48 protein-coding genes (2 of these 48 only partly in view) are annotated in these 57671 nt (G+C 67.7%); 24 read left to right on the forward strand and 24 right to left on the reverse strand.

Features of this window, described 5'->3' with window-relative positions:
• Nucleotides 1-507, forward strand: the 3' end of a protein-coding gene (locus D0Y85_RS20225) for a benzoate/H(+) symporter BenE family transporter (protein WP_117311778.1). Its footprint begins 681 nt before the window's first position; the window shows 507 of its 1188 coding nt (coding positions 682-1188); its start codon lies beyond the left edge, outside the window; its stop codon occupies nt 505-507.
• A gap of 5 nt (nt 508-512) precedes the next feature.
• On the opposite strand, the gene D0Y85_RS20230 is transcribed toward D0Y85_RS20225, so the two are convergent.
• The 4 genes from D0Y85_RS20230 to egtB all read right to left on the reverse strand — a co-directional run bounded on the left by D0Y85_RS20230 (nt 513) and on the right by egtB (nt 5848).
• Complete coding sequence (locus tag D0Y85_RS20230; protein ID WP_117311779.1) at nt 513-1298, reverse strand: DUF2628 domain-containing protein; 786 nt, start codon at nt 1296-1298, stop codon at nt 513-515.
• 31 nt (nt 1299-1329) lie between these two features.
• The gene (locus D0Y85_RS20235; RefSeq protein ID WP_240329394.1) at nt 1330-3465 is read right to left on the reverse strand and encodes a lytic murein transglycosylase; all 2136 of its coding nucleotides are present in this window, start codon (nt 3463-3465) and stop codon (nt 1330-1332) included.
• Between the two features lie 137 nt (nt 3466-3602).
• A complete protein-coding gene (gene egtD, locus D0Y85_RS20240; protein ID WP_117311781.1) occupies nt 3603-4580 on the reverse strand; it encodes an L-histidine N(alpha)-methyltransferase in 978 nt (325 codons plus the stop codon).
• A complete protein-coding gene (egtB, locus tag D0Y85_RS20245) occupies nt 4577-5848 on the reverse strand; it encodes an ergothioneine biosynthesis protein EgtB (RefSeq protein WP_117311782.1) in 1272 nt (423 codons plus the stop codon). The genes egtD and egtB overlap by 4 nt, the downstream gene beginning before the upstream one ends.
• Nucleotides 5849-5994: 146 nt before the next feature.
• On the opposite strand from egtB, the gene D0Y85_RS20250 reads away from it, so the two are divergent.
• Nucleotides 5995-7296, forward strand: a complete 1302-nt coding sequence (locus D0Y85_RS20250) for a GGDEF domain-containing protein (protein WP_117312001.1) — start codon at nt 5995-5997, stop codon at nt 7294-7296.
• On the opposite strand, the gene D0Y85_RS20255 is transcribed toward D0Y85_RS20250, so the two are convergent.
• Nucleotides 7278-7670: a YchJ family metal-binding protein gene (locus D0Y85_RS20255; RefSeq protein ID WP_117311783.1), complete on the reverse strand. Its 393-nt coding sequence runs from the start codon at nt 7668-7670 to the stop codon at nt 7278-7280. The genes D0Y85_RS20250 and D0Y85_RS20255 overlap by 19 nt on opposite strands.
• 72 nt (nt 7671-7742) lie before the next feature.
• Here D0Y85_RS20255 and D0Y85_RS20260 point away from each other — a divergent pair, with 72 nt between their 5' ends.
• Nucleotides 7743-8522 (forward strand): TSUP family transporter, encoded by a 780-nt coding sequence (locus D0Y85_RS20260; RefSeq protein WP_117311784.1) that lies wholly within the window; start codon nt 7743-7745, stop codon nt 8520-8522.
• A gap of 80 nt (nt 8523-8602) precedes the next feature.
• On the opposite strand, the gene D0Y85_RS20265 is transcribed toward D0Y85_RS20260, so the two are convergent.
• From D0Y85_RS20265 to folE, 4 genes are all read right to left on the reverse strand, one after another.
• Entirely contained in the window at nt 8603-11983 is a 3381-nt protein-coding gene (locus D0Y85_RS20265; RefSeq protein WP_117311785.1) for an ATP-binding protein, read from the reverse strand.
• 16 nt (nt 11984-11999) lie between these two features.
• A complete protein-coding gene (locus tag D0Y85_RS20270; RefSeq protein ID WP_117311786.1) occupies nt 12000-12701 on the reverse strand; it encodes a DUF4194 domain-containing protein in 702 nt (233 codons plus the stop codon).
• Nucleotides 12688-14157: a DUF3375 domain-containing protein gene (locus tag D0Y85_RS20275; protein WP_025875659.1), complete on the reverse strand. Its 1470-nt coding sequence runs from the start codon at nt 14155-14157 to the stop codon at nt 12688-12690. The genes D0Y85_RS20270 and D0Y85_RS20275 overlap by 14 nt, the downstream gene beginning before the upstream one ends.
• 109 nt (nt 14158-14266) lie before the next feature.
• Complete coding sequence (gene folE, locus D0Y85_RS20280) at nt 14267-14878, reverse strand: GTP cyclohydrolase I FolE (RefSeq protein ID WP_025875657.1); 612 nt, start codon at nt 14876-14878, stop codon at nt 14267-14269.
• Between the two features lie 598 nt (nt 14879-15476).
• Between folE and D0Y85_RS20285 the strand changes: the two genes are divergently transcribed.
• The 6 genes from D0Y85_RS20285 to D0Y85_RS20310 all read left to right on the forward strand — a co-directional run bounded on the left by D0Y85_RS20285 (nt 15477) and on the right by D0Y85_RS20310 (nt 21150).
• Complete coding sequence (locus D0Y85_RS20285) at nt 15477-15932, forward strand: MarR family transcriptional regulator (RefSeq protein WP_025875653.1); 456 nt, start codon at nt 15477-15479, stop codon at nt 15930-15932.
• Nucleotides 15933-16039: 107 nt separating this feature from the next.
• A complete protein-coding gene (locus D0Y85_RS20290) occupies nt 16040-16249 on the forward strand; it encodes a DUF1656 domain-containing protein (protein WP_025875651.1) in 210 nt (69 codons plus the stop codon).
• On the forward strand, nt 16246-17163 hold the full coding sequence (locus D0Y85_RS20295) for an HlyD family secretion protein (protein WP_025875649.1): 918 nt from the start codon (nt 16246-16248) through the stop codon (nt 17161-17163). Before D0Y85_RS20290 ends, D0Y85_RS20295 begins: the two co-directional genes overlap by 4 nt.
• Nucleotides 17160-18614 (forward strand): efflux transporter outer membrane subunit, encoded by a 1455-nt coding sequence (locus tag D0Y85_RS20300; RefSeq protein WP_117311787.1) that lies wholly within the window; start codon nt 17160-17162, stop codon nt 18612-18614. Before D0Y85_RS20295 ends, D0Y85_RS20300 begins: the two co-directional genes overlap by 4 nt.
• A 3-nt stretch (nt 18615-18617) precedes the next feature.
• Entirely contained in the window at nt 18618-20657 is a 2040-nt protein-coding gene (locus D0Y85_RS20305) for an FUSC family protein (protein ID WP_117311788.1), read from the forward strand.
• A 94-nt stretch (nt 20658-20751) separates the two neighbouring features.
• Complete coding sequence (locus D0Y85_RS20310) at nt 20752-21150, forward strand: hypothetical protein (protein WP_032978532.1); 399 nt, start codon at nt 20752-20754, stop codon at nt 21148-21150.
• Nucleotides 21151-21623: 473 nt separating this feature from the next.
• On the opposite strand, the gene recD is transcribed toward D0Y85_RS20310, so the two are convergent.
• From recD to recC, 3 genes are read right to left on the reverse strand one after another with little or no spacing between them, the layout of a single operon-like run.
• Nucleotides 21624-23507, reverse strand: coding sequence for an exodeoxyribonuclease V subunit alpha (gene recD / locus D0Y85_RS20315; protein ID WP_117311789.1), 1884 nt, complete (start codon nt 23505-23507; stop codon nt 21624-21626).
• On the reverse strand, nt 23504-27178 hold the full coding sequence (recB, locus tag D0Y85_RS20320) for an exodeoxyribonuclease V subunit beta (protein ID WP_117311790.1): 3675 nt from the start codon (nt 27176-27178) through the stop codon (nt 23504-23506). The genes recD and recB overlap by 4 nt, the downstream gene beginning before the upstream one ends.
• Nucleotides 27175-30516: an exodeoxyribonuclease V subunit gamma gene (gene recC / locus D0Y85_RS20325; RefSeq protein ID WP_117311791.1), complete on the reverse strand. Its 3342-nt coding sequence runs from the start codon at nt 30514-30516 to the stop codon at nt 27175-27177. Before recC ends, recB begins: the two co-directional genes overlap by 4 nt.
• A gap of 194 nt (nt 30517-30710) precedes the next feature.
• Between recC and D0Y85_RS20330 the strand changes: the two genes are divergently transcribed.
• From D0Y85_RS20330 to D0Y85_RS20355, 6 genes are read left to right on the forward strand one after another with little or no spacing between them, the layout of a single operon-like run.
• Nucleotides 30711-31499 (forward strand): ATP-binding cassette domain-containing protein, encoded by a 789-nt coding sequence (locus tag D0Y85_RS20330; protein WP_117311792.1) that lies wholly within the window; start codon nt 30711-30713, stop codon nt 31497-31499.
• Nucleotides 31499-32248, forward strand: coding sequence for an MlaE family lipid ABC transporter permease subunit (locus tag D0Y85_RS20335; protein WP_006404088.1), 750 nt, complete (start codon nt 31499-31501; stop codon nt 32246-32248). Before D0Y85_RS20330 ends, D0Y85_RS20335 begins: the two co-directional genes overlap by 1 nt.
• Before the next feature lie 58 nt (nt 32249-32306).
• Entirely contained in the window at nt 32307-32831 is a 525-nt protein-coding gene (mlaD, locus tag D0Y85_RS20340) for an outer membrane lipid asymmetry maintenance protein MlaD (RefSeq protein ID WP_117311793.1), read from the forward strand.
• The gene (locus D0Y85_RS20345) at nt 32828-33490 is read left to right on the forward strand and encodes an ABC transporter substrate-binding protein (protein ID WP_117311794.1); all 663 of its coding nucleotides are present in this window, start codon (nt 32828-32830) and stop codon (nt 33488-33490) included. Before mlaD ends, D0Y85_RS20345 begins: the two co-directional genes overlap by 4 nt.
• On the forward strand, nt 33480-33791 hold the full coding sequence (locus D0Y85_RS20350) for an STAS domain-containing protein (RefSeq protein ID WP_117311795.1): 312 nt from the start codon (nt 33480-33482) through the stop codon (nt 33789-33791). Before D0Y85_RS20345 ends, D0Y85_RS20350 begins: the two co-directional genes overlap by 11 nt.
• 1 nt (nt 33792) lies before the next feature.
• Entirely contained in the window at nt 33793-34797 is a 1005-nt protein-coding gene (locus D0Y85_RS20355) for a VacJ family lipoprotein (protein ID WP_117311796.1), read from the forward strand.
• Between the two features lie 105 nt (nt 34798-34902).
• Here D0Y85_RS20355 and D0Y85_RS20360 read toward each other — a convergent pair whose 3' ends face one another.
• The 3 genes from D0Y85_RS20360 to rmuC all read right to left on the reverse strand — a co-directional run bounded on the left by D0Y85_RS20360 (nt 34903) and on the right by rmuC (nt 37606).
• The gene (locus D0Y85_RS20360; RefSeq protein WP_117311797.1) at nt 34903-35448 is read right to left on the reverse strand and encodes a glutathione peroxidase; all 546 of its coding nucleotides are present in this window, start codon (nt 35446-35448) and stop codon (nt 34903-34905) included.
• A gap of 135 nt (nt 35449-35583) precedes the next feature.
• Nucleotides 35584-35985 carry a hypothetical protein gene (locus D0Y85_RS20365; RefSeq protein ID WP_117311798.1) on the reverse strand — a complete coding sequence of 134 codons (402 nt, stop codon included), beginning with the start codon at nt 35983-35985 and terminating at the stop codon, nt 35584-35586.
• Nucleotides 35986-36055: 70 nt separating this feature from the next.
• Nucleotides 36056-37606, reverse strand: coding sequence for a DNA recombination protein RmuC (gene rmuC / locus D0Y85_RS20370; RefSeq protein WP_117311799.1), 1551 nt, complete (start codon nt 37604-37606; stop codon nt 36056-36058).
• 45 nt (nt 37607-37651) lie between these two features.
• Here rmuC and D0Y85_RS20375 point away from each other — a divergent pair, with 45 nt between their 5' ends.
• Nucleotides 37652-38257 (forward strand): glutathione S-transferase N-terminal domain-containing protein, encoded by a 606-nt coding sequence (locus D0Y85_RS20375; RefSeq protein WP_117311800.1) that lies wholly within the window; start codon nt 37652-37654, stop codon nt 38255-38257.
• Nucleotides 38258-38507: 250 nt separating this feature from the next.
• Here the strand turns inward: D0Y85_RS20375 and D0Y85_RS20385 are convergent, their stop codons facing one another.
• The gene (locus D0Y85_RS20385; RefSeq protein ID WP_117311802.1) at nt 38508-39515 is read right to left on the reverse strand and encodes a zinc-binding alcohol dehydrogenase family protein; all 1008 of its coding nucleotides are present in this window, start codon (nt 39513-39515) and stop codon (nt 38508-38510) included.
• An 89-nt stretch (nt 39516-39604) separates the two neighbouring features.
• Between D0Y85_RS20385 and D0Y85_RS20390 the strand changes: the two genes are divergently transcribed.
• Both D0Y85_RS20390 and leuE read left to right on the forward strand, forming a co-directional pair.
• The gene (locus D0Y85_RS20390) at nt 39605-40579 is read left to right on the forward strand and encodes a LysR family transcriptional regulator (RefSeq protein WP_117311803.1); all 975 of its coding nucleotides are present in this window, start codon (nt 39605-39607) and stop codon (nt 40577-40579) included.
• A gap of 12 nt (nt 40580-40591) precedes the next feature.
• Complete coding sequence (gene leuE, locus D0Y85_RS20395; protein ID WP_049469679.1) at nt 40592-41221, forward strand: leucine efflux protein LeuE; 630 nt, start codon at nt 40592-40594, stop codon at nt 41219-41221.
• Here the strand turns inward: leuE and D0Y85_RS20400 are convergent.
• Nucleotides 41159-42127: a LysR family transcriptional regulator gene (locus tag D0Y85_RS20400; protein ID WP_117311804.1), complete on the reverse strand. Its 969-nt coding sequence runs from the start codon at nt 42125-42127 to the stop codon at nt 41159-41161. The two genes, leuE and D0Y85_RS20400, sit on opposite strands and share 63 nt — an antisense overlap.
• 99 nt (nt 42128-42226) lie before the next feature.
• Between D0Y85_RS20400 and D0Y85_RS20405 the strand changes: the two genes are divergently transcribed.
• The 3 genes from D0Y85_RS20405 to D0Y85_RS20415 all read left to right on the forward strand — a co-directional run bounded on the left by D0Y85_RS20405 (nt 42227) and on the right by D0Y85_RS20415 (nt 45357).
• A complete protein-coding gene (locus D0Y85_RS20405) occupies nt 42227-43315 on the forward strand; it encodes an aldo/keto reductase (RefSeq protein WP_025875610.1) in 1089 nt (362 codons plus the stop codon).
• 46 nt (nt 43316-43361) lie between these two features.
• On the forward strand, nt 43362-43775 hold the full coding sequence (locus D0Y85_RS20410; RefSeq protein ID WP_025875608.1) for a hypothetical protein: 414 nt from the start codon (nt 43362-43364) through the stop codon (nt 43773-43775).
• A gap of 154 nt (nt 43776-43929) precedes the next feature.
• A complete protein-coding gene (locus D0Y85_RS20415; RefSeq protein WP_093820395.1) occupies nt 43930-45357 on the forward strand; it encodes an amino acid permease in 1428 nt (475 codons plus the stop codon).
• A 58-nt stretch (nt 45358-45415) separates the two neighbouring features.
• Here the strand turns inward: D0Y85_RS20415 and D0Y85_RS20420 are convergent, their stop codons facing one another.
• Entirely contained in the window at nt 45416-46654 is a 1239-nt protein-coding gene (locus D0Y85_RS20420; RefSeq protein ID WP_117311805.1) for a dipeptidase, read from the reverse strand.
• Nucleotides 46655-46746: 92 nt separating this feature from the next.
• Nucleotides 46747-47916 carry a class I SAM-dependent rRNA methyltransferase gene (locus D0Y85_RS20425; RefSeq protein ID WP_117311806.1) on the reverse strand — a complete coding sequence of 390 codons (1170 nt, stop codon included), beginning with the start codon at nt 47914-47916 and terminating at the stop codon, nt 46747-46749.
• A 294-nt stretch (nt 47917-48210) separates the two neighbouring features.
• On the opposite strand from D0Y85_RS20425, the gene D0Y85_RS20430 reads away from it, so the two are divergent.
• A complete protein-coding gene (locus D0Y85_RS20430) occupies nt 48211-49167 on the forward strand; it encodes a TerC family protein (RefSeq protein WP_049466516.1) in 957 nt (318 codons plus the stop codon).
• A 106-nt stretch (nt 49168-49273) separates the two neighbouring features.
• Complete coding sequence (locus tag D0Y85_RS20435) at nt 49274-50044, forward strand: rhomboid family intramembrane serine protease (RefSeq protein ID WP_025875594.1); 771 nt, start codon at nt 49274-49276, stop codon at nt 50042-50044.
• A gap of 88 nt (nt 50045-50132) precedes the next feature.
• Here D0Y85_RS20435 and D0Y85_RS20440 read toward each other — a convergent pair whose 3' ends face one another.
• Nucleotides 50133-51248 carry a glycerophosphodiester phosphodiesterase gene (locus D0Y85_RS20440; RefSeq protein WP_117311807.1) on the reverse strand — a complete coding sequence of 372 codons (1116 nt, stop codon included), beginning with the start codon at nt 51246-51248 and terminating at the stop codon, nt 50133-50135.
• Nucleotides 51249-51467: 219 nt separating this feature from the next.
• On the opposite strand from D0Y85_RS20440, the gene D0Y85_RS20445 reads away from it, so the two are divergent.
• Nucleotides 51468-52550: a beta family protein gene (locus D0Y85_RS20445; protein WP_229290473.1), complete on the forward strand. Its 1083-nt coding sequence runs from the start codon at nt 51468-51470 to the stop codon at nt 52548-52550.
• Here the strand turns inward: D0Y85_RS20445 and D0Y85_RS20450 are convergent.
• The 4 genes from D0Y85_RS20450 to yidC form a co-directional block, all read right to left on the reverse strand.
• Nucleotides 52498-53085, reverse strand: a complete 588-nt coding sequence (locus D0Y85_RS20450) for a sce7726 family protein (RefSeq protein ID WP_059065714.1) — start codon at nt 53083-53085, stop codon at nt 52498-52500. The two genes, D0Y85_RS20445 and D0Y85_RS20450, sit on opposite strands and share 53 nt — an antisense overlap.
• A gap of 69 nt (nt 53086-53154) precedes the next feature.
• Nucleotides 53155-54504, reverse strand: coding sequence for a tRNA uridine-5-carboxymethylaminomethyl(34) synthesis GTPase MnmE (mnmE, locus tag D0Y85_RS20455; RefSeq protein WP_117311808.1), 1350 nt, complete (start codon nt 54502-54504; stop codon nt 53155-53157).
• 3 nt (nt 54505-54507) lie between these two features.
• On the reverse strand, nt 54508-57177 hold the full coding sequence (locus tag D0Y85_RS20460) for a polysaccharide deacetylase family protein (RefSeq protein WP_117312003.1): 2670 nt from the start codon (nt 57175-57177) through the stop codon (nt 54508-54510).
• 129 nt (nt 57178-57306) lie between these two features.
• Nucleotides 57307-57671, reverse strand: the end of a protein-coding gene (yidC, locus tag D0Y85_RS20465) for a membrane protein insertase YidC (RefSeq protein ID WP_117311809.1). 1351 nt of this gene lie beyond the right edge of the window; 365 of the gene's 1716 nt are visible here — the last part of the coding sequence; its start codon lies off the right edge, out of view — the gene reads right to left on this strand; its stop codon occupies nt 57307-57309.

The raw sequence follows: 57671 nt of genomic DNA on the forward strand, positions 1-57671 counted from the left end.
GTCACCATGGCGTCGCAGAACATTCCCGGTGTGGCGGTGATGCGCGCCTCCGGCTACGACGCGCCGGTGTCACCGGTGATCGGCTGGATCGGCGTGGTCAACACGCTGCTGGCGCCCTTCGGTGCCTACGCATTGAACCTGGCCGCCATCACTGCGGCGATCTGCATGGGCCGTGATGCCCACGAAGACCCGGCACGGCGCTACACGGCGGCGATGGCGGCTGGCGCCTTCTATATCGTCATCGGCCTGTTCGGGGCCACCGTAGCGGCCCTGTTCGCTGCCTTTCCCAAGGAACTGGTGGCCTGTGTGGCCGGCATCGCCCTGTTCGGCACCATCGGCAACAGCCTGGCCAGCGCATTGGCAGTGGAGCGCGACCGCGAGGCCGCGCTGGTCACTTTCCTGGTGACCGCCTCGGGCATGACGCTGGCCGGTGTCGGTTCTGCGTTCTGGGGCCTGGTCGCCGGAACGCTCTGCCTGTGGGTGCTGCGGCCGCAGCGGGCTGGCTGAAGGGATCAGCCGGTCAACACGGCACCGAGGATACCCAGGCCGACGGAAACGGCAATGGCGATCACCGCGCCGGTCACGCTGGTGTCGCCACGTGCCGCCAGCGTACTGCGCACCGCAGCTTCATCGTCGCGGTTGAGCGCCTCGGCACGCGCGATCTCCCGCTGGCAGTGGTGCAGGTACCAGCTGTTGGCAAGGACACCCACGGCGATGCTGATACCCAGGTCGATCACCAGTGACAGGGCATCAGGCACATCGAGGAACGCCTCGATCACGCTGGAAGCCAGCAGTACGCCAACCCAGATGGCGGCCATGCGATACATCTTCCGGTACATCATCCAGATCACGCCGAACAGGAAGCCCGGCCAGTGCCAGGTGCCTGCCGCGTTCGCGGTGCCCTGATCCAGGCGCCAGCGCTTGCGGTAGATCGGGAAGTTGCCGCCGACAACGGCTGCATACAGCGCCATCCGGCCAGTCAGTCCGGCGCCCAGTGGAACGGCATCGGGCGTGGCGGGCGCAGCCGGTGCGCGGTAGGGATCATCGCTGGCCGCTATGGCAACGGCAGCCTCACCGACAGGCGGCGCTGCCCAGCCATCTGCGATACCGTTGGCGTCCGCCGCTGGCGTTGCCGTCGACTGCAGCGCCTGCAATGGCTGCCAGCCAGCCATGCCCTCGCACCAGAGCAGGGTGTGACCGGCGATGACACCGTCCTGCTGCAGCTTCTGCAGGCCGGCCAGGTCCACTGGACCTTCACTCCTGCCATTTCGAGCGTAATACCACTGTGCTTCCTGCATTGAAGATCGTCCTGTGTCGGCGTTGTGCGGGTTACAGAGATGCGCTGGACAGTGTCTGCACCAGCGTGTGGCGACCGCCAGGGGCCACGGTGACCACATCGGGGCCGGCGTTGGCCGCTTCCAGGCAGACATAGTCGCGCCAGCCATCGCCGACATCGGCCATCTTCGCGGCGGCTTCGGCGCCAGGGTTCCATGCCACCAGCGAGCGGCTGCCTTCGGTGCGGAGGTCGATGCGGCGCTTGAGTACCGGATCGCGCAGCACATAGTGCCCGCCGGCCTGGGTGTAGATGCGGTCGCTGCGGCCCGGGTCGCGCGGGTCGCGCAGCGACCAGGGGCCCTGCTGGCGGCGCGGCTGGGCGTAGTTCTCGAACTTGTCGAGATAGTCCAGGCCGTCGACGCCGTCGACATCGACCTTGCTGGCGTCACCGACACGGAAGTAGTTGTGCAGCGCCTGGGTGATGGTGGCCGGAGCCTTGCCGGTATTCTCGGTGACCAGCTGCTGGCGCAGTTCACGGCCGACACGGACGGTCATGGTCAGGCGCAGGCCGAGGTTGTCCAACGCCGGCGGGGCCAGGGTCAGCTCGATGCTGCCATCGTCGAGCCGCCGCGCCTGCTGCAGTTCCCAGGGCAGGGTGCGCACGAAACCGTGGGCGGGCACGTCGTCGCCCTGCCCCTGGCGGCCGAAGTAGGGCCAGCACACCGGGCTGCCGCCACGGATCGGCGTGGGCAGCGCAGCACGCTTGGGCGAGAGCCACATCACATCGGGCTGGCCCTTGGGCACGAACGAGAGGAGTTGGCCGCCGAACACGCTGATCGCGGCGGTGGCCTGGGGAGTTTCCACCAGCCAGGCGTCGAGTCCCTGGAACTGGCCACTGCTGACACCCTGGATCTGTTGCACGCTGGATCGACTCCGGATGGCCGGCGACTGCACGGCACTGTAGTTGTTGGGAAGGCTGAAGCGGGTCGGCGTGGCTGGCGCCTGTGCCTGTGGTTGTGCCTGCAGCGCGCGCAGGATGCGCTGGCCGGCGCGACCGTCGGCGTCGGCCCACCCGAGCCGACGCTGCTCGACCTGGATGGCACGACGACTGGCGGTACCGATCATGCCATCGGCGGCGCCGATGTCGTGGCCGCGCGCGAGCAGCAGGGTCTGCAGCTGGCGGCGCTCGTCGCGGCCAAGGCCAGGATCATCGGTTGGCCAGGCGGTGACCAGGCCGTTGCTGCCACGCAGGCGGTCGGCCAGGGTGGCGATGGCCAGCGCATAGCTCTCGGCCGCGTTGTAACTGTAGATCGCGTCGTAATTGCGGAAGACCAGCAGCGCCGGGCCTTTTGTCCCGGCCGGCAGCAGCAGCGCGGCGCGGGCATCGGCGGGCAGGCCGGACGGTGCCGGCGCGCTGCCGTCCAGGCCGGTCACGCCCAGTGCGCGCCAGTCGGCCAGTGACCGGCGCTGGGTGCGCCCCGCCTGGCTGGTGTTGAAACCGGCCGGGACACGGACTTCCATGCCCCAGGGTTCGCCGGTTCGCCAGCCGGCGCGCTTCAGATAGTTGGCGGTGGAAGCCAATGCATCGGGAATGCTGCCAACCAGATCGCGGCGACCATCGCCATCACCATCAACGGCAATGCGTGCGTAGGTGCTGGGCATGAACTGGGTGTGGCCGAAGGCACCGGCCCAGGAACCGGTCAGGCCCTGCGCCTGCAGGTCGCCCTGGTCGATGAGCTTGACCAGCGCCAGCAGCTCGCCGCGGAAGAAGGGCTGCCGGCGGCCGGCACAGGAGAGCGTGGACAGCGACTGCAGCAGCGGGCGTTTGCCGAACACGCGGCCGTAGTCGCTCTCCACGCCCCATACGGCGACGATGGTGACTGGATCGACGCCGTACTGCGCCGATACGCGCTGAAGCAGCTCACGGTGCTGCTGCAGCATGGCGCGACCGTCGTCCACGCGCTGGCGATCGACCAGTGCGGCCAGGTAGTCCCATATCGGGGTGGTGAACTCCGGCTGCGCATCGAGCAGCGGCAGCACGGTAGGGTCGGGCTGCAATCCGGCGGTGATCGCAGTGAAGCGGTCAGCGGCAATGCCCTGGCTGGCGGCCGTCGCCTGCAGGCCCGCCATGCAGCGGGCAAACGCGGGATCAGCGGTTGCCATTGCTGCCGGCGGCGCGGCCGCTGGCATGGCAAGCGCGGCGGCCAGGCCGAGCGTGGTCAGAATGGGCATGGCGTCCTCCGTGTTGCCGGTGCTGAAGCCATGGTAACGCGGAGGGAGAGCAAGGTTGGTCCAGATTGCCGGCCAGCAGCCGGTACTACCTGTGCCTAGGGTGCGGGGCGCAGGAGGCGCAGCCCATAGGCGGGATCGTCCGCGTTCCAGGATGCCGCCACCTCCAGCCCTGCCTGCTGCAGCAGGTGGCCGAAGCTGGCGTCGGTGTACTTGTGGCTGTACTCCACCCGGATCGGTTCGCCAGCGCTGAAGTGGAAGGTGCGGCCGTCTAGATGGACGTCCTGCTCGCGCTGGCTGACCAGATCGGTTTCGATGCGCAGGCGCGCGGTGCTGTAACGGGCCTGGTGACGGAAGCCGTCGAGGTCGAAATCGCTGCCGACCTCCCGGTTCAGGCGCGCCAGCAGGTTCAGGGTGAAGGCGGCGGTGATGCCATCGGCGTCGTTGTAGGCGGCTTCGATCAGTACCGGGTCCTTGTGCAGATCGATACCGACCAGGGCCAGGCCGTGCTTACCCATGGTCTGGCGCATTGCGCGCAGCAGCGCGATCGCGTCCTCATCGGCGAAGTTGCCCAGCGTGGAGCCGGGGAAGAACAGCAGCCGGCGCGCGGCGGGCCGCTCCGGCGCAGGGACCTGCACAGGGCGGGTGAAGTCGGCACACACCGGCAGCATTTCCACCTCCGGCAGCGCAGGGGCAAGGTGGTCGATGCTGGACAACAACGCCGCGCGCGAGATCTCGATGGGCGTATAGGCCACCGGATCCTGCAGGGCAGCCAGCAGGCGGGCGGTCTTGCGGCCGCTGCCGCTGCCCAGTTCGACCACATGCACGCGCGGCCCCACCGCCTGCGCGATCGCCGGCAGCACCCGGTCCAGCAGGGCCAGTTCGGTGCGTGTGGGGTAGTACTCCCGCGTGTGGGTGATCTGTTCGAACAGGCGCGAGCCGCGCGCGTCGTAGAAATACTTGGAAGGCAGCTGACGTGAGGCCTGCGACAGCCCCGCTACGACGTCGGCAAGAATCTGCTGGCGGCCGGGGGTAAGGTCGGTCAGCGCCTGCAGCGCATCCTGGACGGTACTCATGAAAGATCCCTTGCCAGGCGCAGGCCTGAGAACTGCCAACGCGCCGGTGGCATGAAGAAGTTGCGGTAGCTGGCCCGTACATGGCCGCGCGGCGTGGCGCAGCTGCCTCCGCGCAGGACCCACTGGCCACACATGAATTTGCCGTTGTATTCGCCGAGGTTGCCGGCGAAGGGACGGAAGCCGGGATAGGCGCCATAGGCGCTGCTGGTCCATTCCCACACGTCGCCGAACAACTGGCGCAGTCCGTCGCCCTGCCCTGCCCTCGGGTGCAGATGGTCGTCGTCGGCGAAGTGGCCTTCGACAGGCTGCGAGGCGGCGGCCGCCTCCCATTCGAATTCGGTGGGCAGGCGGGCGCCGGCCCAGCGTGCGCAGGCATCGGCTTCGTAGTAACTGAGATGACAGACCGGCGCATGCGGATCGAGCTCACGCCAGCCACCGAGGGTGAACTCGCGCAGCAGGTCGTCATCCCAGTACAGCGGATGCTGCCACTGCTCGGCCTCGCGCAGCGCCCAGCCTTCGCTCAGCCACCAGCGCGGATCGCGGTAGCCGCCGGCGTCGATGAAGGCGCGGTACTCGGCGTTGCTGAGCGGACGCTCAGCGATGGCATGCGCGGGAAGCAGCACGCGATGCACGGGCGATTCATTGTCATAGGCGAAGGCTGCGTGCTGCGGCCAGGCGGACGCACCGATGCTGACGATGCGTTCGCCCTGTTCGACCCACCCCTGCGTGCCGAGGGCGCTGACGGCGATGGGCAGGTCTTCGCGGTACGGCGGCTGCAGCGGATTGCACCAGAAGGCGTGCTTGATGTCGGTGAGCAGCAGCTCCTGGTGCTGTTGTTCGTGCTGCAACCCAAGCTGCAGGTGCTGCAGGGCGTCGCTGCCGAGATCGCCGTCGCGCAGTCCTGCCAGCACCTGCTCATCCACATGCTGGCGGTAGGCGTGGACCTGCTGCAGCGAGGGCCGCGACAGCAATCCGCGCTGTGGCCGTGCGTGGGCGGGGCCGAGGCTTTTGTAATAACTGTTGAACAGATAGTCCCAGGCCGGATCCCAGGGTGTGTAGCCGGGCTGGCTGGCCAGCACGAAGCGCTCGAAGAACCAGGTGGTGTGGGCCAGGTGCCACTTGGCCGGGCTGGCGTCGGCCATGCTCTGCAGCAGGGCATCTTCCGGGCTGAGGGGTGCGGCCAGCTGCACGCTGCGGCCCCGCACATGGGTGAAGTGGCGGGCGAGGTCACGCTGCGGGGCAGCGACGGCGGCGGGTACGCTGTCCATGCGACCAGCTTCGACCGCGGGCGGTGAGCGCAATGTCATGGCCCGGTGCCGCGGTGTTCACATCAGGCTGCGCGTATTCAAGAAGGACGCTGCTGCGCCGCTAACGGCAGTGCTGCGGCCGCGTCGTGACCGCGCTGGAATTCCGTGTGTCCCGTCATCCGCTTCGACAGCCTGCGCACTATCTGTTCGTGCTGCCCGCCTTGCTGGTCGCACTGGTGCTGTGGGCAAGCCTGCAAAGCGATGATGTCGGCCGCGCGGGGCAGCGCATCCTGCCGTGGTTGCTGGCCTGCCTGGGTGCAGGGCTGGCGCTGCTGTACAACCAGGTACGCACGCTGTGCCTGTTGCTGCTGGTGGCGCTGGCCTTCGCGGTGCTGCACCAGGACCTTGGGCACTACCTGCGCGAGGGCCGGGTGACGGCGTTGACGCCACTGCGCTTCCACGCGATCTCGACCTGGCTGCCGTTGCTGTTCGCCATCCATGCGTTGTGGCCGGAACGTGGTCGCCGCCGCCAGGACCTGCTGCTGAGGGCCACGACCAGTGGTGTTGCGGTGGCGATCTTCATCCTGCTTGCCGCGCAGCAGCCACAGGGCATGCACGACCTGCTGTCGAACCGGCACTTCCCCTGGATTCCGAGCGACTGGAACGCGCTGGCGCAGCTGCCTGCCGTGCTGTTCCTGCTGGCCACCGCTGCGCTGGGATGGCAGGCGTGGCGCCAGCCGCGGCCGCTGCATACGGCGATGCTGCTGGCCCTGCTGTGCCTGTGGTGGATGCTGCCGCGGATCTTCCTGCAGCCGGTGCTGCTGCCGGCGCTGAGCGTAGCGGCGCTGCTGCTGATGCTGGGCGCGACCCTGCAGGAGTCCTTCCACATGGCCTTCGGCGACGAGCTGACCGGCCTGCCCGGTCGCCGTGCATTCAACGAGACCCTCAAGCGCACCAGCGGCACCTACAGCATCGCGATGATCGATGTGGATCATTTCAAGAAATTCAACGACACCCACGGCCACGACACCGGCGATGACGTGCTGAAACTGGTGGCTTCGCGGTTGTCGCGGGTCGGCGACGGCGGCCGTGCGTTCCGTTATGGCGGCGAGGAATTCGCCGTGGTTTTCCTCGACCGCCCGGCATCGGCCTGCGTGGATGCGGTGGAGGCGCTGCGACAGGGCATCGAGCAGAGCCGCATGCAACTGCGCGACCGCAGCACGCGCACCCGCGACGATACGCTCGGACAGCAGCAGCGCGGGCGCGGCGGTGGCGGTGCGGTGGTGCAGGTAACCGTCAGCATCGGCCTGGCCGACAGCCGGGTCGACCGGCGCCCTGCCGGGGTGATCAAAGCGGCCGACCAGGCGCTGTATGCGGCCAAGGAGGAAGGCCGCAACCGCGTGTGCGCGCATGGCGGCCAGCGCGTGCTGGCCGTGCGCGGCAGCCACGCTCAGACGGCGTCGAGGTAGTACCAGCGGCCCTCGATCCGCAGGAAGCGGCTGTGCTCGGTCATTTTCACCGCGCTGCCGCCGCCGACGCGGTAGCGGGCGGTGAAGCGGACCTCGGCGCTGTCGCTGCCGGTCACCTGGTGGTCCTGCACGGTCAGGCCCAGCCATTGGGTGCGCTGGCCGGGGGCATCATCGAGCGACAGTTCTGCCGGACGGGTGTCCGGGTGCCAGGTGGCACGCAGGTAGTCCGGCAAGTGGCGCACATAGGCGCTGTAACGCGAGCGCATCAGACGCTCGGCATCCGGCGCGGCGTCACCGGCATGGAAGCGCCCGCAGCAGGCGGCGTAGTCGGCGGCCAGGCCACAGGGACAGGGATCGGGGGCGGTTCGGCTCATGCGGGTATTGTCGCGTGGGCGGCGGCAATGTGACAGGCGTATGCTGTCGCGCCCCCACTTCGATCGATCGCCGTGCTGGAACTGATTCCTCCTGAGTTGTGGTGGCTGGTGGTGATCGCCTTCATTGCCGGCCTGGTCGATGCAGCCGTGGGCGGGGGCGGACTGGTGCAGCTGCCCGGCCTGTTCACGGTACTGCCGCAGCAGACCCCGGCGATGCTGTTTGGCACCAACAAGTTCAGCTCGATGTTCGGCACCGGCGCAGCGGCATGGCGCTATGCGCGCAACGTGCGCTTCCCGTGGAAGCCGGTGCTGTTCGCCGCCGGTACGGCCTTCGTGTTCTCCTTCCTTGGCGCTACGGCGGTCAGCCTGTTGCCCAAGGACGCAGTGCGGCCACTGGTGCTGGTGCTGCTGGTGGCGATGCTGGCCTACACGCTGTGGAAGAAGGACTTCGGCGCGCTGCACCGGCCGCAGGAGATTGGCCGCCGCGAGCTGGTGATCGCGCTGGCGATCGGTGCGGCGATCGGCTTCTACGATGGCTTCTTCGGGCCCGGCACCGGCAGCTTCCTGATCTTCCTGTTCGTGCGCTTCTTCGGGCTGGACTTCCTGCGTGCGTCGGCCGCGTCGAAAGTGGTGAACCTGGCGACGAACGTGGCGGCGATCTCGTTCTTCGTACCGACCGGCAACATCCTGTGGCTGTTCGCGCTGCCGATGGCGGCGGCCAACATCATCGGTTCGGTGGTGGGCACGCGGTTGGCGCTGAAGGGCGGCACGCCGTTCATCCGCAAACTGTTCGTGGGCCTGGTGGTGGTGCTGATCGCGCGGATGGCGTGGGATACGTTCCGTAGTCCGTGAATGCGATGGCCGGCCAGCGGCCGGCACTACCACTGACCCGGTAGGTGCCAACCTTGGTTGGCACGGCGTTTCCAGGGAGATCAGGCTTCGGCTTCTTCCGGTTCGTCGGCCTGCTGGCGGCTGCGCTCCGGCAGCTTCAGGCGCTTGCCTTCTTCGTCGTACTCGATGAGCAGCACGCCCGAATCGTGGCGACCACTGATCTCGACGAAGCAGGCGCCACCGATGAACGGTTCCAGCGTCATCACCGATTTCAGCGGGGTGGCCACCACCATCTGGAAACCGAAGTTGTCGAAGATGTTCATCGCCAGCGCGGTGAACTCGTTGTCGGCCTTGTCGAAGGCCTCGTCGAGCACGACTGCGGCGTAGCTGGGCAGCTGGCTGTCGGCGCCGCCAAGCTGGTAGCGCAGTGCCGCGGCCAGGCAGGTGGTGGCCAGCTTCTGCCGCTGGCCGCCGGATTTGCCGGCGCCGCTGCGGTAGATCTCGACCTGCTGGCGCGTTTCCACATCCAGCTCCACGCCGATGAACTCCACGTGCAGGCGCACGTCCAGCACCACTTCGCGCCAGCGCTTGTCTTCGCCTTCCTGCGAGCCGAGGCGGTTGACCAGCTGGCGCAGGACGGTGAACTGGGTTTCAGCCAGGTCGCGCTGCTCGGTCTGCTGCTGCGACAACACTTCGCGCAGCTGCTGGTGGAACTCCTGCACTTCCGGCAGGCGCCGGTCGTTCAGTTCGATGGTCAGCAGGGTGCCACGGTTGAAGGGCACCTGCTCCAGGCTGGCGTTGACTTCGTCCAGGCGCTGGCCGATCGACTTGCGGGCCTCGGCGCTGTGCCGCTGCAGCGCGAGCAGGTTGTTCTTGCTCTGGTTCTGCAGCAGGTCGAAGAAGCGTTCTTCGTGCTGCGGCAGGCCGTCGCGTTCAAGGCGTTCGAGTCGGGCCAGGAAATCCTCGGCCGAGGCCACCGACACGGTGAAGTCGCCCGATTCTTCCGGCCACTGCTGGATGAAGCGACGGAAGCAGCCCAGCAGCAGGTTCTCGACACGGTTGACCTCCTGCTGCGATGACGACAGCTGTTCGTTCAGCGCGTTGCTGACCTGGCGCATGTGCGCTTCCAGCGTTTCCAGGCTGAGCGGGCCCTGCTCCTGCAGGCGCTCGGCCAAGCCGGCTTCCTGGTCTTCGGCCAGCGCTGGCAGCACCAGTGCCCGGCTCTGCTGGCGGGCACGGTCCAGGCGGTCGCGTTCGCGCACCAGCTGGCCGCGCTCGACGCGGGTGTCTTCGTAAGTGCGGCGGGCCTGCTCGATATCGGCGCGGGTGGCGTCGATCTGCTGGGCGATCCTGGCCAGGTCGGCATTGCCTTCGCGCAGGGCGTGCAGGCTGGCCTCGATGTCGGCCAGGCGCTGCTGCGGCGCGGCGACATCGATTTCGTTCCAGCTGATGCCGACCAGCTGATGGCATGCCAGGCGACGTTCGTTGTCGCGGTCACGCTGGCTGCGCAGGCGCGCGATGTCGGTATCGCAGCTGGCGATACGGGCGGCCAGCTCCTGGGCTTCCTTCTCGAAAACGGCGAGCTTGTCGCGGTTGCTGAAGCCCAGCAGCCAGCGGCGGCGATCATTGACCGCACTGCGGTCGTCCTTCTCGAAGCGATCGCCCGGATGCTTGACCTGGCCTTCGCGGGTGATGCCGCGGTCGACGTTGCGCAGCTGCTTGGCGTCCACGCATTCGTAGTCGAAGCGCTTGCCCAGCTCGCGGCGCAGCCAGCTTTCGAACACGTGATCGCGCAGTTCCAGCTTGTGCAGCAGCGACTTGGCGGACGGTTCGCGGGCGAACGCATCATCATTGCGACGCACGCGGTAGTAGGTGAAGCGCATCCCCAGGTGGGTGCGGTTCACCCATTCGGCGACGTCGTTGTAGTGCTTGTCATCGACCAGCAGCGATTGCGCGAAACCACCGAGCACGCGCTCGATCGCGCCCTGCCAGCTCTGCTCTTCCGAGCGGACCTGGATCAGTTCGCCGACGAACGGCAGTGCCGCTTCGGAGATGCCGGTTTCTTCGGCCAGGCGTGCGCGCAGCTTCTGCATCGGCGCAGGAATGCTGGAGGGCGTGCGCTGCATCGCCTCCAGTTCGCCACGCACTTCGGAGAAGCGCCGCTCGTCGTCGCGCTTGCCGCCCAACCGTTCGCTGATGGCGTCGTCCAGGGCGCTCGACGCACGCTGACGGTCTTCCAGTTCGGACTGCGCCTGCTCGACCAGCTCGGCGAAGCCATGTGCATCCTCGGGCAGCGCGGCCTGCAGCTTCTGTGCGGCCTCACGCGCCTGCGCCTGCTTGGCCAGGCGGCGATCACGTTCGGCTTCGGCGCGGCCCTGCTCGCGTTCCAGTTCCTCGATGCGCTCACCACCCTGCTGGCGGCGCTGCAGTTCCAGCTCGGCCAGGCGCTCGGTGTGGTTGTCCAGCGCCGCACGACGCTGCGCTTCTTCGCCCAGCAGGCCACGGTCGCGCGTATCCATCTCGCGCAGGCGCGCTTCGATCAGCAACTGACGGCGGCTCTCGCGGAAGCTGTCGATGCCGAGCTTGAGCGCTTCGTCGTCGCCGCGACGGCGGCTCATCGCCTGCAGGTCACGGTAGTGGTCGCGCGCCGGCTGCAGGGTTTCGACCTGGCGCCGCGCAGTGACCACGGCCTGGTGCGCGCCATCGAGTTCGGCGAAATCGCTGACCAGTCGTTCGGCGGCGTCGAAGGTCTTCGGCGTGTCGAGCATGAAGTCGCGCAGGAAGACGTTCAGGTCACCCAGGTTCTTCGCCGACTGCGTCTTGTGCAGCAGGCGCAGCGCCATCTCATTGTCGATGCCGAGCAGGTGGCGGAAGCGTTCGGCATAGCCGGAGAACGTGTCGAAGTGATGGACGTCGGCCAGCTTCTGCTTGAGCTTGCGCAGGTCCAGATCGAAGCCGCCCAGATCCTTGGCGATGTCGAACGGGCGCTCGGCGATCATGTAGTGCTTGCGCACGTCACCGGCGGAGGTGCTGCTGCCGGCGATCCAGAGCAGGCGCACCAGGCTGACCACGCGGCCGTCGCCGGCGCGGTACTCCAGCACCAGCGCGGTCCAGGTCGCGCCCTTGCGCAGGTACTGGGTGGCGATTTCACCGGTGCCACTGTCCTGCTGGTCGGCCCACGCGCCGCGCACGTAGGACACCAGGTTGCGGTCGCGGCCGCTGCGTTCGGCTTCACGCGCTGCGGCGTTGAAGTCGACGATGGCCGGTGGCGTCAGCAGTGCGGACATGGCATCGAGCAGGGTCGACTTGCCCGAACCGGAGCGGCCGACGAACAGGAAGCCGCGCTCGGCGATCGGCACTTCGGTCAGGCCGTTGAAGGTGCCCCAGTTGTGCACCTGCAGGCGGCGCATGCGGAACTGCTGCAGGCGCGGGTCCGGCAGGCCTTCGTTGAACAGGGCGGGAGTGTGCTTGGAAATGGCCATGCGGTGCTCGGGTCTCTCAGGCTTCAGCGGCCGGGGTTTCGCGCAACTGGCGGTAAACCGCCGACAGCTGGGATACGTCTTCGGCGGAGAACAGCAGCTTCAACGCCGGCGAGACTTCGTGGCGGTCTTCCTGGCCGCCGAGGCGGGTCAGGATGTGGTTGTCCTTCATCTTCTGCACCGCCGAAGCGACGCGGCGGTTGAAGCCGGCGCGGTCGGTGGACAGGTTCTTCTCGTAGATGGCCAGCGCTTCGGCCATTTCAGCATCGGCGACCACGGCGCGGTTGCCACGTGCATCGGCTTCGCCCAGCTGCTGGCGCAGGTACAGCAGCAGCACCGAATCGATGAAGGTCAATGGCGAGGTGCGCAACAGTACCGGGGCATCGACGTCTTCGGTGTCGGCCTGGCGGGTGAACGCCACGCCACTGTCACGGTCGAGCACCAGTTCCAGGAACAGGTCCGACAGCGCCGAACGGATACCGGCTTCGCTGCGGATCAGTGCCGGCCACAGCTTGGCGTGACGCAGCTGGTCGATGCTGGGGCCGATCAGCAGCTGGCACAGCGCGCGGCGCGCATCCAGCGGCAGGCGGCCGGTATCGCCCATGTAGTAGACGTCGTTGCCGCGCCGGGGCTGGGCCACGGTCGCCACCGGTTCGGCCGGGTAAGCGTCTTCGGCCAGGTCGGCATGCGGTGCGTCGATGGGGTCTTCATGCCAGCTCATGGCGTCTCTCCTGGGTAAACCAAACCAGCGGGATGCGGGCACGACGGATCTGCCCGTCGCCACCTCGCCATTCGGCAAGCTCCTGTTCGCCGGCGATCACGCTGCCAAAGCGCGTGCCCAGCGAGAGGTAACCGATGACACTGCCCAGCCCCTGCGGCGCTTCGCGCTGCGACAGGGCCTGGGCAATGCTGAGTTTCGGCTGCCTGTCGAGCAGGTCGTGCAGGTCGCGGCGCAGGGTGCGGAAATCGATTTCCGACGACGCCACCAGATCGCCCACGCTTTCCAGGCTGATGCTGGCCGCATCGTTGTATTCGACGTTGCCATCGACCTGCGCGCTGCGCGGGTCGTGCAGCTTCCACTGCGACCACGAGCGCAGGCGGCTGGTGGTCAGCTGCAGGTCGCGGCCAATGGCGCGCTGCGCCGGGAAGTCATCGCGCAGTGCCAGAGCTTCGGACTGCGCCTGCTTCAACAGCTGGTTGAGGCGGCGCTGTTCCAGGTAGCCACGGCTCTGCACGAAACCACGCAGGCTGCGCGCGAAGTTCTGCAGCACGTCATGCACCTGGCCACCACGCTCGAGCATGGTGCTGGTGAAGCCGCGCAGGAAGTTGCGCTCGTTGCGATCCAGCCGCCGGGCGAAGCCACGGGCCAGCAGGGTCTCCAGCGCGGCATCGAGCTGGGCGCTCTGTTCGGCGTCGTTGAGCAGGCGCCAGAACGCCTGGAAACTACGGCCCGCGTCGCTCTCGCCGATCACGTCCACGCCTTCAAACAGCTTGGACAGCACGTCGCCGCGCTCGCCTTCGTCATCGATGATGCGTTCGCGGAAATCACGGTTGAGCTGCTCGAAGTCGTCGCGCACGCGGCGGAAATCTTCGGTCAGCTCGTCGGCCAGGCCAATGATCTGGCGCGTGCGTTCCAGCGCGCGCTTGCCGTCCAGGGCCGTCACACGGCCAGCGCTGACACGGGCGATCTCGGCATCGATGCGGTCGCGCTCGTCGCGCAAGGCGGACAGGCGCGCGTCCGGGTCGGCCTCGGTCTGCGCGGCCAGCTGCGACAGCTGTTCGATCACCAGTGCCAGACGGCTCTCGGTGGCGGCCACGCGGGCCTGCTCCATGCTGTCGGCGAAGCGGATCGCCTGCAGCGCCTGGGTCGAGAGCTCGTACTGCTCCTGATCGGCGCCTTCAGGCAGCCGGCGTTCCAGCCAGCCCTGCGCGAGCCAATGGGCGACGTAGGCCTGCGCGGTCCGCGGCAGCTCGCGCGACAACTCGTCGCCGTTGAGCTGGTCCAGCGCACGCTGCAGGCGCTCGTTGAGGACCGATGCCGGCAACGTGCGATCGCCGTCCATCAGCAGGCCCTGCAGCAGGCCGATGATTTCCGGTGCGTGGTCGGCGGCGAGCAGCTTCCATTGCGGCTGTTCGCGCAGGTGGCGATAACGGGTGATGCGTTCGCGGTGCTTCATGCAGCGAGATCGGTCGGAAGGGCGCGGCGGCCGGCGCGCGCGCGAAGGCGCGGCGCTGGCACTGCGAAAGCGGCGGCCGCGGGCGGCCGCCACCGGGAGGCGACGGCGCTCAGCGCTTGCCGCCCACTTCGATGAAGCGCAGGAACTCGGCGCGGGTGCGGGCATCCTCGCGGAAGCTGCCCAGCATCTTCGAGGTGACCATGCTGACGCCGCGCTTGTGGATGCCGCGGGTGGTCATGCACTCATGGGCGCCTTCGACAACGACGCCGACACCGACCGGCTGCAGCACGTCCTGGATGCACTGGGCGATCTGCGCGGTCATCTTTTCCTGCACCTGGAAGCGGCGGGCGTAGGCTTCGACCACGCGTGCCAGCTTGCTGATGCCCACCACCTTGCCGGCCGGCAGGTAGCCGACGTGCACGCGGCCGATGATCGGCGCCATGTGGTGCTCGCAGTGGCTTTCGTATTCGATGTCGCGCAGGACGATCAGTTCGTCGTAGCCGGCCACTTCCTCGAAGGTGCGTTCCATGTAGGCGCGCGGGTCGTCGCGGTAGCCGCTGAACCAGTCGCCATAGGCTTCGGCCACGCGGCGCGGGGTATCCAGCAGGCCTTCGCGGGTCGGGTCCTCACCGGCCCAACGCAGCAGGGTGCGCACAGCATCCTCGGCCTGGACCTGGGTCACTTCGCCCTGCGGGGCGGCCTTTTCGTTGTTCTTGCTCATTGCATACAGCGCCCGAACGGGGGCGAGCATCGTACCCGACCGGGGGTGGGTCGTCCTCTGGGGACGGTTCATCGGGGGCCGCCCGGCGCCGGATTGCTATCGATCTGGAGCGGGAAGGGCGGCAGGGCAGGACACGCCGTAAACCCATCCATGGGGGCTCGGTCGGCGCATCCATGCGCCTCACGGTCCTGCCCTGCCGCCCTTCCCGCTCCCTGACGGTTTCCTGCGGGCGCGGCCGGTCCGCCCGAAAGCGGGGTCAAAAGCTGGGGTTCATGGCTTCGGAGGGTGTCCTGGCTGCTGCTGTGGTGGGTGCGGACCGTTGGTCCGCACTGCTTCTGCCCTTGCCTTTGAAAGAGCCAACCCACCGCGCCCGCGGGATGTGGGGTAGGTGGCGGAGGGCCGGGCGGGGGTAGGACCGTGAGGCGCATGGATGCGCCGATCGAGCTTACAGGGACGTACTTGCAGCGTGTCCTACCCCGCCCGGCCCTCCGCCACCCCAACCGATAGCCAGCAGGCGCAACGCTTTCCTCAATACAACCCACCCATTCAGCAAAACCTATTGATAGGAATGAAATTAGTAGTATCCTATCTATTACTTATGGACCGACCCCTCGACGAGCGCACCGTGCTGCAGATGCAGCTCAGCTCCGGCCTGCTGTACGCAGGGCGGCAGTGGCAGCGCCTGGCCGACAGCCGGTTGGGCAGCTACGGCATCTCCACCGCCTGCACCATGCCCCTGCTGATGATCGGCCGCTCCGGCGGTGGCATCCGCCAGGTCGCGCTGGCGCAGCAGCTGGGCATGGAAGGCCCTTCCCTGGTGCGCCTGCTGGACAAGCTCTGCGCCAGTGGGCTGGTCCGCCGCGAATGTGATGCCAGCGACCGCCGCGCCAACCTGTTGTGGCTGACCGAGGAAGGCCAGGCGTTGGTGCGCGAACTGGAAGACCAGTTGATCGGCCTGCGCCAGGACGTGTTCGGCGAGCTTTCCATGGATGAACTGCATGCCGTGCTGAAGGCATGGCGCCTGCTGGCCGAGGCTGCCGACCGCATCACGTAAATCCGTTGTCGGTGAATACCGCCGCTGCCGTGCACGCGCCAGCGGCTTTTGCCCGTTGCCGTTGTCCTGTTCCACCTCCCCTTCCCCTACCGTCCCCGCCCCTACCGATGCCCGGTGAATTCAGTCTCCACGGAGTGTTCGTCCCGACCCTGCTCGGGTTGATGGTGTTGGCCTACCTGGTCAACAGCGGCCTGCACGCGCTGCTGCAGCGTGCCGGTGCCTATCGCCACGTATGGCACCCGGCGCTGTTCAACCTGGCCTTGTACGGGATCGTGCTGGGCCTGCTGTTCCACCTCCTGCGTTGGATGCAATCGTGAACAAGATCGTGAAGAAGACCCTGCCGGTGCTGCTTACCTGCGCAGCCGTGATCGTCGCCCTGCTGGTGCTGCGCCAGTTGTGGGTCTACTACATGGATGAGCCGTGGACCCGCGACGCCCACGTCGGCGCCGACGTGGTGCAGGTCGCGCCGGATGTGTCCGGCCTGGTCGAGACGGTGCAGGTAGCCGACAACCAGGCAGTGAAAAAGGGCGACCTGCTGTTCGTGATCGATCGCGCGCGCTACCGCATCGCGCTGGAGCAGAGCCGCGCCAGCCTGGCCGAACGCCAGGCATCGGTCGCGCAGCTGCGCCGTGAGATCGGACGCGACCGCAGCCTGCAGGATCTGGTCGCCGCCGAGGACGCCGAAGTGCGCCGGGCCAAGCTGCAGGCCGCACAGGCCGCATTGGCCACCGCACAGGCCGCGGTCGACCTGGCCGAACTCAACCTGGCCCGCACCGAAGTACGTGCACCGGCCAATGGCCGGGTCAACGACCGCACCATGCGCGTGGGCGACTACGTGGTGGCCGGCAAGCCGGTACTTGCGCTGCTGGATACCGGTTCGTTCCGCATCGATGGCTACTTCGAGGAAACCCGCCTGCGCGGCGTGGCTCCGGGGCAGCGCGTGGACATCCGCCTGATGGGCGAGGACACCCCTCTGCACGGCCATGTCGAGAGCATCGCCGCCGGCATCGAGGATCGCTACCGCAGCAATGGCAGCACCCTGCTGCCGAACGTGACCCCGGCCTTCGACTGGGTGCGGCTGGCGCAGCGCATCCCGGTGCGCATCGCCATCGACGAGGTGCCTGCCGGCGTGGAGCTGATCGCCGGGCGCACCGCCACGGTGACCGTGGATACCGGCCGCCACGTGCAGAACAAGAAGGCCGGCGCTGCGCCGACACAGGCGGGCCTGTGAACGCCGCCCTGCCCCGCCTTGGCCTGATCGTCGCGCTGGCCAGCCTGGCTGCGTGCAGAACCGTCGGCCCGGATTACGCGCTGCCCGAAGGCTCGGCGTTCAAGCGGCCGCAAGCGAATGCCGCGTTCATCGATACCCACAACCCCGAAGTGGCTGCCAACCAGGCACTGCCGGCACGCTGGTGGTCGCTGTACAACGACCCGGTGCTGGACGGGCTGATCACCCAGGCGCTGCGCGACAACGTCGAACTGAAGGCCGCCGACGCGCACCTGCGCCGCGCTGCTGCGGTGTACGAGCAGGCGATGGACGCCGGTGGCTTCGAGTACGAGGCCGAAGCCGGCGTCAGCCGCGCACAGTTGTCGGCCGAGTCGTTCCTGCAGGAGCACGAGCTGCCGGTGATCAACCTGGCCGACGGCAAGTTCGCGGTGAGCTACCAGTTCGACCTGTTCGGCAAGCTCAAGCGCGGTGCCGAAGCAGCCCGCGCCGACGAACAATCGGTGGCCGCTGCACGTGACCTGGCCCAGGTGAGCGTGGTGGCCGAGGTGGCCGACAGCTACCTGGAGATCTGCCATGCCAACCATGAGCTGCATGTCGCCGAGCATTCCCTGCAGCTGCAGCAGCGCAGCCGTTCGGTCACCCAGCGGTTGATCAGCGCAGGCCGCGGCACGCCGCCGGAACTGGCGCGCGCCAATGCCCAGGTCGCGCTGCTGGAAGCCGCCTTGCCCCCGCTGCAGGCGCAGCGTTCGGCCGCCGCCTATTCGCTGGCGGCACTACTTGGGCAGACCCCGGGCCAGCTGCCGGCCGGAGTGATCGACTGCGCGCACGCACCCACCCTCGCCCAGCCGCTGCCGGTCGGTGATGGCCGCGCGCTGCTGCGGCGCCGTCCCGACATCCGCCAGGCCGAACGCAAGCTGGCCTCGGCCACCGCGCGGATTGGTGTCGCCACTGCCGAGCTGTACCCGGACATCCGCCTGGGCGCCTCGGTCGGCGCCGCCGGCCTGCTGGAAGACTTCGGCCAGCCGATGACCCAGCAGTGGTCGTTCGGCCCGCTGATCTCGTGGACGCTGCCGTCCTCGGGCACGCATGCACGCATCCATGCCGCCGAGGCTGGCGCCGATGCCGCGCTGGCCGAGTTCGACCATGCCGTGTTGCAGGCACTGCGCGAAACACAGACCGCACTGGACCGCTATGCGCAGGATCTGCGCCGCCTGCAGTCGTTGCGCGTGGCGCAGGAGCAGGCTGCGATGGCCGCAGAGCAGAACCGCCGGCTGTACCAGGGCGGCCGCACGCCGTACCTGTCCAGCCTGGATGCCGACCGCAGCCTGGCCAGCAGCGATGCCACCCTGGCCGCGGCCGAAGCCCAGGTCTCGCGCGACCAGATCCACCTGTTCCTGGTACTGGGCGGTGGCTGGCAGGACAGTGCTGCGTCTGCGCCGACGGCGGCGAGGTAAGCGATGAACGGGCTGACCGACCGCCAGGCCTGGCTGTTCTCGATCAAGACCTACCTGGCAGCGATCGTCGCGCTGTACATCGCCATGGCCGGCAACCTGTCGCGCCCGTACTGGGCGATGGGCACGGTGTACATCGTCAGCCAGCCGCTGCTGGGCCCGACCCGGGCCAAGGGCGTGTACCGCATCCTCGGCACCCTGGCCGCCGGCCTGGCCACCCTGCTGATGTTGCCCGCCCTGGTGGAAACGCCGCTGGTGCTGAGCGCAGCGATGTCGATCTGGCTGGCCGGCTGCCTGTTCCTGGCCCTGCTCAACCGTGGCCCGCGTGGTTACGCGTTCCTGCTGGCCGGCTACACCACTGCATTCATCGGTTTCCCGGCGGTGACCTCGCCGGAGACCATCTTCGACACCGTGGTGGCGCGCAGCGAGGAGATCATCCTCGGTACGGTGGTAGCGGTGCTGTTCGCCTCGCTGCTGTTCCCGGCCTCGGTGCGGCCGATGCTCGGCGCACGCATCGGCAACTGGATGGAGGACGCAGCGCAGTGGTGTCGGCAGATCCTCGAGCGCGGCCGCGCGCATGCCCCGCGCAACCGGTTGGCCGCCGACCTGGTGCAGTTCGAGGCACTGATCGAGTTCCTGCGCCGCGATGACCCACGCCATGCCGGCGCGGCCGTCTCGATGGAGCGCCTGCGCGAACGCATGCTGTTGCTGCTGCCGGTGCTGTCATCGATCGCCGACCGCCTGAGTGCGCTGCGCAGCGATGGACAGACCCTGCCCGAGGGCTTGCCGACGCTGGTCGATGACATCCACGACTGGATCGACACGCCGTCCAGTGCCAGCGACTACGCGCGCCTGCGCGCACGCATCAGTGCGCTGAAGCCACAGGTGGACCGCGATCTGCAGCACCTGCAGCTGGCCAGCCTGCTGCTGCGCCTGGAGGAGCTGGTGGACCTGTGGCAGGACTGCCGCACCCTGCAGCACGCGATCGACCAGGGCACCGCGCCGCTGGACCGTGCGCACTACCGCATCCGCACCGAACGCGCCGCCACCGACAAGCACGTCGACTACGGCATGGCACTGTTCTCCGCGCTCAGCGCCGGCGTGGCGCTGATGAGCTACTGCGTGCTGTGGATCGGCCTGGGCTGGGAGGGCGGTGGCAACGGCGCGATGATGGCCGCGGTGACCGCCGCGTTCTTCGCGGCACAGGACGACCCGGCACCGAGCATGGTCTCGTTCCTGGTGTGGGCGATGGTGGCTTCGCTGGTGGCCGGCGTGTACCTGTTCGGCGTGTTCCCCGCCGTGCACGACTTCGGCCTGCTGGCGCTGGTGCTGGCGGTGGTGTTCCTGCCACTGGGCCTGCTGCTGCACCACCCGAAGAGCGCGCTGTTCGCGCTGCCGCTGACGGTCAACCTGGCCGCGCTGCTCAGCCTGCAGAACACCTACAGTGCCAACGTGCAGACCTTCGCCAACTCGTCGATCGCGATGTTCATCGGCATTGGCTTTGCGGTGGTGATGACCCGGCTGTTCCGCTCGGTGGGTGCCGAATGGACCGCGCGCCGGCTGGTACGGCAGGGCTGGACCACCCTGGCCGAAGCGGCCGAAGGCCGTGGCCAGCAGGATCGCCAGCGCTTCGCCGCGCGCATGCTGGATCTGCTCGGCCTGCTGGCACCGCGCCTGGCGGCGACCCCGGAAGGCAGCGACATCGCGTCGGTGGACATGCTCAACGAGGCACGCATCGGCCTGAACATCCTGCAGCTGCGCCGCGCCCGCCTGGAGCTGCCGGAGCGCAGCCGCGAGGCGGTCGAGCACATCCTGGAGGAGGTGGCCGTGCACTATCGCCGGCAGATCGCCGTACGCAAGCCGATTGTGGCGGCCGAGGCGCTGCGCGAACGGCTGGACACCTCATTGGGCCGGGTCGGCAGCGTGGCCGCCTGCAAGGCGCGCGACGAGGCGCTGATGGGCCTTGTCGGCCTGCGGTTTGCGCTGTTCCCGGAAGCAAAGGCGTTGGCGCCGGGATTGGCGGACGCCGCAGCGCCGTCCGTCTGATGCGATCCACCGGGCATGGCCCGGCGCTACCATCGTCATCCGGTGGCGCCGGACCACTCCCGGTGTCCTTACGCCACGGCAACAGGATGGTTCAATGAGTTACGACATGATGGTGTTCGAAGCCAGCGTCGCCCCGCGTGAAGCGGCGGCGTTCATCGCCTGGTTCGAGAAGCAGGCGCAGTGGGGCGAGAGCCACGAGTACGACGACCCGGCGGTCAGCAGCCCGGCGCTGCAGGCATGGTTCGCGGAGATGGCGCAGGAGTTTCCGCCGATGAACGGCCCGCTGAGCAATGACGATGATGATCGCGCCGAGGTGACCGAGTACAGCATCGGCCGCCATGTGATCTATGGCGCGTTCGCGTACTCGGTGGCCGAGCGCGCGCATGGTCGGGTGCAGGACCTGGCCGAGAAGCACGGCGTGGGGTTCTTCGATGTCAGTGCGGATGAAGCGGCGATCGTGTATCCGGATGGGTTGGTGTTGATGCCGGAATAGATTTGGCGGCAGGGCTGCGCCCTGCACCCGCCGAATCAACGGCAACGGCAACGGCAACGTCAAAAGCGGGCGATCCGTGGGATGGCGGGGTGGGTCCGGTTGCGGGGGACGCTGCGAGTCCCCCTCCGGGGCCCGGCCCAGCCGCTGGCGGCTGTGCGTTCGGGCGCTTGCGAAGCAGTGCTTCGCAAGCAAAGCACCCTCACCCCTGTAAGCTCGGTCGCCGCATGCTCGTGTGCGCTGTCCTGCGCACACGGCAAGGCCCGGGTTGGGCGTCCTGCCCAACCCGCCCGAGGCATGCCTCGGGCCCATGCGGCTCACGCCCCCTCAACCGGACCCACCCCGCCTTCGACAGATTTCCGCGATCTGTCGGAACGGCGCTCTGTGATGCTGTTGGTGGGTGTCAATCTTCGTCGACACGGTAGATCCACGCCGTGCGTGGATGAAGGTAACCGACGTGATGGTAAGGCTGGCGTTTAGAACAACGTGCCCTGCACCGTCGGTTCTTCGATGGGTGTCGATGATGGTTCTGTCACCTCTTCCGCACCCAGCCGCCACGCCAACCCACCAAGGCGGCTGGCATGTCGTTTCAATGCCGCCTCCAGCACCTCGGCGCTGCCGGCCACCTGCAGGCGCTGGCGGGCGCGGGTCAGGCCGGTGTAGACCAGTTCGCGCGACAGCACGCGGCTGTCCTGCCTCGGCAGCTGCAGCCACACTTCGTCGAACTCCGAGCCCTGTGCCTTGTGCACGGTCATCGCGAAGGCGCTCTCGTGTGCAGGCAACGCGGCCGGGTGGAACGCGCGCGGCTGGTCGGCAGTCTCGCCGGGGAACCAGGCCACCATCGCACCGCTGCCATCGCGCAGGCAGATGCCGATATCGCCGTTGAACAGGCGGTGGCGGTAGCTGTTTTCGGTGATCAGCAGCAGCCGGCCCTGGAAGTAGCCCGGAGTGTTGCCAGCCAGCAGCTGTTCAATACGGCTGTTGAGGCCACGCGCGCCCTGCGGGCCTTCGCGCAGTGCGGTCAACACGCGCAGGCGGCCGGCCTGCTGCAGTGCCTGCGCCGGATCCACGGCATCGGCCAGCGCGCGCCAATGATCAAGCAGATGCTCGCGCTGGCCGCGCAACGGATCTGCCTCGCCTTCATGGAAGCGGACGCCGGCCAGTTCACCACTGCGCAGCAGGCGCAGGGCGGTGCCACTGTCGCCGCCGCGCACGGCCTGCGCCAGCGGTGCCAGGTCCAGCGCATCACTCTGCCGGTAGCCACGCTGCAACTGCACGCGGCGGCCTGCGAACGCGCGCGGCGGTGCCTGCGGCTGCAGCGTCGCCGCTGCCAGCAGTCCATGCAGCGCCTGCGCATCGTCGGCACGGGTGCCGATGCCATCGCCGCTGGCGCGCAGGATGGCGCTGAGCACATCACCGGCTTCCACTGACGGCAACTGGTCGGGATCGCCGAGCAGGATCAGGCGGGTACCGCTGGCGATCGCGTCGACCAGCTTGGCCATCAGCGGCAGGTCGATCATCGAGGCTTCGTCGACCACCACCACGTCCACCGGCAACGGGTTGTCGGCGTGATGGCGGAAGCGCGGTGAATCGGGAATCACCCCGAGCAGGCGATGCAGGGTGGTGCCTGTGCTGGGCAGCGCGGTGCACAGCGCCGGATCCAGCCCCTGCTCCTGCAGCCGCTGTACGGCCAGGCGCAGGCTTTCGGCCATGCGCTCGGCGGCGCGGCCGGTGGGTGCGGCCAACGCTACCTTCGGCACGGGCAGGCCCTGGTGCCGCGCCTGTGCCGCCAACAACAGCAGCAGGCGGGCGATGGTGGTGGTCTTGCCGGTACCGGGACCACCGGTGACCAGGGCCAGCGGGTGGCGCAGGGTTACGCCAGCCGCACGGGCCTGGTGGTCCTCACCCGTTGCGGCGTGCGGGAACAGACGCGCGAACAGGGGCGCCACGGCGGCCATGTCCGGTGCAGGCAGCGGATGGCGGCCGATGCGTTGCAGGCCGACGGCCAACTGCCGCTCGTATTCGCGGTAGCGGCGCAGGTACAGCAGACCGTTCTCCAGCACCAGCGGCGCTTCCGCGGCGGCGGCACTGGCATCCTGCGGGGTCGCCACCCAGGGCGAGGCCTGCAGCTGCGCCAGCCACTGCGCAGGTTCGGGCCATGCCGGAATGCCATCGATCACGCGCTGGGGCTGGCGCGGATCGAAGCCAGCGTGCCCCTGCGCCACGGCCAGCGAGGCCAGTGCGGCGGCCAGTGCCACGTCGTCCGGCGTGTCTTCGCGCAGGCGCTTGAGGCTGATGGCCAGGGCGTGGTCCAGGGTGCGCAGCTGGCCACTGCGATGCAGATCACGCAGCAGGTTCATGCGGTTTCTCCGCGCGCGCGCGCCGCCATCTCGGCCTGGGCTGCTTCGCCGCCCGCAAACAAGGCATCCAGCGCATCCACCAGCTCAGGCGCGAAGCGCTGCACGTGCAAGCCATTGCCGGCGATATCCAGGCCCCGGCAGAACAGATAGCGGATACCGCCCATGTCGCGCGCGTAGTCGTATGCCGCGCCCAGGCGGAAGCGCAGCCAGCGATGCAGGGCCACGGTATAGATCAGCGCCTGCAGGTCGTACTCGCTGTGGCGCATGGCGATCTCCAGCAGGTCCGGGCTGTAGCCCGGCAGCCGGTTGGATTTGTAGTCCAGCACATACCAGCGGCCATCGCGCACGTAGGTCAGATCGATCTTGCCGGTCATCAGCCCTTCCAGCCTTCTGCGCAGGCCGAAACCGCGCCGTGCGCTGGAGATGCCGTGCTCGTGCAGCAGCTGCAGCAACACCGGTACTGCGGTCGGCTCGATGGCGAAGTGGAACTCGATCTCGGCCCGGCGCTCATGCTCGGGCACGCTGCACAGCGCACCGCCTTCGGGCAGCGGTACGGTGAGGGTGTGGCCGACCAGCGGCACCAGCACCGCCACGCCATCGTCCAGATCCTCGTCGGCATAGCCTTCGTCGTGCAGCGAGCGGCGCAGCACGTCGGCCTGTCCCTCCGGTGCCGGTTGCTGCGGCTGCCAGTGCGACCACAGTGCGAAGTCGACGTTCTCCAGTGCATCGTGCAGCACATTGCCGAAGCGGCTGCCCATGAAGCGCGGATCCGGCGGCGCTGTGTCTTCTGCGGCAGCGTCCGGCAACGCCGGTTCCAGCGGCAGCTCGGCACCGGCGGGTTCGTCGGCAGCCGGTGCCGGCAGTTCGGTGGCCGCCGCTTCGATATCGTCGCCGTTGCCAGCGTCGGCATGCGCCAGCTGGGTGAAGCTGTAGACCCACCAGTCGTGTGGCACCCGGCGGGTCAAGGCACGCACCGCAGGCAGCTGACCTTCGGTTTCGGCCAGCAGCTGCGGCAGGCGGCCCGGCGGCGCACTGTCATCCAGGTCCACGTCCGCGTGCGCTCGCAGCGCCTGCAGGTCGCCCAGCAGCGGCGCCAGGCGGGTCTTTGCATGGCCTGCCAGATCGCCGGTGGCGATCCACAAGGCATGCTCGGCGCGGGTCAGGCCCACGTACAGCAGGCGCGCGTCTTCTGCACGCTGTTCGCGCTCGCGCTGGCTGCTGGCCGCGTCCCAGGCGTCGTCCCTGTCCAGCTTCCAATGCAGCTGGCGCTCACCCTGCAGGTGCACGGTGCAGTGGGTGGCGGTGTTCGGCGCGCCGCCATCGATGCCCACGAACGGCAGGAACACCAGCGGGTATTCCAGGCCCTTGCTCTTGTGCAGGGTGATGATCTGCACCCGTCGCGCGTCGGACTCCAGCCGCAGCAGCTGCTGCTCGTCATCCTGGTCGGCATTGGCCATCTGCCCCTGCAGCCAGTCCAGCAGGCCGTGCATGCCCAGTGCCTGCGCGGAGGCTTCCTGCAGCAGTTCGCCCAGCTGCAGGTAGTTGGTCAGGCGCCGCTCGCCATCGATCAGCGCCAGCAGGCGCTCGCCCTGCGCGGCGCAGACATCGGCTACCACCGCGAACGGGCCGCCACGCTGCCAGCGCTCGCGCCAGTGCAGCAGCTGGGTCTGGAACCCGCGCTGCAGGTCTCCCTCACGCTCCATGCTGGCAATCGCGCTCGCGCGCTGCCCCAGCAGCACCGTTGCCAATGCAGTGCGCAGGCGTCCCTCGTCGGCCGGTTGCAGCAATGCCAGCAGCAACGCACGCAGGTCACGAGCCTCGCTGGTGGCAAACAGGCTCTGCTTGCCGGCCGCCACCGCGGGAATGCCGACGGCGGCCAGCGCACGCTGGACCAGCGTGGCTTCGCGATGCGAGCGCACCAGCACGGCGATATCGCCGGGTTGCACCGGGCGTCCACGCAGCAGCGCAGTGCCGGCACGCGCCTCCAGCAGGATCTGGTGGATCGCAGCCACGCAGGCCTGGGTGGCCGCGTCGCGCGACGCATCGGCGCCAAGGGCCTTTTCACCGTCGCTGCGCAGCAGGCGCAGGGTCAGCGCCGGTGCGGCCCGGCCATCGCGCAGGTAGTCCTCATCGACACGCACGCCACCGGGCCGCACCGGCTCGAACTGGATGTCGGGTTCGAGGAAGGCATCTTCGCCAGCGTTGTCGTACAGCGCCTGCAACGCGCGCAGCACGGCCGGGCGCGAACGGAAGTTCTGGTCCAGCGCCGGTGCCTGCTCGGCCACCTGCTTGGCTTTCAGGTAGGTGTGGATGTCGCCGCCGCGGAAGCCATAGATGGCCTGTTTGGGGTCACCGATCAGGAACAGCGCCGGCTGCAGCCCCAGTTCGTCCACCTCCGGCGAGGCACCGAACACGGTATGGAAGATGCCCCACTGGCGGTCATCGGTATCCTGGAATTCATCGACCAGGGCAATGCGGTACTGCGCCCGCAGCGGCTTGACCAGGGCCAGCCGCTGCGGCCCTTCCAGCGCGCGGGCGACGCCGTCGATCAGATCGTCGTAGGTCTGCACGCGACGCACGCGCTTCAGCGCCGACAGGCGCTGGGTGGCTTCCTCGCGCAGGGCGTGCAGGAAGTTCAGTGCCGTGGCACGCAGCCATTGTTCGCGCTGGGCCAGCAGTGCCACGTAGCGCTGCAGCGGTGCCTGCAGCGGCGAGGACGGCGTGCGCTCGGCGAACTTCTTGTTGGTCTTGGCCACCAGCGCATCGGGCAGCAGCGCCGGCAAGCGGTCGCTGGACAGCAGTTCGGCTGCGTCGCCGCGCTCGGCCCAGCCCAACAGCTGCCGGCCCAGCGGGTGCAGCCAGCCCAGCTTGTAGGAAACGCCGTTGATCCACTTGTTGTCGACCGCTTCGCACAGGTCCAGGAAGAAGCGCTCACCATGCTCGCGCACGGCCATCGACAGTTCCGCCGCCGTGCGCTGCAGCGCCGGGCGTGGATCGTCCACGGCCAGCGGCTGCAGTGGCGGGTGCAGCGGTGGCGATGCCAGCAGCGCGCGCAGGTCAGCCGCCAGCGCATCCGGGTGGGACCACAACCAGGTCAGCGGTTCCAGCGTTGCCGGGTCGTTGGCATGCACCCGCCACAGATCGGCCGCCAGTTCTTCCAGCAGCTCGCGATCGCTGGCCAGCAGCTCGGGTGGGTCGAAGGTATGCCCGCTCTCGAGCGCATGTTCGCGCAGCACGCGGGTGCAGAAGCCGTGGATGGTGAAGATCGCAGCCAGGTCGATCTCATCGGCGGCTACCTGCAGGCGCCGCTTCAACGCTTTTGCGGTTTCCGTGCCGTCCTGCAGATGACGTTGCAGCACCTGCCGGGTCAGCAGCGCATCGGGTGTTTCATCGTCGCCCGGCGACAGATCGACCAGGCGCGCAGCCAGGGCCAGGCGCTCGCGGATGCGCTTGCGCAGTTCCTGGGTGGCGGCGTCAGTGAAGGTCACCGCCAGGATCTGGCCGATACGCAGGCCCTGCTCGACCACCAGACGGGTGAACAGCGTGGCCAGGGTGAAGGTCTTGCCGGTGCCGGCACTGGCTTCGATCAGTCGCGTGCCATGCAGCGGCAACGCCAGGTAAGGGTCGGGGCAATGCGTGTTGATGGGAGCGCCCTCGGCACCGCTGCTCATGCGAGGCCCGCCTGTGGATCATTGCCGAAGCTGCGCCCTTCGCGCACGGCGCTGAAGACCACCTGGCTGTTGCGCAGCAGGTCGGCGTAACTGGCGTCGTCGGCGAACGCGTCGGCGCCACGCAGCAGCAGCTGCCAGGCATCACTGTTGGCTTCACCCCAGCTGCGGTCGCTGCCATGCCATTGCTTCCAGCCTTCGCTGCGCTGCTTTTCCACTGGCGCGTTGAACAGCACCCAGCCGGTATAGGGCGCAAAGCGCAGTGGTTCGCGCAGCCCACGCTGGCGCAGCTGCAGCAGCGCGCGCAATGCCGCGCGTGCTGCGGGCACGGTCAAGGCAGGCAATGCATGCGGACCGGGGCCGGCATCACCGCCGTCATGGAACTGCACCAGCGGCAAGGCATCGCCGGCGGCGTTGGCCAGCAGCCAGTCCAGCCCCTGGCGGATCACCGCGTTGCCGTTCAGGGCGCCGGCGCGCAGGCGCACCAGGCCTTCGGGATGGCGATCACCGACCCGGCCATGCAGGCGCACGCCGTCGATCTCCACTTCATAGCGGCGGCTCTCCAGCGGCGTGCCCTGCAACCAGCCCAGCATCGCCGTGGCATACGGTCGGGTCTTGAGCCGCTCCACTTCAAACTGGCGCTCGCCGAGGATGCCCGACGGCATGAGCCCGCGTGCGCGCAGCCGCGGGTACAGCGGCTCGCTGTCACCGGCCAGGGTGGCCTGCACCACGGCCAGCTGCACACCGCGCTTCTCCGGCCCGCGCGAGGACAGCACCAGCGGCTCCAGGTCGTCGACGTCCTCGACGTCGTCGGCCAGGCGCAGGCCCAGCGACTGTGCGAGGAACTGCCCGGCCGGATCACACAGGAAACGACGCAGGCTCTCCAGCGAGACCTCTTCTTCCACCGCCTCGTCCACCGGCGGCGGCAGTGCGGCGTCGAACCACGGCAGCAGGCCGCCGCGCTGCCCACCCAGTCGCCCCGCGGCCGGGTGCCACTGCCGGCGGTAGCTGAAGCGGCGTGGATCGCCGTCACCGAAGGCGGCTGGCGAGAACGGCTGCAGCGCGTGGCGCACGGTGAAGTCCCGCGTGGCGGTCGACGGATCGAGGTGATACGCCGCTGCGGCATCGATCAGTTCGCTGACCAGCACCGAGGGTTCGCGCACGCTGCCATCGCGCGGGTCCGCGCCGAGGTAGCTGAGGTAGAACACGTCCTGCGCAGCAGCAAACAGCTGCAGGAACAGGAAACGATCGTCTTCGCGGGTGGAGCGGTCGCCGGGACGGCGGCGCGGCGTATCCAGTTCGGCGGTGAGCTGGTTGAGGCCGGCGGCCGGGTCGCGACGCGGGAAATCACCATCGTTGAGGCCGAGCACGCAGATCACCCGGAACGGCAGCAGGCGCATCGGCACCATGCGCCCGAAGCTGATGCCACCGGTCAGCAACGGCGCGCGCGTATCGGCCTCGGCAAGCGCACCGGCGAAGTGCGCACGCACCACCTCCGGTGGCACCCCATCGACGAACCCGGCCTTGTGCGCATCCTCGGCGAACTGGTTGAGCAGCTTGCGCAGGCGCTCCAGCGCGCGCTGGCTGTTGGGCGAGCTGGGTGGTGTCGGCAGCAGGGCATCGAGCAGCGACAGCAGGCGCTGCCGCCACTGTGCCGGGGTCAACAGTTCGCCGAGCCGGCGCTGGTAGATGGCCAGCACGCGCAGCAGGCGCAACAGCCGGTCCAGCGCATCCAGCGCCCCGCCTTCCAGTTCGATCCACGGGGCCACCCCGGCCAGATCCACCTCGCTGCCGGTGGCGTGGCCCAGCAGCAGGCGATCCAGCGCGAACTGCCAGGTGTAGGCGTCATCGCTGGGAGCCTGCAGCTGGTGGCGATGCTGGGCATCCAGGCCCCAACGGGCGCCCGCCTGCTGCAGCCAGCCATGCAGTCGGTCGAAGTCCACCGCTTCCAGGCCGGCGGCCTCGGCCAGTGGGGCACTGGCCAGCAGGTCCAGCACCTCGTTCAGGCCAAAGCGCGAAATCGGCAGGCCAAGCAGGTGCACGAACACATCGGCCAGCGGCTCGCCGGCCAACGGACTGCTGTCGGCCAACGCGTAGGGAATGTGTTCGTCCTCGCCCCCCCGTCCGCCGAACACCGCTTCCAGATAGGGCACATACGGATCAATGTCCGGCGCCAGCACGGCAATTTCGCGCGCCTGCAGCGGCGGGTCGAAGCGCGGGTCCTGCAGCAGGCTGCGCAGCTGGTCGTGCAGCACCTGCAGCTCGCGCAGGCGGGTGTGGCAGGCGTGCACCTGCAGGCTCGGGTCGTCGCCGCGCAGGCTGTCGCGCAGTTCACCGGAAGGCAATGCACGACGGTGGAACAGGTCGCGCTGCAGGCGGTGCAACAGGCTGTCGGACAGCCCGCCCTGGGCCATCGTCGGCCGCGTATCTTCCTCCGGGTCGGAATAGGCCGCGATCTCACCGGCCGGATGCACCACTTCGTAGCTGCCCAGCACCGCCATGAAATCACGGCCGGCTGCCCCCCACGCTTCCAGCAGGCGGTTCTCGCCGGCAGCCTCGCCGAACGGGTCCGGAGCACCGCTGCGCAGGCGCTCTGCCAGGGTCTGCAGGTCGCCCCAGTAGGACTGCACCGGCGTGGGCAGATAGAAATGCAGTTCGCCCACCCGCGACTGGGTGGCCATCACCCGCAGTACGTCGGGCGAGATGTTGAGGGTGGCGAATGCCGACATCCGCGGTGGCAGTCCCTGCGGCAGCGGCTGGCCGGCACCCTCGAAGCGGTCCAGGTAGGCCTGGATGCGGCGCGCGCGGTAACCCTGCCCGGCGGCGATGCTGCGCCACAGGATGGCCTGCGGATCGGCGGCGTCGGCGCCGGCTTCCCAGCGCAGCAACCAGTCGCGGCGCCAGGCCTGGTACTTCTCGAACACCGAGGCCAGTTCGCCGGCCAGGGCCCAGGGTTTGAGCACGTCGCCCCCGGCAAGATAGGACTGCAGCGCGCGCATCGGTGGCTGTGCCAGCAGCTGCGGATCGCGCAGGGCCTGGTACAGGCGCCAGTGCAGGGCGGCCGCGTCCAGGTCGTCGGCTTCGCCCTCCACATTGGCGTTCAACGCACGGGCGACGAACTCACCGGGGGTCAGGAATTCCAGGTTGGCGGCTACGCCATACTCGGCGGCCAGTGTCGCCTGCAACCAGCGCCGCATCGCCACCTGCGGGATCAGCACCACCTCCGGCGCCAGCAGCGGTTGTCCCGGCACCGGCACACGCACGTTGCGCGCCAGCAGGGCAGCCAGCACGTCCAGCGAATTGGAATGGTAGAGGCGAAAATCGCTACCCGGGTCACTCATCGTGCACAGTGTGCAGCACACCCGCCCGTATTCAATCCCGGGATTCGGTGATTGCGACGGATTGTTCCGGTCGTTTTCGGCATTGTCCCAGTCTGGCGACCGCCCGACCGTGCAACAATACTGGACCGTCCAGTCTGCTTATGTTCAGCAGCCTGACCCGATGCTTCAATGTCGAAAAAACGTTAAGGGTGCCCATGCCGGCTTCCACTCCCAGTCTGGTGCAGTTGTCCAACGTCCGCATCGACCGGAGCGGGCGCACGATCCTGCGCGACGTTTCGCTGCAGGTGCCCGAAGGCAGCATCACCGCCGTGCTTGGGCCGTCCGGCAGCGGCAAGTCGACCCTGCTGGCGGCGCTGACCGGCGAACTGCGTCCGGTGGCGGGCGACGTCACCCTGTTCGGCAAGCCCATCCCGCAGCGCACCGCCGAACTGCTGGAAATGCGCAAGAGCGTCGGCGTACTGCTGCAGGGCAATGGCCTGCTGACCGACCTGACCGTGGCCGAAAACGTCGCCCTGCCGCTGCGCACCCACACCCGCCTGCCGGCACCGGTGCTGCGCCGGCTGGTGCAGATGAAGCTGCATTCGGTCGGCCTGCTGGCCGCCGCCGATGCCTGGCCGCGTGAGCTGTCCGGCGGCATGGCACGACGCGTGGCACTGGCCCGCGCGTTGGCCCTGGACCCGCCGCTGATGATCTACGACGAGCCGCTGACCGGGCTGGACCCGATCGCCTCGGGGGTGATCATGAGCCTGATCCAGCGCCTCAACCACAGCCTGGGCCTGACCAGCATCATCGTCAGCCACCACGTGCACGAGACCCTGCCGATCTGCGACCAGGTGATCGCGATCGCCAATGGCGGCATCGTGTTCCAGGGCACGCCGGAGGCGCTGCAGTCCAGCCAGGACCCGCTGCTGCAGCAGTTCCTGCATGGCCAGCCCGATGGTCCCATCCCGTTTGATGCCGCACCGCGCGCGAGGGTTGCCTGATGCCGTTCGTGCAAGCCACCCGCTCGCTGGGTCGTGCCGGCCTGTTCTCGCTGACCGTGCTGCGCGGTTCGCTGCCGACCCGTGACTTCCTGGCCGAGCTGACCCGCGAGATCTACAAGATCGGTGCGCGCTCGCTGCCGATCATCGCCGTGGGCGGCGCCTTCGTCGGCCTGGTGCTGACCCTGCAGGGCTACCGTACGCTGACCACCTTCGGTGCGGCCGACGCGCTGTCCACCCTGCTCGGCCTGTCGCTGTACCGCGAACTGGCACCGGTGCTGACCGCGTTGTTGTTCATCGGCCGCGCCGGCAGTTCGATCGCCGCCGAGCTGGGCCTGATGCGCGCCACCGACCAGATCAAGGCGCTGGAACTGATGGCCATCGACCCGGTGGCCAAGGCCGTGGCACCGCGCTTCTGGGCGGCGGTGCTTACCGTGCCGCTGCTGACCGGCATCTTCTGTTCGCTGGCGATCAGCGCCAGCTACTTCGAAGCCGTGCACGTGCTGGGCCTGGACAACGGCGTGTTCTGGTCGGCGCTGCGTGGCAGCGTGGACTTCTGGGACGACTTCGGCGTGGCGATGCTGAAGTCGGCGATCTTCGGTGGTACTGCGGCCCTGGTGGCCGCCTATGTCGGTTTCCACGCCGAACCGACCATCGAAGGCACCTCCGTCGCCACCACCCGTGCAGTGGTCAACGCCTCGCTGCTGGTGCTGATGTTCAACTTCGTACTGTCGGCAATGTTGTTCACCTAACCCCTCCATCGGCGGTGCGCATCGGCGCGCGGCCACCACGACTGATCAGGTAATCCACATGGCCATCCGCGGTCCCAGACTCGAATTCTCCGTCGGCGCCTTCCTGCTGCTGGCCCTGGCCTCGCTGATGGTGCTGGCCGTGGCCTCGACCAACCAGCGCTGGAGCTGGGGTGGCGAAGGCTATGAACTCAAGGCACGCTTCTCCCAGGTCGGCCAGCTGCGCAAGCAGGCGCCGGTGAAGATCGGTGGTGTCACCGTCGGCCAGGTCGCAGCGATCGAGCTGGACCCGGTGAAGTTCGACTCGATCGTGACGCTGCGCATGGACAGCAAGGTCAAGGATCTGCCGGCCGATACCTCGGCCGGCATCTTCACCAGTGGTTTGCTCGGCGAGAGCTATATCGGTCTGCAGCCCGGCGGCGATCCGGAAGTGCTCAAACCCGGTGAGGAAATCGTGTTCACCCAGCCGGCCGTGGACCTGCTGCAGCTGGTCGGCAAGTACATGTTCAGTGGCGGCGCCGGTGGCGGCGCTGCCCAGAAGCCCAACGATGGCGCGCAGGCGCCTGCAACGGAACCGCAACCATGAAGATGAAACTGATCCCGGCCCTGCTCGCCTCGTCGCTGCTGCTGGCCACCCCGTTCCTGGCCCAGGCCCAGGCCGCCGCACCCGCTGCTGCCGCGCCCCAGGGCCAGGCCGGCAAGGTGGTGATCGACGCCAGCAGCCGCATTCTTTCCACCCTGCAGCAGCGCCGCGCTGAGTTCACCAGCAACCCGGCCAGCCTGCGCAGCTACATCGACAGCGAGCTGACCCGCACCTTCGACCGCGACTATGCCGCGCGCCTGGTGCTGGGTCCGCATGCCCGCGGCGCTTCGGACGCCGACATCAAGCTGTTCGCCGATGCGATGGCCGACAGCCTGATGCAGCGCTATGGCTCGACCCTGCTCAACATCCAGGGCAAGCCGAGCTTCCGCCTGAAGGGCGAAAGCCCGCTCCCCGGCAACCGTGGCGTGCGCGTCGGCACCGAGCTGGTGCGCGCCGCCAACGAGCCGACGCCGGTGGAATACTGGATGCGCAACGTCAACGGCCAGTGGAAGATCTTCGACGTGAACATCGAAGGCATCTCCTACGTGCAGACCTTCCGCAACCAGTTCGATGCCCCGCTGCGACAGAAGGGCATCAAGCAGGTGGCCACCGAACTGCGCAGCGGCAGCATGCAGGCTGGGCCGGCCGGCAATGGCAAATAAGGCGCTGGCGCTGCTGGAAGGTGACACCCTGCGCCTGCGCGGGGTGCTCGACCGTACCGCGGTGATCGCGTTGTGGCCGCAACTGCAGGCCCTGCCGGCACAGCTGTCGCGGCTGGAACTGGCGGAGGTCGAGCGCGTGGACAGTGCCGGCCTGGCCCTGCTGGCCGAACTGGCCGCGCGCGCGCGGCAGGCGGGCCATCCACTGGCGATCTCCGGCGCCCCCGCCGGCTACAACGAGCTGAGCGCGGCCTACCGGCTGTCGCCCTACCTGGACTTCAACGCTACCTTTGCTGCGAGCTGACATGAACGTCGTGCGCGTTATTCCTCTGATCCTCCTTGCCGCAGCACTCAGCGCGTGTGCCGGCAAGCCGGCGCGCAGCGACGCGCCGATGACCGACACCGTGGTGCCGGCGACGGCCACAGCACCTGCTGCAGCCACGCCTGCTGACAGCGAACCGGCCAGCCAGCCGGTACAGACTGACACCCCGCCAGCAGCGTCGGCCCAGGACACCGCCAACACTGCCCGTACAACCGATGCGGCCACGGATGCGGCGGCGACCGCGCCGGGCGGCGACAACGACTTCGATGCCCTGTACGGCACCAGTGACAACCGCCGCAGTGCCACCGCCTACGACCCGTGGGAACCGTTCAACCGCAGGGTGCACGGGTTCAACAACGCGGTCGACCGCGGTATCGCCCGCCCGCTGGCGACGGCCTATACCCATGTGGTGCCGCGCTTTGCCCGTACCGGCGTGAGCAACTTCTTCAGCAACCTGCGGGCACCGCTGACCATCACCAACCAGCTGCTGCAGGGCCGCCCGGCCGACGCCTGGGACAGCCTCGGCCGGTTCCTGATGAACAGCACGCTGGGCATTGGTGGCCTGTTCGACCCGGCCAGCAAGGCAATGGTGCCGCGTCGCAATGAAGACTTCGGGCAGACCCTGGGTACCTGGGGCTGGCGTCGTTCGCGCTATGTGGAACTGCCGTTCTTCGGCCCGCGTACCGTACGTGATGTGTTCGGACTGGCCGGTGACATCCCGCTGTCGCCGATCCGCCGCATCGAAAGCGACAAGTACCGCATCGGCCTGCAGGGCCTGCAGCTGGTCGATACCCGCGCGCAGCTGCTGGCGATCGACGACCTGCGCGATACCGCGGTGGACGAATACGCTTTGGTCCGCGATGCCTGGATGCAGCGCCGCAACTACCAGATCGAGAACGACCTGCGTGGCAAGCGCGAGCGTGGCAGCGACGACGCGAACTCGCCGATCCCGGTCGATGCAATGCCGATGCCGCAGTGGACCAATTGACCGCTGCCGGCAACGCATGAAAAAACCCCGCCTCGGCGGGGTTTTTTTGTTTTACCGGCGTCCACCACCTTCCGGCAGGTGCCAACCTTGGTTGGCATGCCATCTTCAGGCCGCCAGCGCCGCCTCGACCGCCTCGCGCAGGCGCGCATCATCGGCGGCAACGTCCGGGGCGAAGCGGGCGATGACCTTGCCATCGCGACCGACCAGGAACTTCTCGAAGTTCCACAGCACCGCCGGTGCCGGGTGGATCGGAATCTCCTTGCCGGCCAGGCGCTCGCGCAGCGGGCCTTCACCGATCGCCTGCGGCTGCGCGGCAGTCAGCTGCTGGTACAGCGGGTGGGTGTCTTCACCGGCCACGCTGATCTTGGCGAACATCGGGAAGCTCACATCGTAGGTCAGCTGGCAGAACTGCTGGATCTCCGCCTCGCTGCCGGGCTCCTGGCCGAGGAAGTTGTTGGCCGGGAAGCCCAGTACTTCCAGCCCCTGTGCGTGCTTTTCCGCATACAGCGCCTGCAGGCCTTCGTACTGCGGGGTCAGGCCGCACTTGGACGCCACGTTGACCAGCAGCAGCACCTTGCCCTGGTAGTGGGCAAGAGAGGACGGCTGGCCGTCGATGGTGGTGAGGGAAATATCCTGGATCGAGGTGCTCACGCGGGGCTCCGGCTACAGCGGGGAAAGGCCCACCAGCATACCGCCGACGTCACTGGTAGTGCCGGCCGCTGGCCGGCAACCTCATGAACGTTCCCGAAGATTCTTGAGGCTGCCGGCCAGCGGCCGGCACTACCTTCAATCCACGCAGATCGTGCCCTGCGCCTTGCCACCGTCGATGCGTTGCCGGCAACCGAAGTTCTGGCTGACATCACGCTGGCAGGTCCCGGTTGCCACCTCGCCTGCTGGCACGTTTGCCGAGGCCAGGCACTGGCCGCTGCAGTCGCTTTTGCTGCTGCAGGACTTGCCGGCGTCGGCATAGGGAATCACGCACTGCACCCGCTGCAGGCGACCCAACGGCTGCAGGGTACCGCCAGCTGCACGGCAGTCCACATCGCGAGCCTCTTCATAGGCTGCAGCGGCTTCCGGGCTGTCGGCCGCTGTGGCTGCCGCGCCTGCATCGTCACTGGCCGGGGGTGCACTGCTGCAGGCGGCAAGCAGCGCGCCAAAGGCAACGCTGGCAAGGAATCGGAGGCGCATGGCGGTACCTGGTCAGGAAGGACGGCGCCAGCATACGCATCCGCCCATGCAGATGGCGTGTCAGCCGGCTTCAGGCCTCCTCACCCTCGCCTTCTGCCGCCTCTTCGTCGCTGGACGCTTCGCCCAGGTCGCCCAGCAGGCCTTGCGCCTGTTCGGTCGCCAGTGATTCCACGCCGCGCAGGCGGCGTTCGATGGTGCGCGTCTTGCGGCTGGCCTCGCCGATGCTGCGGCCCACCGTGGTGATCTGCTTCTCGGCCTTCTCGAGGATACCGGCGAACTTGCCGAACTCGCTCTTCACTGCGCCCAGCAATCCCCAGACTTCGCTCGATCGCTGTTCGATGGCGAGGGTACGGAAACCCATCTGCAGGCTGTTGAGCAACGCGGTGACGGTGGTCGGGCCAGCCACCACCACCCGGTGCTCGCGCTGCAGCAGGTCGACCAGGCCCGGGCGCCGGATCACTTCTGCATACAGGCCTTCGGTCGGCACGAACATCACCGCGAAATCGGTGGTGTGCGGGGGCACGATGTACTTTTCGCAGATCGACTTGGCCTGCACGCGGATCGCGCGTTCCAGCTGGATGCCCTGCAGGCGTACGCCCTCGGCATCGCCCTGTTCCTGCGCGTCGAGCAGGCGCTCATAGTCTTCGCGCGGGAATTTGGAATCGATCGGCAGCCAGACCGGCGCGTCGTCGTCGCGACGGCCCGGCAGGCGCACGGCGATATCGACCATCTCGTTGCCATCAGGACGTACCTTCACGCCGCGTGCGTACTGTTCCTGGGTGAGGGTCTGCTCGAGGATGTTCTCCAGCTGTACTTCGCCCCAGCTGCCGCGGTTCTTGACGTTGGTCAGTACCCGCTTCAGGTCGCCCACGCCGGTCGCCAGCTGCTGCATTTCACCCAGCCCGCGCTGCACCTGTTCCAGTCGTTCGGACACCAGCTTGAACGAATTGCCCAGCCGCGTTTCCAGCGTGGACTGCAGCTTCTCGTCAACGGTGTGGCGCATCTGCTCGAGCTTCTGCGCGTTGTCGGCCTGCAGCGCGCGCAGCTGTTCTTCCAGGGTGGCGCGCATTTCCGAGATGCGCTGTTCGTTGCGCTGGGTCAGTTCCTGCAGGCGCAGGCCCAGGCTCTCGGTCAGGCGCTGCTGCGACTGCGCACCTTCTTCGCGGCCCTTGCGGGCATCCTCCACCAGGGCCTGTCGGAGTGCACCGAACTGGGTGTCGGTACGGGCGGTCAGTTCCTGCAGCTGCTGGCCGAAGGCATGGATACGTGCCTCCTGCTGCTGGCCGAACACATCCAGCTGCACGCGCAGTTCCTGCAGGCGTTCGCCCAGTGAGGCGGCACTGCGCTGCTGGCTGTCGGCCGCCTCGGCGCGGGCCTTGCGTGCGTCTTCGCTCAGCGCTTCACGCAGCAGGTCCAGGCGCTGGTCGGTGCGGGTGGACAGATCGGTCAGCGCGCGCGCGAACCCATCAAGCTGCTCGCGCAACTCGCTTCGGCCGGCGCGTGCTTCATCGCGCACGGCCTGTTCCAGGCGATCGTGGGGCGGGCGGCGCAGCAGCGCCACCAGTTGCAGGATCAGCACGACCAGCAGCAGGCCGGCGACGAGGAGGAATTCGGTTTGCATGTGGCAAGTGTAGGCTGGCCCAGTCTCACGTGCTGAAACGAGCCCATGTTTGTACTGTACGGAAAGCCCACCTCGATCAACGTGCGCAAAGTGCTGTGGCTGTGCGCCGAACTCGATCTGCCGTTCTCCCATGATCCGGCACCGGCGCCGGACGTGCTGTCCACGCTGAATCCGAACCGGCAGGTACCGGTGCTGCGCGATGGCGACTTCGTGCTGTGGGAGTCCAACAGCATCTGCCGCTACCTGGCCGCACGGCAAGGACGAGACGATCTGCTGCCGGGCGCTGCACAGGCCCGTGCCCAGGTCGAGCAGTGGATGGACTGGCAGGCCACCGACCTCAACAGCGCCTGGCGCCACGTGTTCATGGCCCGCGTGCGGCAGCACCCCGACTTCGCGGACGACGCTCGCGCCGAGGCCAGCCTGGCGCACTGGAACGGCCTGATGCAGGTGTTGGACACCCAGCTTGCCGCCAGCAATGCCTACGTGGCGGGCACCGGCTTCAGCCTGGCCGACATCGTCCTCGGCCTGTCGACACAGCGCTGGCGCAGCACCCCCGGCAACAAACCTGTGCTGCGCCACGTAGACGCCTGGTTCGAACGCCTGCGCCCCCGGCCGGGCTTCACCGAGCATGTAGACAACGGCGTGGCGTAAGGGGGCCGGCAGGGCGGCGCCCTGCACCCGCAGAGGCAACGTCAACATCAAGAGCTGGCGTTCCGTGGGATGGCGGGGTGGCATGGATTTGCGGGACACGCCGTAAACCCGTCCATGGGGGCTCGTAGGCGCCATCCATGGCGCCTGCGGTCCCGCAAACCCATGCCACCCCGCCTTTCACGGATCTCCGCGATCTGCAGTAGATCCACGCCATGCGTGGATGAAGGTCAGAGGCTGGGTTGGCCCGGCGTTACCAGCCTTCCAGCACGATCTTACCCTTGGCCCGGTGGCTCTCCAGCAGCGCATGCGCGCGCCGCAGGTTGGCCGCGTCGATGCGCCCGAAGTGCTCGCCAAGCGTGGTCTGCAGCACGCCGGCATCGACCAGATCGGCCACCCGGTTCAGCAGTTCGTGCTGGCGCTGCATGTCCGCGGTCCTGTACAGCGGTCGGGTGAACATGGACTCCCAGTGCAGCGACAGCGCCTTGCGCTTGAGCGCCATTACATCGATCTGGCCCGGATCATCGATCAGCCCCAGCTGCCCCTGCGGCGCCAGCAGCTCGACCAGCTGCGCGTAGTGCTGGTCGGTGTGGGTCAGGCTGGCCGCATGGTCCACCTGGGTGATGCCCAGCCGGGCCAGGCCCTCGGCCAGCGGCCGGGTGTGGTCGATCACATGATGCGCGCCCATCGCCTGCACCCAGTCCTGGGTCTCCGGGCGCGAGGCGGTGCCGATCACCGTCAGCTTCGTCAGCCGTCGCGCCAACTGCACCAGGATCGAACCCACACCACCCGCTGCACCGATCACCAGCAGGGTCTGGCCCTCGCCGCCGCCTTCGGCAATACGCAGGCGGTCGAACAGCAGTTCCCATGCGGTGATCGCGGTCAACGGCAGCGCCGCAGCGGCGGCATCGTCCAGGCTGGCCGGCTTGCGGCCAACGCTGCGCTCGTCCACCAGCTGGTACTCGGCATTGCTGCCCGGGCGATCGATCACACCGGCGTAGTACACCGCATCGCCGGGCTGGAACAGGGTCACCTCGCTGCCGACCGCTTCGACCACACCGACCGCATCCCACCCCAGCACGCGCGGGCCGTCGGTGGCGGCGCCGCGCCGCACCTTGGTGTCGACCGGATTCACCGCCACCGCGCGCACCGCCACCCGCAGGTCGCGCGGGCCCGGCTGGGGCAGGGGCAGGTCGAGATCGATCAGGGCTTGCGGGTCGTCGATCGGCAGGCCGGCTTGGGTGTAGGCAATGGCACGCATGGGGAACATCCAGGGAGGAGAGGCCACAGCGTGCGCCGTGCGCAGGAGGGCGGAAAGGCGCAGAATCGGTCAACACTTTCACTGCAGCAATGAAAATGGTCCGCTTCGACGATCTGCAGCTGTTTGTCCGTACCGCCGCGCTGGGCAGCTTCTCCCAGGCTGCGCGCGAGGCCGACCTGCTGCCGGGCCAGGTTGCTGCGGCGGTGGCACGGCTGGAACGCGAACTGGACCTGCGCCTGTTCGTGCGCACCACCCGCAGCCTGCGGCTGACCGCCGAAGGCGCGCTGTATCTGCCCTACGCACAGGAGGTTCTGAGCACCCTGCGCGAAGGCCAGGCGCGGGTGCAGGGCGAGGACGCCGAACTGCACGGCACCCTGCAGTTGTCGGCGCCGTCGGACTTCGGCCGCAACCTGCTGCTGCCGTGGCTGACCGCGTTCCGCGCGGCGCATCCACGGCTGCGCCTGCACCTGCGCCTGTCCGACGAAGTGGCCGACGTGTTCCGCGACCCGGTCGACGTGGCCATCCGCATCGGCCACTTCGACGACGCCAGCTACGTCGCCCTGCCCTTGCTGGAACAGAACCGGCGGGTGCTGGCTGCGTCGCCCGGGTACCTGCGGCGGCGTGGCACGCCCAGCCGCTTGGAAGATCTGCGCGAGCATGATTGCCTGGTCTACCAGCTCGGCGGCCGCGCCTACGATCGCTGGTCGTTCGAGATTGAGGGGCGCCGCGTGGTGATCCCGGTGCGCGGGCCACTGGTCTGCGACGACGCCGACGTGGTGCGGCGCTGGGCGGTCGCCGGCGAGGGCATCACCTACAAGTCCTGGCTGGACGTCCGCGACGACGTGCTGGAAGGGCGCCTGCAGGTGCTGCTGGATGGCATCGGCAGCCACATTCCCCTGCAGCTGGTCTGCCCCCATCGCAAGCAGTTCTCACCGGCGGTGCGGCAACTGCACGCACAGCTGCGCCAGCATCTGCAACCGCTGCTGTCCGCCATGCCCGGCAACGGCGACACGCCCCTGTCGCCTGCACCAGCACTGGCCGACAATGACGCTCCCCCGTTGTAAGAGAGTCGCGCCATGCCGTGGATGGGCATCCAGGACCTGTGGACCTTCCTGCTCGCTGTGCTGGTGTTTCTGGCCCTGCCCGGGCCGGGCACCTTCACCCTGCTGACCGCGACCGGTCGCGGCGGTGTGCGCGGCGGCTACACGGCGCTGGCCGGCCTGCTGGTCGGCGACCAGATCCTGATGTGGCTGGCACTGGCCGGCGTGGCCGCGCTGCTGAAGGCCAATCCGACGGTGTTCCATGCCGTGCAATATCTGGGCGCGGCGTATCTGGTGTGGGTCGGCATCAGCCTGCTGCGCACGCCCAAGGCTGACGGTGCCGACGTTGGCCCGGTGCGCATGCAGCCCGGACGCTACTTCCACCAGGCGATCCTGGTCAGCCTGCTCAATCCGAAGGCGATCCTGTTCTACATGGCCTTCCTGCCACTGTTCATCGACCCGAAGGCCCACCAGGGCATCGCCACGTTCGCCGCGCTGGCCGGGATCATCTTCGTGGTCAGCATCGCCTACTGCTCGCTGCTGATCTGGGTCGGCAACCTGGCCCGCCGCCGGTTGATCCAGCACCCGCGGGTCAGCGATGCGCTACGGCGCGTGGCCGGGCTGTTCCTGGTCGGCTTCGGCATCCGCCTGGGCCTGAACGGCTGAGATCCCGTCGGCGTGGCAGGCCGCGCGCAGGTGGTCGATGAACACCCGCAGCTTGGGCGCCATATGCTCGCGCGCCGGGTAGTACAGGTGGAAACCGGGGAACGGCGGCTGCCAGTCCTCCAGCACGCTGCGCAGGCGGCCGGCAGCCAGGTCGCCAGCGACCAGTGAGGCGAACCCCTGCGCCATGCCCAGCCCAGCCAGCACCGCCGCATAGGCCAGTTCGGCATCGTTGAACACCAGCCGGCCCTCGACGACTACGTCCAGGTCACGCCCCTCACGGCTGAATTCCCAAGGCATCAGCCGGCCATTGGCACGGCGATGGACGATACAGTCGTGGCCCTGCAGCTCCTGCGGGCTCTGCGGCACACCGTGGCGCGCGAAGTAGCCCGGCGTGGCCACCACCACCTGGCGCTCGGGCGGCCCGATCGGCACCGCGATCATGCCCTGCGCCAACGATTCCCCCAGGCGGATGCCTGCGTCGAAACCTTCGGCGACCAGATCGGTCAACGCCGGTTCCACGCACAATTCCACCTCCACCTGCGGATACCGGGCCAGGAACGACGGCAGCGCCGGCAGGACCCGGCGCTCGGCAACGATGCGTGGCAGGGTGATGCGCAGCCGGCCGGCCGGCACGGTCCGCGCGCTGTCCAGGTCTTCGAAGGCCGATTCGATCTGAGCCAGCCCGCCACGTACGCGCTGCAGGAAGCGTGCACCGTGCTCGGTCAGGCCCACCCGGCGCGTGGTCCGTTGCAACAGGCGCACGCCCATCCGCGCTTCCAGCGCACGCACGCTCTGTGACAGTGCCGAGGTCGAGACGCCAAGCGCATCTGCGGCGCGGGTAAAGCTGGCGTGGTCAGCCACGTGGACAAAGGCGACCACCGCCGACAGCGGTGCGGAGGGATCCATTGTGAAGCCTTCCTTCATTGTCAGTTCGGCTGTGTCCAGTTTATCCACAGGATCATCGGACGGATGCTTTCCCTCCCGGCGGCACGCCCGCCTCCTCCGATGGAATGCCACATGTCACTTGATCACTACCGCCTGCTCGGTCGCTCCGGCCTGCGTGTCAGCCCGATGGCGCTGGGCACGATGACCTTCGGTGCCGACTGGGGGTGGGGCGCGGACGAAGCCGAGGCCCGCCGCATCTTCGATGCCTACGTCGAACGCGGCGGCAACTTCGTTGATACCGCAAACAACTACACCAATGGCAGCGCCGAGACGCTGCTCGGGCGATTCGCCCAGGGCCGCCGCGAACGGCTGGTCATCGCCAGCAAGTACACCCTGGCGACCGTGCCCGGCGATCCGAACAACGCCGGCAACCACCGCAAGAGCATGATGCGCTCGGTGGAGGACAGCCTGCGCCGGCTCGGCACCGACTACCTGGATCTGCTGTACCTGCACGCCTGGGACGACACCACCGGGGTGGACGAGGTGATGCGCGGTTTCGACGATCTCGTGCGCAGCGGCAAGGTGCTGTATGCCGGCATCTCGGACACGCCGGCCTGGCAGATCGCCCGCATGCAGACCCTGGCCGACCTGCGCGGTTGGGCGCCGCTGGTGGCCCTGCAGATCGAATACAGCCTGATCCAGCGCAGCGTCGAACAGGAGCTGCTGCCGATGGCCGAGGCGCTCGGGTTGGGCGTGGTGGCGTGGTCGCCGCTGGGCAGCGGGGTGCTGACCGGCAAGTACAGCGCGGCTGATCTCACCACGGCCGAGCCGCCGGAGGCTACGCCGGGCGGTTCCCGGCGCAACGTGGCCCTGATCAATGGCGCGTTGACGCCACGTTCGTTGAACATCGCCGGGGAAGTCGCTGCCGTCGCGGCGGAACTGTCGCACTCGGCTGCGCAGGTCGCTCTGGCCTGGCTGCTGCAACGACCCGCGGCCGGGGCCATGCCGATCGTCGGTGCACGCACCCTGGACCAGTTCGAACACAACCTGGCGGCGCTGGATCTGGCGCTGCCGGCTGAGGCGCTGGCACGGCTGGATGCGATCAGCGCGGTCGCGCCTGCCTTCCCGCACGACTTCCTGCAGATGCCGCTGCCACGCATGCTGATGAGCGGTGGTACGCGTCTGCAGCCACGCGCGCTGGGCAGGTAACAGCGGGGGCGCGCTATGCTGGCGCCCCTCGTTGGACAAAAGCGCCATGGCCGCAACACCAACGCTCGCGGTCGCAGCAGCCCTGGTGCTGCTGCTTGCCAGTGGACCGGCCACGGCCGCACCGGACCACCGCTGCCTCAGCGGTGGCCGCGACAACACGATCCACCTGGAATGGCGCTGGCTGGACGATGGCCGCGCCGATGTGCGCTACGCCGGGCACAGCGAGCGCCTGCCACTGCGCCGGGTCTCCGAACAGACCACGGTGCTGGACGAGGACCGCCCCTACCAGTTCGATACCGTCTGGGAGGAGCGCGTGGACGGTCGCATCAACGGTCACTACACACTGAGCACGCAGGGCGCACGGATCTACAGCTTCAGCTACGTGCGTGCCCGGGACGGTCGCCGCACGGACTTCGACGAAGACGTCAACGCCTTCCAGGACGACGGCTGTCACTGGTAGGCGCCTGCGCTGAGGCCGTTTGTGCCGTTTCCGGCAGAGTGCCCAGCGTCCAGCGCGCGCTGTGTCGGCCATGACCCCCGTCAGTGGCAATGCTGCGCTGCGTTCGGTCACACTCGGGGACTTGTCGTTCTCAGTCACCCCTTCCGAGGCCTGCATGTCCCTGCTCCGGCGCAAGTCCCTAGATTCCGTCACCGTCCATGAAGCCGGCCGGCGTCTGGTCCCGACCCTCAGCTGGCCGCACCTGATCGCGCTGGGCATCGGCGCCATCGTCGGCACCGGCATCTATACCCTGATCGGCGTGGGTGCCGACCGCGCTGGCCCGGCCGTGCTGATCTCCTTCGCCATCGCCGGCGCGGTGTGTGCCTGCGCGGCATTGGCCTACGCAGAGCTGTCCACGATGATGCCGGCCGCCGGCAGCGCCTATACCTACAGCTACAGTGCCCTGGGCGAAGTGTTTGCCTGGGTGGTGGGCTGGAGCCTGATCCTGGAGTACTCGCTGGTGGTGAGTACCGTGGCGGTCGGCTGGTCCGGCTATTTCGTCGGCTTCCTGGAATGGGTACATACCCAGTTCGGCTGGGACCTGCGCCTGCCGGCGATGCTCGCGGCAGGCCCGCACGTCGATGGCGGCATGATCAACCTGCCCGCCATCGTCATCACCTGGCTGGTGGCCCTGATGCTGATGGCAGGTACCAAGGAGAGCGCCACCCTCAACGCGATCCTGGTCGTGTTCAAGCTGATCGCGCTGGCGATCTTCGTGGCGGTGGCCCTGCCGGCGTTCGACGCCAACAATCTGCAGCCGTTCATGCCCTACGGATTCGCCAAGACGCTGGGCCCCGATGGCGTCGAGCGCGGCGTAATGGCGGCGGCGGCGATCATCTTCTTCGCGTTCTACGGCTTCGACGCGATCTCCACCGCCGCCGAAGAAACCAAGAACCCCGGGCGCGACCTGTCCATCGGCATCATCGGCTCGATGGTCGGCTGCACCATCGTGTACGTGCTGGTGGCGCTGGCCGCGATCGGTGCGATGAGCTACACCGTGTTTGGCCAGAGTGCTGAGCCGCTGGCATTGATCATGCGCCAGCTGGGCCAGCCCACCGCCGCGATGCTGATCGGCGTGATCGCGATCATCGCCCTGCCGACCGTGCTGCTGGCCTTCCTGTACGGCCAGAGCCGCATCTTCTTCGTCATGAGCCGCGATGGACTGCTGCCGCGTGGCCTGTCCAAGGTCAACGCACGTACCGGCACGCCGGTGGCGACCACGCTGTTCACCGCCCTGGTGGTGTCGGCACTGGCCGGCGTTGCACGCCTGGACGAGATCGCCGCACTGGCCAATGCCGGTACCCTGGCCGCGTTCACCGCCGTTGGCATCTGCCTGGTGGTGCTGCGCGTGCGTGAGCCGAACCGCGAGCGCACCTTCCGCACGCCGTTGGCCTTCATCGTCGGCCCGCTGGCGGCACTGGGCTGCATCTACCTGTTCATCAGCCTGCCGCACACCACCCAGCTGTACTTCCTGGCGTGGAACGTGGTCGGCCTGGTGCTGTACTTCGCCTACAGCCGTCGCAACGCGCTGATCGCGAAATAAACGGATCACCGGTAGCGCCGGGCCATGCCCGGCGGAATCCCGGATGCACGCAGGGCGGTCAGCCGCCCTGCTTTGCCGCGTAGTCCTGCGCCTGGCGCATCACCCGCAGCAGGTTGCCGCCCCAGATGGCGGCGATCTGTTGTTCGCTGTACCCCTTGCGCAGCAGCCACGCCGTGATCTTCGGCAGCTGGCTGACATCGGGCAGGTCGCTCAGGCCACCACCGCCATCCCAGTCCAGACCGATGCCGACGTGCTCGGGGCCGACCACCTTCAGGATGTGCTCGAAATGGGCGAAGAAGTCGTCCAGGCTGGCGTGGCGCACCGGGTGTTCGTGGTCCAGTGCCTGCTCGGCCTTCTGCAGCGCCACGCCCTGCTCGATGGTCATGCCTTCCCAGCCACCCAGCTGCTTGCTCAGGGCTTCTTCGGCCTGCTTGCGCTCGGGCGACTTGGCGGTGTCGATCAGGTAACCGCCATACGCGTTCACCTGGATCACCCCACCAGCCTTGGCCAGCTTGCGCAGGCGCGCGTCATCAAGATTGCGTGGGTGGTCGTAAACCGCCTTGGCCGAGCTGTGCGACAGCACGAACGGCACCGGCATCATCGCCAGCAGATCGTCGAACACGGCATCGGAGGCGTGCGACTGGTCGATGACGATGCCCAGCTTCACCGCCTCGCGCACCAGATCCTTGCCAACCGGGCTCAGGCCCTTCCATTCAGCGCCCTTGGGGTCGGTGGCCGAGTCGGCGAACTCGTTGTTGGCGAAGTGCACGGTGCTGAGCAGGCGCAGGCCCGCACGGTGATAGAACGACAGCAGGCTGGGGTCGGCCACCAGCGGACTGGCGTTCTCCATGCTGATGTAGACCACGCGCTTGCCGGCGGCCTTGATCCGCGCCGCGTCATCGGCGGTCAGCGCCAATGCGAAGCGCTCGGGATTGGCGGCCAGCATCTGCCGGATCTCCAGCAACCGCTGCAGGCCGTGGTCGCGCTCGGCCAGATGCGCGGCAGCCGTGCGGTCGCCCTGGTCGGTATAGATCGCCCAGAAGCCGCCATCAAGCGCACCTTCGACCATGCGCGGGTAGTCCACCTGCGAGAGCGCGTTGCGGTCGTGCCGCTGCTCGATGTCGAAGCCGGTGCGGCCGAAGTTGGCCGGCGTATCCAGATGGCTGTCCAGGGTCAGCAGGCGTTGCTGCAGTGCCTTGGCACGGGCCAGCTCCTGCGCGCTGAAGTCGATGGCATGGGCGGACAGCGGCGTGCACAACGCCAGTGATACCAGCAACGACAGACTGCGCAGCGTCATGGATGCCTCACCTTGGACGGGAAGCCTGGGACGATAGCGCCAAGCAGCCAGTCAACGGTAGTGCCGGCCGTTGGCCGGCAACCATGCTGCGGTCAGTCCACCACGCGGCAGAACACGGCCTTCAGGTAACGCGATTCCTGGACGTGGGCCATGAACGGATGGTCCGGGCCGGCGCCGGCCACCTTCAGGATCTGGATGGTGCGGCCGGAGAAGTACGCCGCACGACGCAGCATGTCCAGGAACTGGTCCTCGGCCACCAGACCGGTGCAGGAGAACGTGGCGAACAGGCCACCGGGCTTGACCACGCCCAGCGCCAGCTTGTTCATGTCCAGGTACTTCTTCAGCGCGGTGATCACCTGGTCGCGGTCGCGGGTCATCTTCGCCGGGTCCAGGATCACCACGTCGTACTGCTCACCGCGGTTGGCCGCATCACGCAGCCACGGGAAGATGTCGGACTGGACGAACTTCGGGCGCACGTTGTTCAGACGCGAATTGCCCTTGGCGATCTGGATGACGTCTTCATCGATGTCGATGCCGACCACTTCCGATGCACCGCGCGCGGCCGCATACACGGCGAAACCGCCGGTGTTGCAGCACAGGTCGAGCACACTCTTGCCTTCCACCTGCTGGCTCAGCCACTCACGGTTCTCGCGCTGGTCGGCGAAGAAACCGGTCTTGTGCGCACCGGCCGGGTCGGCGCGGAACTTGATGCCGTACTCGGTGATCACCGACGCTTCGGTGGTGGTGTTGCCGTGGAAGTCGAAGCTTTCCTGCTTCTGCACGTGCTCGTCGGCGAAGCTGTGGAAGCGGCAGCCCGGGAACTGTTCGCGCAGCGCTTCGTAGATCCACTCACGGTGGCGGAACATGCCGGCGGCGAAGAACTCGACCACCACCAGATCGTTGTAACGGTCCACCACCAGGCCGGACAGGCCATCGCCCTCGCTGTGCACCACGCGCCAGGCGTCGGACACCGCATCGAGCTTGAGCACCTCACGACGCAGCGACACCGCCTGGGCGATCTTGCGCGAGAACCAGCCGGCATCCAGCGGGATCTGCGGGTCGGTTTCGAGGATGCGTACAGCAATACGCGAATGCCCGTTGTAGAAGCCACGGCCGATGAACTCGCCCTCCACGCCGACGACATCGACGAGGGAGCCGGGCTTGGGCCGGACGGTCGGCTTCTCGACCAGTTTCTGGAAGATCCACGGGTGGCTGGAACGCCACGCGTTCTTGAGGCGGACAACGGGAAGGGGGGTATTCATCCACCTATTGTAGCCGGGGGGCATGGGGCGCCGGAAATCCGGTGAAGGCCCGGCATTTGACGCCGGCCCGGCCAGGCCGCAGAATCGGCGGCAGAAGGGGAGTAGCTCCCAGACGTTGTCGCCGTCAATTCGAGCCCGCAGGCTCCGGTGCAACGGCAGTTCCGGCCCATCGGAACTGCGAGCGAGACCTTCGCCGTACTGGCGAAGCTCTGTCCCTGGATCCCCTCCCGATCCTCCGTTGCAGATCCTCGCCGTCCGGCTTGAGGCATTTTTCATTTCCCAACGGACAAACCCATGCAGACGATCGGTAATTTGTGGTTGTGGGGCGGCTTCGCAGCGGTGGTGGTCATCGCCCTGCTGGTCGACCTCGTATTGATGCGCCACGGTGGCCCGCACAAGGTCACTTTCAAGGAAGCCCTGTGGTGGTCCATCGGCTGGGTCGCGCTGGCGCTGGCCTTCAACGGCGGCCTCTGGTTCTACCTGAACGAGACCGCCGGCCAGGTCGTGGCCAACAAGGTCGGCCTGGAGTTCCTGACCGGCTATCTGGTCGAGAAGGCGCTGGCGGTGGACAACATCTTTGTCTTCCTGATGATCATGAGCTACTTCGCGGTGCCGGAGGAACAGCGCCAGAAGGTGCTGATCATCGGCATCCTGGGTGCGATCGTGCTGCGTACGATCATGATCTTCGCCGGTAGCGTGCTGATCACCCAGTTCCACTGGCTGCTCTATGTATTCGGCGCCTTCCTGCTCTTCACCGGCTGGAAGATGTGGTTCGCCGCAGGCCAGGAGCCTGACCTGGAAGCCAACCCGGCCCTGCGCTGGATGCGCAAGCACCTGCGCCTGCTGCCGGAGTACGAAGGCAATGCGATGAGCGTCAAGCGCGACGGCGTGCGCTGGTTCACCCCGCTGTTCGCGGTGCTGATCCTGATCGCGGTGACCGACGTGATCTTCGCAGTGGACAGCATCCCGGCGATCTTCGCGATCACCACCGACCCGTTCATCGTGCTGACCTCCAACGTATTCGCGGTGCTCGGCCTGCGCGCGATGTTCTTCCTGCTGGCCGGCATGGCCGACCGCTTCCACCTGCTGCCGTACGGCCTGGCCCTGGTTCTGGCCTTCATCGGCATCAAGATGATGATCATCGACCTGTTCAAGATCCCGACCCCGATCTCGCTGGGCGTGGTCGCGGTGATCATCGCCGCCACGGTGGTGCTGAGCCTGAAGAACCCGCCGAAGGAAGGCGGCGCCTGATCCTGGCCGATTGAACGCTGCGGCCGGTGGATTGTCCCGCCGGTCGCAGCCACTCTCCCGCGGCGGTGGCCTTGGTTTCGCGCCGGCCACCGCCATTGCTGAGGGTATGAACACGAACGCGCCCCTGCCCGCCGGCGACGCGCCGGCCGCCCGCAACGACCGCACGCGCATCCTGCGCGCCTTCAATGCCAGCCTGGCCGCCGTGCTGGTGCTGGTGGCCGTGTTCGCCCTGCAGGACCATTTCGACTGGCGGCCCTGGGCGGTCGCACCGTTGGAAGCCAAGGGCCTGCTTGGCCTGATCGGCGGACCGCTGCTGCATGGCTCGGTCGAACACATCGCCGCCAACAGCTTCGCCATCCTGATCCTCGGCACCCTGGCCGGCAGCGTCTATCCCAAAGCCACGCTGCGCGCCCTGCCCCTGCTGTGGCTGGGCTCGGGCATCGGTGCGTGGATGCTCGGCAACCCCGGCAGCTTCCATCTCGGCGCCAGTGGCGTCACCCACGGCCTGATGTTCCTGCTGGCCAGCCTTGGCCTGCTGCGCCGCGACCGCGCGGCGATCGCCACCGGGCTGATCGGCATGCTGTTCTACGGCGGCATGCTGATGACCGTGCTGCCGCATGCCGACGGCGTGTCCTGGCAGTCGCACATGGGCGGAGCCTTCGCCGGCATCATCGCCGCGCTGCTGTTCCGCAACGCCGACCCGCTGCCGCCGCGCCCGCGTTACAGCTGGGAGGACGAGGAAGACGAGGTCGAGCCGCTGGCCGATGACGAACTCGAGCCGCCGTCGCCGCAGCGCGTGCCGGTGCTGTGGCAGCCGCGCGAAGGGCAGGACTATGTGGTGATCCCGTTCCGCCGGCCGGAAGACCCGCGCGGTTGATCGGGTGGATACGCCGGGCATGGCCCGGCGCTACCGCTTCTGGATGCCTCTGGTAGCGCCGGGCCATGCCCGGCGGCATTGACGCCGGTCAGTTCGCCGCGTTCGCCGCCGCGCCCGTTCCATCCACCGCCTGCCGGCCCAATGCCGGGTCATCGGTGAAGAAGGCATCGATGCCGGTGGCCAGGTAAGCGCGCATCTCGGCGATCGAACCCTCGGCATTGCGCGCGTTGTCGGCGCCCTTGCGCAGGTTGCTGGCCTGGAAATGGTTCTCCGGGCGGAAGGTGTACGGGATCACCATCAGGCCCACCGCGTGCGCATCGCGCACCAGCGACGTCGTCGTGCCCAGCGCACCGTTGGCATCCAGCGGGATGATCGAGCGCAGCTCCGGGCCTATGCCGTCGGCATAGGCCGCGATGTCCTTCAGGCCCGCCGGGGTCATCATCTGCGCATAGGTCAGCGCGCCGCCGGCCTTGGCGATGTCGGCCGGCTGGGTGTCGCCCTTCCACAGCAGCTGCAGCAGGCGGATGTTGCTGCCGCGCGGGATCTTGCCGCGCAGGTAGCGCAGGTTGGCTGTTTCGAACGACTGGATGGTGACCGGGCCGACGTTGGTATAGGCGTTGCCGCGCAGCGCGGCCAGCAGCGTGTCTTCCATCGGCAGGCCGATCGACTGGAAGTAGCTCGGGTGCTTGATCTCCGGCACCAGGCCGATGCCACGGTTGGCACGACCGGCCTGCTGGACCAGGAACGCCAGGATCTCGTCCAGGCTGGCGATGCGGAACTGGCCGTCATAGGCGGTGCTGCGGAACTCCGGCAGGCGCTCGCGGGCGTACAGCGTCTTCAGCTCGGCCAGGGTGAAGTCTTCGGTGAACCAGCCTTCGACCGTCTGCCCGTCGATGACCTTGCGGGTCTTCCGCTTGGCGAATTCCCTGTGCTCGGCCACATCGGTGGTGCCACCGATCTCGTTCTCATGGCGGGCCACCATCACCCCATCCTTGGTCATCACCAGGTCCGGTTCGATGTAATCGGCACCGTCGGCGATGGCCTGCGCATAGGCCGCCAGCGTGTGCTCGGGCAGCAGCGCGCTTGCACCGCGGTGGCCGTAGACCGACGCCTTGGGCGCGGCCGGAGGGGAGGATTCAGCACTCATGGCCACCGATGGTGCCACGGCCAGCGACAACAGCAACGCACGACCCCACGACTTCACTGCGACTTCCCCAAGCGGTTTGTGATGGGCGTCAGTATGCGGCGGGAATGTGACAGGTTGGGGGAGCTGGGGTCGGCTGCCTGCGGTTGGCCAATGAACGCGGTGACCGCCATTCGGATTGGATTCTGCAATTTTTCCGATTGAACCGCGGAAACGATGGGTCATAGCCTCGACTGACCAACACCGATGTTGGCGGAGGATCGGACCATGGAGAAAACAATGTACGTGCCTATCCTGAAATGGCGACAAGGTGAGTACCTGGCGGTAGGTCGTACACGCGAGACCATAAAGGACTGGATGTATCCCCTGTTCGAGATCCCGGTCGAACAGTGGGACTTCGAGAACGAGACGCCCGCCAAGTCGCTTGATGATCACCTGAAGAATGTCGGCAAGCGACTGAGCACCAATTGGAAGAAACGCCGTTGCCTGTTCGATTCACCGCATCTTGCCGGCGACGACACAATGGCCAATGGAGACCATCACCTCGTGCGCGTCTTCGATCTCGCACGGGCGTCGGGCTGCCAGGCCATTCCGGTAACCGGTATCGGCCGGCATCTGGCGTATCAGCAGGCAGTCGCCAGCGTCATCGCCCAGGATGATCGTGGGTGCGGACTGCGCCTGGTTCCCGATGATCTGGAAGGCAGTCCTCTGGCGAAGATCGACGGCTTGCTGCATCTCCTGAGTGTAGCCCCGGAGCAAGTGGACATCGTTCTGGACAGTACGGCAGATGTCGCAGATTCTCCGACCCTGCAGGCATCGGTCTGGCAGGCATGGATCGCTGGATTGCCCTACATCAGCCGATGGAGATCGCTCACCGTGGCCGGTGGCAGCTTCCCTGCAAGCCTGAGCCCGTCAGCAGGCTATCGCCCTCATGGTGACGTTCACCGTCGCGAATGGCGGGGGTACACCCGACTGACAGCCGGTGCCCTGCAGCGTCAGCCATGGTTCGGTGACTACGGATGCGCGTCACCACAGACGGAGATGATGGACCCACGCCTGTTCGATCCGAATGCAAAGATCAAGTACACGATCGATGACCAATGGCGGATCATCGTCGGCACCCAGGTCAAGCGCAATGGCCGAGACCAGTATCGCGACCTGTGCAGGCACCTGATTTCTGATCGCCCGGTGGTATTCATGGGGCGAACTTACAGTGCTGGCGACGAGTACATCGAAGATTGCGCCAACAACGTCGCCAGTACAGGCGGAAGTTCGACCTGGCCAACGGTGGCGACCAATCACCACCTGACTAAGGTTGTTCGCGACCTCGCCAATCTGTCCGGCGCTTCAACTGTTCCCTGACCAGCGTGCGGATCTCGGCGAGGCTGTATACCTCTCCAAGCCGCTCACACAGCGCTGTGCGATTGCCGCGCAGCGCTGCCTTGTCCGGGTTCCTTGCACAGATCAGTGTCGTGATCTCATCACGCCAGAGAAGGGCGGCAACGTCCATCCCATTGACCGACGGATTGAGCCTGGCGGGTCGCAAAAGCTCCATTCGCACCGCATTACGCGCGCCGCGCGATACAGTGCGAACGCCCCACCACTCCGGCAGGACCTCCAGCGCGTGGTCAAGATGCCGCTGCCCCACGACAATCGTCGCTTTGTCGAGAACGTTTGAATAGAACTGCTGCTGCATGGGAAGCCTGCGCAGCGTGTCCACGTCGCTCTTGATCTCGTAGCCGTGCAGGTGACCGTTGATGACGCAGACATCAACCCGACAGGCACCGCGAGCAAGCCCCATCTCCTCCACGACCAGCGTATTGGGATTGGCAACGTGCTCAGCGATCACCTTCCGAAGGAGCGCGGATCTGACGTCGCTGTCGGTTATCGGGTCCATTGTCGAATCGTACCAAGAGGGAGTCGCTGTACTGCATGAAATCCAGGCATGTCGCAGTTCATCGCGGCACTACTTGCCGATGCAGAAGCTGGAGAAAATCCGACCCAGCAGGTCATCGGCACTCATCTGCCCGGTGATTTCGCCCAGCGCGTCGTGCGCCAGACGCAGCTCCTCGGCCGCCAGCTCCAGGTGCTCGTGCACCAGCTCGCCATCCGCCCGCTGCGCGTGTTCCTGCGCGCGTTCGATTGCATCCACATGGCGGGTGCGTGCGGAGAATTCGCCCTCCACCTGCTCCCCTGCCCCGGCCGAAGCGATCGAACGCAGGCGCGCGTGCAGCTCGTCCAGTCCCGCGCCGGTGGCAGCGGAGACGAACACGCGGTCCGGGTCGTCCCGCACCGGCATCGCATCCAGCAGATCCGACTTGTTGTGGATGTAGACCTTGTGCGGCACCGCCAGTACCGCTTCGCCGATCGCGGCTTCGCCGGCTGCCGGATCGCGTGCATCCAGCACGATCAACGCCAGGTCGGTGCGCTCGATCTCCGCGCGTGCGCGACGCATGCCTTCGCGTTCGATGGCATCGCCACCGTCGCGCAGGCCGGCGGTATCGACCAGGGTCAGTTCCAGCCCATCCAGGCGGATGGTCTCGCGCAGCGTGTCACGGGTGGTGCCGGCGATGTCGGTGACGATGGCACGCTCGCTACCGGCCAGCGCGTTCAGCAGCGAACTCTTGCCAGCGTTCGGTGGGCCGATCAGCACCGCATGCAGGCCATCGCGCAGACGACGGCCACGCTCTGCGTCGCGACGCAGCAGGGCCAGATCGCTGCGCGCCTGTTCCAGGCCACGCCGTACCTGTGCACCGCCGAGTGTGTCCAGCGGCTCATCGGCGAAATCGATGGCCGCTTCCACGTGGATGCGCAGCAGCACCAGCTGTTCGACCACCGCCTCGATGCGGCGCGAGAACACGCCGTCCAGTGAACGTCGTGCCGCGCGCGCCGCGCGGTTGTCCCCGGCCGCGATCAGATCGGCGATGGCTTCGGCCTGTGCCAGGTCGAGCTTGCCGTTGAGAAACGCGCGCTCACTGAACTCGCCGGGCCGCGCCTGCCGCGCCCCCAATGCGATGCAGCGCGCGACCAGCTGCTGCAGCAGTACCGGGCTGCCATGGCCCTGCAGTTCCACCACTTCTTCGCCGGTGAAGCTGTTCGGCGCCGGGAACCACAGCACGATGCCATCATCGATCACCTCACCGTCTGCATCTCGCAGGCGCGCGTAGTGCGCGTGGCGCGGGCGCAACGTCGGTGCGCCGAGCGCGTTGGCAATCGCTGCGGCGCGCGGGCCTGACAGGCGCAGCAGGCCCACGCCGCCCGCGCCGGGCGCGCTGGCAATGGCCACGATGGTCTCGGTGCGCTTCATATTGTTCATCGCTCAGAGCTTCTCCAGCTGCGCGCGCGCCTGCGCCGCTCCACTACCCTGCGGCTGCAGCGCGAGGTAGGTGGTGTAGGCCTGCTTCGCCTTGGCCTTGTCGCCAACGTGGAAGTAGGCATCGCCCAGGTTGAGATGGGCCACCGCGCGCGACGGATCGATCTTCAGTGTGTTTTCCAGCCAGCGCGCCGCTTCGGCGTAGCGTTGCTGGCGGTAGTAGACGAAACCGAGGTTGTTGGCCGCCTGGGCAAAATCCGGGCGCAGCTTCAGCGCCTCGGCGAACTGCACGGCGGCTTCGTCGTAGCGCTTCTCGCGGTACAGCTGCAGGCCACGGTCGTTGGCCTGCTGCGAGCGCTGGCGGTCGGAGGCCGGTCCGGCCGTCGGCACCACCAGCTTGGCCTTGCCGCCCTGCAGGTCGGCCACGGTCACTGGCGCTTCGCTGTTCTTGGCGTCCTGGGCAGCGTCGACCTTGTTGTTCAGGGCGATCGCATCGGCGGTCAGCTGGCGCGTATCGGCGTTGAGGTATTCCTGGCTGTCCGGCACCTGGAACACGAACTCGCCCCCCTGCGAGCCGGGCAGGCTGCCGAACGCCGGCGTCTGCTGCGAGACCGCCGACACCGCCGGCGCCACATAGGCGGCCAGCTCGGTACCGGTGATCAGGCCATCGCCATTGAGATCGCCCTTGCCAGCCAGTGCCTGCAGCAACACCCAGGTGAACACCGAGTGGCCGTTCGGGCCGGCATCGGCCACCTGCTGGTCGGCACCGCCGGCGGTCAGCATCTGCCGCGCGCTGCGGCGCGCGTTCTCGCGCAGGAACGACGACGACGACGGCCCGCCGCGGGTCAGGCCGAGACCGCTGTAGCAGGCATCCATCACGAACATCACATGCTTGGCCTGCATGCTCTCGGCGATGTTCTGGATGTCGGTCATCGCGATGGCATCGGTGGCGAATTCCTTCGGGTCCGAATCCACCGGGATGATGTAGCCGAGGTCGCGCCCGGATGCCAGCTGACGGGTAGCACCGTGGCCGGCGAAGAACACGAACACGCGATCATTCCTGCCGGTACGGTCGTCGGACAGCCGGTCGTGGAAGGCGGCCAGGATATTGTTGCGGGTGGCCTGCTCGTTCTTCAGCACGATCACCTGCGAGGACGGGAAGCCGAACTGTCCGGTGAGCGTATCGGCCACGGCCTGGGCATCGTGGCTGGCATATTCCAGCTTCGGCCACTTGGCGTAGTTGTCGATGCCGACCACGATCGCCCACGATTTTTCATAGCCGGTGGTGACGGTGGCATCGCGGTCGCTGCCCTTGCGCGGTCGGGCGACGCTGAAGTCGCGGCCATTCCAGCCGGCGAACTGGTAGCCGTCGGCGATCAGCCGGTCCAGGATCTGCGGCAACGCCTTCACCGCGCGGTCGTGGATATCGTGGAACAGGATGATGCCGCGCTGTTCCTTGTTCACCTGGTCGAGCACGCGCTGCACGATCGATTCGGGCACCGGGTCGGCCCAGTCCATCGAATCGATGTTCCACATGATCGACTTCAGGCCCGCTTCGTTCAGCAGCTGCAGGCCTTCGGCGTTGCGTGCGCCATACGGGAAGCGGAACAGCGGCGCGCGCTTGCTGTCCACGTCCTTCAGCAGGGTGTCGGTGTCCAGCACCTGCTGGCGCAGCGCAACGCCGGTGGTGCGCGACAGCTGCGCATGGGTCAGGCTGTGGTTGCCGACGGCGTAGCCCTCTTCCATCAGGTTGCGGCTGATCTTGGCCATCGGCCCAAGGCTGACCTTGCCGTCGGTGTCGACCTTGCCCAGGTTGCGACCGACCTCGAAGAACACGCCCGGTACGTCGTAGCGCTTGAGGATGGCCACCACTTCATCGGTATAGGCCTTGTGCGGGCCATCGTCGAAGGTCAGCACCACCGTCTTCGGTGGCAGGTCGCGGCCGAAGATCTCGCGGTCGCTGTCCTTCATCGACATCGGGTACGGCTCGATCACGCCGTAGTCGCGCAGGATCGCTTCGCGGCTGTAGTCCTTGTGCAGGTGCGCGATGTAGTCGTCCCACTTCTCGCGCTTCAGGTCGATGGCGCGGGTGCGCTCGAAGCGGCTGAAGATGCGGGTCAGTTCCTGGTTGTAGTTGCGCTCGATCTCGTCCAGCGCCTCCAGGTCTTCGCCGATGCGCTGGTGCAGCTTCACCGCCGGCAACGAGGAATCGGCGCCGATGCGTTCGTGCAGGTCACGCAGCACCTCGCGGAACGCCAGGCGATCGGCATCGAACAGTTCCGGCGCCGACTCGATGTAATCCAGCACCGTGGCCAGGGTGGCGAAGCGCTGCGGGCTGGTGCCGCGCAGCAGGGTGTCGAACTGCGTGGCAATGGCGCCGCGCTGTGCCAGGCCGTCGTGGAACAGCTGCTGGCCGATGCGGGTGGAGGTGGTGCGATCGGCCGCGGACTGCTGTTCCTCATCGGCCAGCAGCACGATGATCCGGCGGTAGCCGTCGAGCTGCTTCTGCAATGCGCCCAGCAACGGCGCGGCGGCCGGGTCGGCGGCAGCGGCAGCCTGTGCGCTCGGCTGGGTAACCGCCGCCGGTGCCTGCGCGTCCTTGTCGCCACAGCCAGCCACGAGCAGGGTCAACAGCAGGCTGGGCAGGAACAGGCGGAACGACGGCGCACGCGGCATGGCGGACTCGAACAAAGGGGAATGGTGTGCCGGCGATTCTAACGCCGCATGCGAAAAGCCCGCCTTGCGGCGGGCCTTTGCTGGGTCAGCCGGCCAGCGGCCGGCTCTACCCGTCGGCGCAGACGCGCCTTACTTTTTCTTGGCCGGAGCGGTAGCTGCCGTGGCCGGCACCGGATCGCTGCCGTGGCGCTTGGTCATCCACCACTGCTGCAGCAGGCCCAGGCCACCGTTGACCACCCAGTACAGGACCAAGCCGGACGGCATGAAGGCCATCATGACGCCGAACACCAGCGGCATGAACTGCATCATCTTCTGCTGCATCGGGTCCATGCCCGGTGCCGGCGTCAGCTTCTGGGTGAACCACATCACCGCTACGTTGATCACCGGCAGGATGAAGTACGGGTCACGGGCGGTCAGGTCCTGGATCCAGCCGAACCAGGGCGCCTGGCGCAGTTCGACCGATTCCACCAGCACCCAGTACAGGGCGAAGAAGA

This window comes from Stenotrophomonas sp. G4 (assembly GCF_003428825.1).
In the GTDB taxonomy this organism is placed as follows: domain Bacteria; phylum Pseudomonadota; class Gammaproteobacteria; order Xanthomonadales; family Xanthomonadaceae; genus Stenotrophomonas; species Stenotrophomonas indicatrix.

Coding starts and splice junctions, on each gene's coding strand:
- egtB (WP_117311782.1), bottom strand. CDS start 5,848: ATGGACAGCGTACCCGCCGCCGTCGCTGCCCCGCAGCGTGACCTCGCC.
- D0Y85_RS20285 (WP_025875653.1), top strand. CDS start 15,477: ATGGACCGACCCCTCGACGAGCGCACCGTGCTGCAGATGCAGCTCAGC.
- D0Y85_RS20460 (WP_117312003.1), bottom strand. CDS start 57,177: ATGCCGCGTGCGCCGTCGTTCCGCCTGTTCCTGCCCAGCCTGCTGTTG.
- D0Y85_RS20375 (WP_117311800.1), top strand. CDS start 37,652: ATGTTTGTACTGTACGGAAAGCCCACCTCGATCAACGTGCGCAAAGTG.
- D0Y85_RS20345 (WP_117311794.1), top strand. CDS start 32,828: ATGAAGATGAAACTGATCCCGGCCCTGCTCGCCTCGTCGCTGCTGCTG.
- D0Y85_RS20430 (WP_049466516.1), top strand. CDS start 48,211: ATGCAGACGATCGGTAATTTGTGGTTGTGGGGCGGCTTCGCAGCGGTG.
- D0Y85_RS20445 (WP_229290473.1), top strand. CDS start 51,468: ATGTACGTGCCTATCCTGAAATGGCGACAAGGTGAGTACCTGGCGGTA.
- D0Y85_RS20265 (WP_117311785.1), bottom strand. CDS start 11,983: ATGGCCATTTCCAAGCACACTCCCGCCCTGTTCAACGAAGGCCTGCCG.
- D0Y85_RS20335 (WP_006404088.1), top strand. CDS start 31,499: ATGCCGTTCGTGCAAGCCACCCGCTCGCTGGGTCGTGCCGGCCTGTTC.
- D0Y85_RS20230 (WP_117311779.1), bottom strand. CDS start 1,298: ATGCAGGAAGCACAGTGGTATTACGCTCGAAATGGCAGGAGTGAAGGT.
- D0Y85_RS20330 (WP_117311792.1), top strand. CDS start 30,711: ATGCCGGCTTCCACTCCCAGTCTGGTGCAGTTGTCCAACGTCCGCATC.
- D0Y85_RS20450 (WP_059065714.1), bottom strand. CDS start 53,085: ATGGACCCGATAACCGACAGCGACGTCAGATCCGCGCTCCTTCGGAAG.
- D0Y85_RS20350 (WP_117311795.1), top strand. CDS start 33,480: ATGGCAAATAAGGCGCTGGCGCTGCTGGAAGGTGACACCCTGCGCCTG.
- D0Y85_RS20425 (WP_117311806.1), bottom strand. CDS start 47,916: ATGAATACCCCCCTTCCCGTTGTCCGCCTCAAGAACGCGTGGCGTTCC.
- D0Y85_RS20405 (WP_025875610.1), top strand. CDS start 42,227: ATGGAATGCCACATGTCACTTGATCACTACCGCCTGCTCGGTCGCTCC.
- mnmE (WP_117311808.1), bottom strand. CDS start 54,504: ATGAACAATATGAAGCGCACCGAGACCATCGTGGCCATTGCCAGCGCG.
- D0Y85_RS20385 (WP_117311802.1), bottom strand. CDS start 39,515: ATGCGTGCCATTGCCTACACCCAAGCCGGCCTGCCGATCGACGACCCG.
- folE (WP_025875657.1), bottom strand. CDS start 14,878: ATGAGCAAGAACAACGAAAAGGCCGCCCCGCAGGGCGAAGTGACCCAG.
- D0Y85_RS20420 (WP_117311805.1), bottom strand. CDS start 46,654: ATGACGCTGCGCAGTCTGTCGTTGCTGGTATCACTGGCGTTGTGCACG.
- D0Y85_RS20270 (WP_117311786.1), bottom strand. CDS start 12,701: ATGAGCTGGCATGAAGACCCCATCGACGCACCGCATGCCGACCTGGCC.
- D0Y85_RS20255 (WP_117311783.1), bottom strand. CDS start 7,670: ATGAGCCGAACCGCCCCCGATCCCTGTCCCTGTGGCCTGGCCGCCGAC.
- D0Y85_RS20400 (WP_117311804.1), bottom strand. CDS start 42,127: ATGGATCCCTCCGCACCGCTGTCGGCGGTGGTCGCCTTTGTCCACGTG.
- D0Y85_RS20290 (WP_025875651.1), top strand. CDS start 16,040: ATGCCCGGTGAATTCAGTCTCCACGGAGTGTTCGTCCCGACCCTGCTC.
- leuE (WP_049469679.1), top strand. CDS start 40,592: ATGCCGTGGATGGGCATCCAGGACCTGTGGACCTTCCTGCTCGCTGTG.
- D0Y85_RS20310 (WP_032978532.1), top strand. CDS start 20,752: ATGAGTTACGACATGATGGTGTTCGAAGCCAGCGTCGCCCCGCGTGAA.
- D0Y85_RS20390 (WP_117311803.1), top strand. CDS start 39,605: ATGAAAATGGTCCGCTTCGACGATCTGCAGCTGTTTGTCCGTACCGCC.
- D0Y85_RS20305 (WP_117311788.1), top strand. CDS start 18,618: ATGAACGGGCTGACCGACCGCCAGGCCTGGCTGTTCTCGATCAAGACC.
- recB (WP_117311790.1), bottom strand. CDS start 27,178: ATGAGCAGCGGTGCCGAGGGCGCTCCCATCAACACGCATTGCCCCGAC.
- D0Y85_RS20365 (WP_117311798.1), bottom strand. CDS start 35,985: ATGCGCCTCCGATTCCTTGCCAGCGTTGCCTTTGGCGCGCTGCTTGCC.
- rmuC (WP_117311799.1), bottom strand. CDS start 37,606: ATGCAAACCGAATTCCTCCTCGTCGCCGGCCTGCTGCTGGTCGTGCTG.
- recD (WP_117311789.1), bottom strand. CDS start 23,507: ATGAACCTGCTGCGTGATCTGCATCGCAGTGGCCAGCTGCGCACCCTG.
- D0Y85_RS20410 (WP_025875608.1), top strand. CDS start 43,362: ATGGCCGCAACACCAACGCTCGCGGTCGCAGCAGCCCTGGTGCTGCTG.
- D0Y85_RS20415 (WP_093820395.1), top strand. CDS start 43,930: ATGTCCCTGCTCCGGCGCAAGTCCCTAGATTCCGTCACCGTCCATGAA.
- mlaD (WP_117311793.1), top strand. CDS start 32,307: ATGGCCATCCGCGGTCCCAGACTCGAATTCTCCGTCGGCGCCTTCCTG.
- D0Y85_RS20275 (WP_025875659.1), bottom strand. CDS start 14,157: ATGAAGCACCGCGAACGCATCACCCGTTATCGCCACCTGCGCGAACAG.
- D0Y85_RS20355 (WP_117311796.1), top strand. CDS start 33,793: ATGAACGTCGTGCGCGTTATTCCTCTGATCCTCCTTGCCGCAGCACTC.
- D0Y85_RS20235 (WP_240329394.1), bottom strand. CDS start 3,465: ATGCCAGCGGCCGCGCCGCCGGCAGCAATGGCAACCGCTGATCCCGCG.
- egtD (WP_117311781.1), bottom strand. CDS start 4,580: ATGAGTACCGTCCAGGATGCGCTGCAGGCGCTGACCGACCTTACCCCC.
- recC (WP_117311791.1), bottom strand. CDS start 30,516: ATGAGTGACCCGGGTAGCGATTTTCGCCTCTACCATTCCAATTCGCTG.
- D0Y85_RS20435 (WP_025875594.1), top strand. CDS start 49,274: ATGAACACGAACGCGCCCCTGCCCGCCGGCGACGCGCCGGCCGCCCGC.